We start from the raw sequence: 55,640 nt of genomic DNA, 5'->3' as shown, positions 1-55,640 counted from the left end.
CCGGCCGCTTCCTTGCGCTGGAGCGCGGCCAGCCAGGCGTCATCGTACCGGGCCCTGGCGGCGGCGCGCGCCTGTTCCTCGCGCAGCTTGCGTTCGCCCTCGCGCCGCTCGGACGGCGCCAGCGCCGCCAGCCGGCTGTCCTCGGCCTTCCAGCGCCTGGCGAGCCGTTCCCGCTCGGCGCGGGCGCGTTCGCTGGCCACCGCCCAGGACGTGGTGCTGGCGGCGGCGCGGGCGTCGGCATCGGCTATCTCGTCCATCTCGGCCATTCGGGGCGCAGGCCCGGCGCGCGCCGCTTCCTTGCCGGCGGCGGCCGGGACGGCGGGCCTGGACGCCCGCGCCGCCGCGACGGCCGGCGCCGGTGCGGCGGTCGGCGGCGCCGGTTCGGGTGCGGGTGCGGGTGCGGGTTCAGGTTCAGGTTCGGCGTGCGGCGCCGGCGCCGCCACCCTTGCCTGCCCGGCGGCTACCGGCGGCGTCGCGGGCGGCGTCACAGGCGCGAGCGGCGCCGGCGCGGCCGGCGGCAAGGGTTGGGCCTTGTAGCTGTCGCCCTCGAGCGGCAGCACGACCCAGGCCGCCACCCCCAGCGCGGCCACCAGCAGGGCGGCCGTGACGGCGGCGATGCGCAGGGGCGACACGCGCCGCGGTTCGGCGCTCACGGTCTTGATTTCAGGCGGCACCCCTTCGGCGCGGGTGGTACCGCGCGCATCGAGGTCTTGCAGCATCTTGTTGATCAGGCTCATCGTGCGAAGGTCCAGGCAAGTCCGGCCGCCATGCCGGCCAGCGCGCCGGCGCCGGCCAGGTAGGGCCAGAGCCGGCGCTTCGGCGCGACCGTGTCGCGCGCGGCGCCGTTCACATGGGAAGCGGCGACGACCTGCTTGCCCTCGCCGTAGCACAGCATCAGCGCCTTGTGGGCCAGGATGTTGACCAGGCGCGGGATGCCGCCGCTGGCGCGGAACAGGCATTTCACGGCCGCCGGCGAGAACAGGCGCGTGCCGCCGTAGCCGGCCACGCGCAGCCGGTGCGCAATATAGAAATCGAGATCGTCGCGGCTCAGGGGGCCGAGGTGGTAATGAAAGGTGATGCGCTGGGCCAGCTGGCGGATCGTTTCGAGTTCGAGCTTGCGGTTCAGTTCCGGCTGGCCGAACAGGACGATTTGCAGCAGCTTGCGCTTTTCCGTTTCCAGGTTGGTCAGGAGACGCAGCGCTTCCAGGCTTTCGACGGGAATGGCCTGGGCCTCGTCCAGGCAAAGCAGCACGCGCTTGCCCTGGCGCGCCAGGTCCAGCAGGCGCTGCATGATCGACTTGAGCAGGCGGTGCTGGTCGACCTCGCGCTCGAGGACGATCTCGAGTTCGTCGGCCAGGGCCAGGATCAGCGTGCGTGGCTCGAGGAACGGATTGGGGATGTAGGCGGTGACGAAATCCTCGCCCAGGGTGGCCATGAACTTGCGGCACAGGAGCGTCTTGCCGGTGCCGACCTCGCCGGTGATCTTGATGAAACCTTCGCCGCTGCGCGCGGCGATCAGCAAGGTGTTGAGCGCTTCCTGCGAATGCGGACTGCCGAAAAAGAAACTCGTGTCGGGGGTGATCCCGAACGGCAGTTCGCGCAAGCCGAAATGCGCTGCGTACATTACTTGCGCTCCAGCGAGCGCGGGTCCAGGGACTCGATGCGGCGCGTGGTATCGAGCAGGTCCTGGCTCCAGTTACTGGCGCTGTCGACGATGGTCGGCTTGATCAGCACCACCAGCTCGCGCTTTTGATTGACCTTGTTCTTGTTGCGGAACAGCGCCCCCAGCACCGGCATCCGGCCCGCGCCGGGCAGGCCGCTGGTGTCGTCGCTCGAGGCCTGGCGCATCAGGCCGCCGACGGCCACCACCTGCCCGTCCTGGCCGCGGACAATACTGTCCAGTTCCGAGGTCGAGGATGCGGCCAGCGGCAGCGTCAGCGAACCGGCCGAACCGAGGTCGATGCCCTTGGTGATGGTCGTCACCTGACTCACCGAGGGATGTACGTGCAGCAGGATGTTGCCCTTCTCGTCGATCTGCGGCGTCACGTCCAGCACCACGCCCGAGAAGAAGGGCTGCAGGGTGACGCTCGGCGTGACCGTGTTGCCGGTCGCGCTGGTATTGGTCGTGGTGGTCACGCCGGTGACGAAGAATTCGTCGGTGCCGATCTTCAGCACCGCCTTCTGGTTGTTGACGGCGGCCACGCGCGGGCTCGACAGCACGTGGACCGTGCCCTGCTGCTCGAGCAGCGAAATCAGGGTCGCGAAATTATTCGTCTGGAAGGCAAAGCCGAACAGGGCGCCGGCGGCATTGGCCGCGTTCGAGAGCGAGAAACCGGTGCTCGCGGCCAGGCCGCGACCGTTGCTGATCACCGGCGGCTGGCCGCCCCCGAAAGGCAGCGGCGCGAGCGCCCCGCCCGGCCCGATGACGCCGGTCGACACCCGGTTGTTGCGCGCGCTGCCGATCGAGGAGAAGCTCGCCCAGTTGATGCCGCTCTGGAACTGGTCGTTCAATTCCACTTCCAGGATCTTCGCTTCCAGGATCACCTGGCGGTCGACCGACAGCTGGGTCGCTTTCAGGTACATGTCGACGTTGCGCAGTTCCTCGGCCATGGCGCGGATCACGAGCACGCCCGACTGCGGGCTGACGACGACGCTGCGCCCGCCGTCCTTCGAGCCGACGATCGCTTCGATGGCCGCCTTCAGGTCGACCCAGAAGTCGCTGTTCGAGAGCGTGTTGACGTCGGTGCTGTCGACCTGGGTGGCGCCGCCATTGTTGCCGTTCTGGTTGTTGCCGTTCTGGTTCGGGCCGTTGCCCTGCTGGCCCTGGTTGTTGCCGCCGTTGCCGCTGGCGCCGGCGTTCGACACCGAGGTCGAGGTCACGCGCAGGTTCGACGAGCCGCGCCGGCTGCCGACCAGGTAGTTCACGTGGAACATCCGGGTCTGCATGGTCAGCGGCCGCACCGTGATCCTGGTGCCGTCGATCTTGTAGTCGTAGCCGTACATCTCGCGCACGGCTTCCAGGGTTTCGGCCAGGGTCACGTCCTTCAGGTTGGCGCTGATGCTGCCGCTTACTTCGGGATGGACCAGCATGTTGTAGCGCGTGCCGGCCACGATCGAGCGGAAGAACTGCTGGGCCGGGACGTTGTTGAAGGCGACGTTGAAGCGCTCTTCCAGGGCCGGACGGGCCTTCGGCAGCTCGCGCGCGAGGCTGGAGGCCGGCGGCAGCAAGGCGTTCGCGACCGCCTCCTCGGCGCTGGCGGCCTTGCTGTCGGCGGCGCCGGCGCCGGCGCTGGCCACTTCGCGCTTGATGGCGTCGTAGGTCTGGTGCGGCGGCGTGCCCTGGCAGCCGGCCAGCAGCGCGCCGGCGGCCAGCGCCGCCAGGAGGGAAGTGTGTCGCATCGGTGTCCTGTCCGTCATTGCTGGTCCTTCATTGATTCGGTATCCGCTCGATGCCGTGGCCGAGGGCCGCGGCAGCATTCAGTTTCAAGACCTGGCGCGCGCCGCCGCGCCGCAGTTCCACTTCGTCCTGGCCGATGCGCGTCACGCGGGCGCCCTTGTAGAGCTCGCCCACGCGCAGGGTTTCGCCGTCGATCACGGCCACCGAACGCCCGCCCGGCTGGCGTCCGACCAGCACCGATTGCAGGCGCGGCGCCGGCTGCGCGGCCGGCCCTGCGGCGGCCGCGCCGGCGCCCGCCTGCGGCGCGGCCAGGCTGGCCGGTGGGCGGGTCGGATCATGCAGCGCCTGGGCGCCGGCGGCGCCGGCGCATGCGAGCAGCAGGCAGGCCAGGGAGCGCTTCACAGCTTCATCCATTTCGCGTCCAGGCTCAGGGTGTACAGGGTCAGGGTCAGGCGCGAACTGGGCCAGGTTTCGGCATCGAGCTGGGCGCGCCCCCAGAACAGCTGGGTCGGCATCGATTCGAGCGCGCCCATGTAGCCGACCATGTCGAGGTAGTTGCCGCGCACCGTCACCTCGACGCCATGGCGGTACAGCAGGGCGTCCGGCTTGGCGCCGGCGCTTTCCGGAGCGGGCGCGGGCGCGGCCGCCGCCCGCGGCCTGGCCGTTCCCAGCACCGGCTCGACCGCCAGCGTGCGCATCGACACCAGTTGCAGGCGGCCGTTGGCGCGCAGGATGGCCTCGACCAGCGGCGCCATGCGCTCGGGCGGCACCAGGCCGTGCTGCATCGCGCGCAGGCTGGTGGCCAGGCCGTCGAGCTCGGCGCGCACGGCGGCGATGCGCGCGCGCGTCGGCGCGTCCGGATCGACCTGGGAAGCGAGCACCTTCGCGCGGATCTCGTCGTCGATGCCGGCCAGGTTGTTCTGCTGCTGCACGATCTGCTTGCGCAGCGCGTCCTGCTTGGCGAACATCGGCCCCAGGCCGAAGAAATGCATGTGGAAGACACAGGTCGCGGCCACGGCGGCGAACAGCAGCACCCGTTCGCGCAGCGTCAGCGCGTCGACCCGGGTGGCGAGCCTGGCGAGTCGGTCCTTCACGGCCTGGCTCCTTCCGGTGTCGACTGCAGGCTGAATTCGACATACGGCGCCGGCACGGCCACGCCCTTGCCCGCCTCGTCGACGCGGCTGCCGGGCGCGCCCTGGCTGATCGAGAGGCTGCCGAAGGACTTGCCGCGCATGATGGCTTCGCCCGTCAGCCGGTTCAGGTAGCCCGGCACCCGCTGCGGGTCGAGCGCGCGGCCGCGCACGCCCAGGTCGATGCCGGCGCCGGTGATGGACACGCCCGTCAGCCAGAGGCCGTCGACATGCTGGCGCGCCAGGGCGCGGAAGTATTCGGCATATCCCTGGGTGTTGCCGAGTTCGCCGCGTTCGAGCACGCCCGCCACGTCGCGCAAGGTGGCCAGCTGGGTTTCGGCTTGCGCCAGTTCGGCCTCGACCTCGGCGCTCTTCTGGCGCGGCGCGAATTCCTGGACGACGCCGGCCAGGCGCGCCTGCTTCTGGGTCAGCTGGACGGCGCCGGCGTCGGCCTGCCGCTGCAAGGCCTGTACGCGCAGGTTGCCGTAGACATTGAGGGCCGCCGTGCCCACGAACAGCAACAGCAGCGCGCCGGCCATCGCGCGCGCGGAGAAAATCTTTTTCTGCTGCAGGAATACCGGGTTGAACAGGTTGATCTGCTGGCTCACAGCACCGTCTCCTCGTGGCGCAGGGCGGCGCCCAGGGGCACCAGGAAACGTTGTTGCAGCAGCTTGTCGGCCAGTTCCGGCGTGCGCTCGATATCGAACAGGGCCGACAGGTCGAGCGTGTCGACCGGCGTGTAGAGGTTGCTCGAGAGGTAGTCGTCGAGGCCCTGCACGGTGGACGGCGCCAGCACCAGCTTGGCCACGCTGATGAAGGAATACTGGCGCTCGAGATTGTCGAGCGAGCGCTGCAGCTCGAGGGTGACGCGATCGAACACCGCGTTGCGGCGGTCGATGTCCGCGTCGAGCAACTGGTCGAGGCCGATATCGATGCGGCGCGCCAGGTACAGCTCGCCCCGGTAGGACACGGTCAGCAAGCCGCCTTCGTCGCCGAACGAGAGCATGGCCACGCCGCGTCCCGGCGGCTCGACCAGGGCCGAGATATTGCGCTGCGCCATTTCAGGGATGTCGATCACGGAGAGCTCGACCTTGGCCGCATTGAACAGTTTCTGGCGCGCCTCGATGATGCTGTTGCGCGCGGCAACCGCGAACATCGAATGCTGGGCGCGCACGGCGGCGTTCGGGTCGACCGGCAGGTCGAGCACGTCGACCGTGGCGTCGTCGACGTGGAAATCGAGCATGTCCTTCAGGCGCCAGCGCACGGCGGTCTTCAGTTCGTCCGGCGCCACGTTGGGCGCGTCGACCGAGAGGATCTGGTATTCACCGCCGTTGAGGACGGTGATCGCGCGACAGGCATGGGCATGCAGTTCGCGCCCGGCCTTGTCGAGCAGCTCGGCGTGGTTCGCGCCCGGATAGAACACGGCCTGGCGCACCTGGGGACGGGTGCCGGGCGCGGTCTGCATGCTGACGGCGGCCAGGCCGTCGCGCTGCAGCGCGATGGCAAGCCACCCTTCCCTTCTTTTTGCTTTTCTAAAAAAACGCATGCGGACCGTTGTCGAGTGGAGCGATGTCTGACGTCGTCACCGTAAAAGCTTGATTATATTCAAGAACGAGTGAAACATCGAAATAAATCGGCGCCCGACAACCCGGATTGCCACACTGGCGCCGGACGTTCAGAAATACATTTCGCGCACGTAGATGAGGGGACTGCGATGGCTGCCGAAGGTGACGCGTCCGGTGGTGCTCGGCAGCCAGGGTGCGCTGTCGTACTTCACGCTGAAGCGGCCGCTGGTGGCAGCCCCGCCGTCGCGCTTGCCGGGCGCGCGCAGCCACAGGACGGCGCCCCCTTTCTTGTATTCCACCGTCTGCGGGGTCCTGGCGCCGAGGACGGCCAGCTTGCACGCACCGGCATCGAGGAAACCGCCGCTGCAGTTACTGAAGCTCAGCGCGCTTTCGCTGAAGGGGCGCGCCTCGGCATAGCCGGGCACGACCAGCCAGCCGCCCGTGCCCGACCAGTATTCGGCACGCAGCGCGAGCGGGGTTTGCAGCAGGTCGCTGCCGATCGCGTTGGGCAGCCGGGTGCGCCCGCTCAGTACCAGGATGCCGCCCTCGTCGGACACTTCGCCGCTGCGCTGCGAACTGATTTCCACGTTGCCGGCGACCGTCGACTCGGTGGCGGTGGCGCGTGCATGGACCATCGTCGGCGGGCTGACGGTCGTCGCGCGCGGCGTCGCATCCTGGTAGCCCGACTCGAGCACATAGGTCACCGGATTGGCCGCGCCCATGCCGGCGACCGCGGGCGGCAGCGGCGTGAACTTGCGCGCCAACAGCGCACCGCCCGCGCTCTGGGCGGCATGCAGGTTGACCGGCTTGAACCAGGCGCCCTTGAAATTCTTCAGTTTCTGGTTCAGGGCGCCGTACGCTTCGACCGTGACATTGAACGGCTGCCCCGAGAAGGCGGCGCCCTTCTCCGGGCGCACGCAGGCGCTCGCCGCCGGACAGTCGAAGGGACCGCTCGCCTCGGTCTTGAAATAGGCGGGATAGAAGCGCCCGACCGGCTCGCTGCTGCCAAGGACCGGCACGTTGAAATACAGGTTGTCCCTGGCCGGATCGCCCGACTTGTCCGGGTCGGACAGGCCGGCCGCGAAATGGACCGCGCCGACCTCGCTCCAGGTGGCGCCCGTGCTCAGAGTCCCGCCCGCCCAGGCGGCTTCGCCCGTCGGCGTGAGCGCGCCCAGGTCGTCGAGCGCGACCCCGGCAATGGCGGACCGGCTGAGCGCCACCTGCGGTACGGGACTTTCGTTGCCAAAATTCGGCGCGAATGCGGTATTGCCGTCGAGCAGAGCGCCGATCTCGAGCTTGACGACCGCGCCGGCCGGCGCGAAGCCGGTGCCGCTGCCAACCGTCGACTTCGGATTGTCGAAGCCGCCGTAGCTGATGCGCCTGAATCCGATCTTCGCGGGCGCGCTGACGAACACCTCGGTGCTCGAGATGGCCGCGCCGTCGCGCAGGTTGAGCCTGATCTTGCCGATATCGGCGTACACCAGGGACTGCGACACCGAGACCGCGCCCTTCGGAAAAGCGATCGCGACCGGGGCCGACCAGGCCGCGAGCGCGTTTTTCGCGGCGCAGACGGGAACCGGCGTGCCCGCATACGTCGGCTTGACGCTGCCGGCGGCCGGATTGATGCATTCGAGCATGAATTCGAGCGATGCCGTGACCTCCTTGCTGCTATTGGCAGGAACCGGCATTCCGGCCGTGTCGACGGCAGTGACGAAGATCGGCGCCGCACGCCCGCCGACAGTGGCGGCCGCGTACTTCGTGCACTGTCCGGTCGCGCCGATGGCGACGTTCGCCTTGCAGGCGCCGTCGGTGAAGACGTAGGCCGGCGGTTTCTCGGGTGCGGTGGTGGTGCCGTCGGCATTGGTGGCGATGCCCGAGTCGGAAGCCGTGTTGTTGGCCAGGTTGTCGTCGGTGGCTTTGCCCTCTACCGTGACCGTGAAGACCTTCTGGCCGGTCGTGGTTACCCGGGCGCGCAGCATCAGCGTGGGCGCGCCGGCGCCCGGGGCCAGCCCCTTGGTGTAGGTGCAGGTGCCGGCGTTGAGGCTGGCGCTGCACGACCATCCGGTCACCGTCGCGGAAACGTAGGCCATGCCCTCGGGCAGGGTGTATTTCGCGGTGATGGTGCCCGACTCGGTGTACGGCCCGTTGTTCGTGACGGTGACGGTGTAGTCGACGTCGGTGCCGATCTTGAGCGCGCCGGCACGCGCGACCTTGATCGCCAGGTCCGATACCGGCAGGGTCGGCACCACCAGGATCTCGGCGTTCAGCAGCACCATGTCCTGGCCGGTCTCGTAGACGGTCGTGACGACCGCGTCATGGCCCATCCCCATCGTCACCGAGGTATCGTAGGCGTCGAAGTCGATGCCGTACGAGCTGTTGCTGTTGTTGATGTTGCTCGACGAATTGAACTGGTTGCCGGCCGGGTTCAGGGTGTCGAACACCTCGGTACCCTCGAACACCAGGCGCTCGCCATCCTGGGCCAGCGTCCCGTCGCCTTCCCAGCTGATATGGCCCACCCGCGCCGTTTCCTTGACCGGCAGGACTGGATTGGCCCAGCGGAAATTGCTGGCATTGACTTCGACCTTGCCGTTGCGTACATGCTGGAAGCCTTCGTACACGTTCAAGACCCGCTCGGGCTGGCTGGAATGGGAATACACCACCAGCAGCGAAAAGCCGCCGAGGACGCCCTGCACATCGCACCAGGGGTCGCCGTTCGACACCGTCAGGCCGGAAAAATTGTAGGTGCCGCTGCCCTTGACGAGGCCGGTCACGTCGGCCACGCCGCTGAAGTAGGTATAGCCGCCGCCGATCGTGTTCGACGTGTACTGGCGGCTGGCGGTGACCTGGGTGTTCTGGAAGGTGACGGTATTGTCGGGAACGCCGGAACCGGCCCAGTAGAGCTGGGCCGAGACGACCGTCGCGCCGGTCGGGATGCTCAAGCTGGCGGTGAGGTTGGTACTGGGCGCGGCCACCGCGCAGGAGAACGTAGTGCCCTTGCCGTTGCCATTGGCCCTGGTGCGCAGCGTAATTTGGGTGCCGGTGAAATTGACGCGGCCGTCGAAGGCCTTCCACAGCGCGACCGGGGTGTCGGCGCGCGCGCCCCCGGTGCCGGCCAGCAGCATCGGCAGCGCCAGTGCCAGCAGGCGCAGTGCCTGCATGATCGAGCGTTTCAAATCTGTACCTCCAGCACGCGGCGCACATAGTCCGGATTGTTCCAGCGCTCCGGGCAGACGCCCTGCCGCGCGGGCGCGCAGGCGGTCGCGCGGATGATCCAGCGGTCGAGCGCGGGTTCGCCCGCGGCCACGGCGGGCCCCTCGACCCTGGTGCAGGCGACGCTGACGGTGAACTTGTCGAGCACGTCGCCGCCGAGCGCGACGGCCGTGGTGCTGCCCGAAGCGCAGCCGCCGCTGGCGCCGTTCAGGCGCTGGAACAAGCCCCACTCGATGCCGGCGCGCGCGGCCTGCTGGGCACGCACGCCCTGTTCGTCGAGCAGGATGGCCTGTTGCTGGCTGTTGAAAACGCTCACCAGCGCCACGCCAAGGCCGGCCAGCACCACCAGCAGAAAGATCGCGGTGACGATGCCGACGCCGCCGCTCTTGCGGCGCCGGCTGGCGATGGCGTGGGAAGAAGAAGTCACCGGGGTCGTCATGGCGTATTGTCGACATGGACCTGGTGCACCAGGCGCAGTGCGCCGGCGTCGGCATCGCCGGCGCCGCGCGTATGCAGGCTCAGCGCCAGCAGCACCAGCGCGCTGCGGCGCAGCTCGACGTCGGCCAGGTCGTAGCGGAACAGGTTGGCGCAGCTCGCCACGCGGCGCGCGAGCACGGACGACACGGCGTTCTGCATGGGGTCGGCCAGCTCGGCACGGATCGGATAGCTGGCATAGCGGATCAGCACCAGCTTGCCGCCCTGCGCTTCGCAGCGGTAGGTGACCGGGGTCTGGACGACCTGGAAGCGGCGCCCCGGCGACGGCATCGGATCGTCGCGCGCGAACGGGTTGGACACCAGTTGCAGCGTGCTGGTGCCGGCTGCCGCCGGCGCGGCGACCTCCGCGATATTGCGGCCGGCGTCGTTGATGCGGTAGGCGTCGGCCGGCGCCATCCCCGGGCCGAGGTTGTAGACCACTACCTTGTCGCCGCGCGCGACGTCGGCCTGCAGGCGCCCGACCACGGTGAAGCTGGTCCTGGCGGCGTCGACGAAGTCGAGCGGCTGGCCGCTCGTGGCGTTGTCCTCGGCCGCCAGATAGCGTCCGCCCGTTTTGGTCAGCAGGAATTCGATGGTGTCGCCGCTGTCGCTCACGCGCACGCTGTTGGGCAGCGCCAGGCGGATCTCGCGCGCCATGCGGCGCAGCGCCAGGTCGGCCTCGTCGCTCGTCTCGGCGCGCGCGACGCTGTCGGCATAGCCCTGGATCGGCGCGCGGATGAAGACGGCGACGATAGCGCCGATGATGCCGACGATGACGATGGCGACGATCGCCTCGACCAGGGTGAAGCCGCGCTGTCCGCGCGGGGGCTGCCGCGCGTTCATTCGGACCCCACGGTCGGCAGGTAGCGCGCGCGGTAGCCGTCCAGGGTCACCGCCTCGCCGTCGCCATAGCCGACCACGACGCGGATGCGCAAGGCGTTGCTGTCGGCGGCGGCCGCGCCGGCGCCGATGCTGCCCAGCTGGTCGGGCACGATGGCGACGGTGGCCGTGTAGCCGCTGGCGTCGATCTTGCGGCCGAGCGCGTCGGTCAGCTCGCCGGCGCCGTTGTCGAAGGCCTTGGCCGGCACGCCGGGGGCGCCGGCGTAGTCGTTGACGTTGTCGTAGGGCCGCAGCGGCTGGACGCCGGACGCGCTTTCGTTGCCCCAGTTTTCCGGGATTGCGCAGGCGGCGGCGTCGGGCGCGCTGGCGGCGTTCTCCGAACGCGGGTCGCAATAGGTGAAACCGGCCTGGCGCACTTCTTCCAGCAGCGCCTCGGCGATCATCAGCGCCTGCTTGCGGCGCAGCGGGTCGGCGCTGTTGGCGGTGGTCATGCGCATCACTTGCAGGATGCCGGCCAGCGCGATCGAGACGATCACCATGAACATGATCAGCTCGACCAGGGTGACGCCCCGCTGGCGCGCGCGCAGGCGTTCAATCGACATAGCCGGTCTCCGGATCGATGCCGACCAGTTGCGCGATGCCGTCGCCCTTGATCTCGAGCCTGCCCTTGACATTGCCGATCATGGCGGCCTGGCCCAGCCCATTGAAGGCGACGCCGCCGATGGCGGCGCCGCCATCGCCCGGGATGCCCATGGCGCCCCCGTCCGGACCGGCTTCGCACATCCAGTCGTCGGCGCCGCAGGCGGCGCGCGTCGGCCCGGTGCCGCTGTTGGCGCCGCCCGGCGCGCGCACGCGCGACGCCGGGTCGGCGCAGGCGGCGTCCGGGGACAGGCAGACGGCAATGCGCCCGGCGTTCAGGTGGACGTAGACCTGCTGGTTCTGGGCGATCGCCACTTTCTGCGCGTAGCGCAGCGTCGACCTGACCTGCTCGGTCCAGGCGACGGTATCGAAGGTGGAGCGTTCCATGAAGCGGCCGACGGCGATGCTGCCGATGATGCCGATGAGGATGATGACGACGACGAGTTCCACCATGGTGAAGCCACGCTGGAAGGTGCCGCGGCTGGATGCAGGACGCAAGGGTCGGGGATGCAGGCCAGCCACGGGCGGGGAATGCTTACTCGCAGTCGGTGACGGCGGTGGTGTTGTTCGGGCTGCCGACGACGATGGTCGGGGCGGTGCTGGCCGCGGTCGGCGCGGTGTACATCACGTGGCACTTGGTCGCGGTCGCGGTGCCGACAATGCTGTTCGGCACGACGGCGAACTTGTTGCTGCCGGCAGTGACGGCCGGCTCGGTGGTGCCGTTGCCGCTGACGTACACGGTGTAGTCGGCGGTCGACAGGCCGGCGGCGGCGGCGATGGCCTGCGCCGATGCCAGGTCGGTCACGGCCGGGTAGCCGGAGGCGGTGTTCATGTTCACCTCGGTGCCTTCGACCTTGATCTTGGCGCTTGGCGAGACCAGGTACTTACCGTGGGTCATGGCCGAGGTGGCGCTGAGCGAACCCTTGGCGGCGTTCAGGCTGGCCAGGCGGGCTTCGCCGCTCAGGCTGGCGAACTTCGGCAGCGCGGTCGCGGCCAGGATGCCGAGGATGACGATCACGACGATCAGTTCGATCAGGGTAAAACCGCCTTGCGCTGCTTTGATGCTCTTGTTCATTACTTTTTCTCCGAGGGATAGGGACGCGAGACGGACTCCGTACGCGTGTTGATGGCAACCGCTTGATCGTTGACCTGGTCGATCACCAGGCCGGCACTGCCCTTTTGCCGCCCACTTGCCTTGGCCGAACCGGACACGCGGAGCAATTTTACCTTGAAGATTAGAATTTTTTGTATCCCAGGAGAAAAAGATTTCTTTGAGGATGGTAGATAAACGAGGGTGTGCCCCACCCGGTCGAAATACCAGTTTCCGGCTGGGAGGGTGGATTTTTGAGGGGAATAGTATTCACCCAGATAGTTTTTCGGGGGGGTTCGCAGCCAAGTCACCGGATTCTGATGTGCAAGTGCTATCAAACCCGCATCCCCAGTTGTCGAAATGACCTTGGCCGAGCGCACGGCAAGTGCCGTGCGCAGCGAACCGATGAGTTGTTTTACCGCAACTTGTTCGCTTTCGTACCGGGTTCGGATGATGCTATTTAGCAACACACCGGCCAGCGTGGCGGCAAGGATCGCCGCCACTACCAGCTCGAGCCTGGTGGCCCCGCGTGCGCGAGGTGGGGGTACGCGCTTCATCAGCGATGCAGGGCGGCCTTGCCCAGGTCCCAGATCGGCAGGAAGATACCGAGCGCCATCACCAGTACCATCACGCCGAGGAAGGTGATCAGGATCGGCTCGATCTGGCTCGACAGGGTTTTCAGTTCGTAGTCGACTTCGCGTTCGTACATCAGTGCGATTTCGTCCATCAGGTCGTCGAGCGAGCCGGTTTCCTCGCCCACGGCGATCATCTGCAGCACGATCGGGGTGAAGACGTTCGCCGCGGTCGAGGTGCGCAGGATGCTTTCGCCGCGCTCGACGCCGTCGCGCATCTGCTCGATGCGCGCCGCCAGGTAGGCATTGTCGGCGGTCTGGGCGACGACGGTGAGGGCCTGCACCACCGGCACGCCGCTGCGCATCGAGAGCGCGAAACTGCGCGCGAAGCGCGCCATCGTCGCTTTCAGCATGATCTTGCCGGCGATCGGGAAAGCCAGCTTGCGCTTGTCCCAGTTGTAGCGCCCGGCCGTGGTGCCGATCCAGGTGCGCAACCCGATGAAGGCGCCGGCGGCGATCCCGGCCAGCAGCGGCCAGTAGTCGACCGTGAAGCGCGAGGTCGCCATCAGGATGCGCGTCATCAAGGGCAGCGTCGCGTGGAAACTCTCGAACACCTTGGCGAATTGCGGAATGACGAACATGTTCACGATCACCATGGCCAGCGCCATCGCGATCATCACGAAACTCGGGTAGCGCAGCGCCGTCTTGACGCGGTCGCGCATGTCGCGGTCGAATTCGAGGTGGTCGAACAGGCGCAGGAAGACTTCTTCCAGGCGGCCCGTCATCTCGCCCACGCGCACCATCGACAGGTAGAAGTTCGAGAAGCATGCGGGATGGCGGCGCATCGCGGCGGACAATTCGCGGCCGGCGTCGAGCGACTCGCGCAAGTCCTTGATCACGCGCCCGAAGGCGGGACTGGTGGCCGACTCCTGCAGGCCGGACAGGCCGCGCATGATCGGCACGCCCGACTTCAGGAGCGTGTGCATCTGGCGCGAAAACAGCTGCACGTCCATCGAGCTGACGCTTTTTTCGCGCAGGCGGCGCCAGGCATCCCCCAGGTTGCCGCCGCCGGCGTGGCGCCGCGTCGGCAGGATCTCGACCGGCGTGACGCCGGTGCCGAACAACTGGTCGGCCACGGCGCCGGCGTCGAGTCCTTCCAGCACGCCCTGCATCAGTTCGCCGCGTGCGTTACGGCCCTTGTAGGCAAAGAATGGCATCGCTCGCTCAATCGTCCGTCTGGTTACTGATGCGCATCGCTTCGCCGATGGTCGTGCGTCCCTGCACGGCCAGCTGCACGCCGTGGCGGCGCAGCGTCTCGCCGCCCATTTCGGCGTGCGCCGCTTGCAGGAAGTGGGCGGGGTCGGGATGGTTGGCGGCGTCGGTGACGGCGCGCGTCATCTCGAGCAGTTCGTAGACGCCGGTACGGCCGCGGTAGCCCGTCCCGTTGCAGTGCGAGCAGCCCTTGCCGTGGAAGAACTTGGCCTGCTCCACGAAACTGCCGAGCTCGGCGCGCAGCCAGGTCTGTTCCGGCGGCGTCGGCGCGTAGCCGGTCGAACAGCTTTCGCAGATCACGCGCACCAGGCGCTGGGCCAGCACGGCCTGCAGCGAGCCGCCCACCATGTAGCGCGGCACGCCCATGTCCATCAGGCGCAGCGGCGTACTGGCCGCGTCGTTGGTGTGCAGGGTCGAAAGCACCAGGTGGCCGGTCATCGCGGCGCGCAGGCCGATCTGCGCCGTTTCCTGGTCGCGCATCTCGCCGACGAGCACGATGTCCGGGTCCTGGCGCAGGGCCGAACGCAGCACGCGCGCGAACGAGAGCTCGATCTTGTCGTTCACCTGCACCTGGTTGATGCCTTGCAGGCGGTACTCGACCGGGTCCTCGACCGTGATCAGCTTCTTTTCCACCGAGTTCAGTTCGGCCAGCGCGCTGTAGAGCGTGGTGGTCTTGCCGCTGCCGGTCGGGCCGGTCACCAGCACCAGACCGTTCGGGCGCTGGACGATCGCCCGGAAGCGCTCCAGCATCTTCCTCGGCATGCCGATCGACTCCAGGCGCAGCGTGTTGCCGGCCTGGTTCAGCAGCCGCATGACGACCGACTCGCCGAACTGGGTCGGCATGGTCGAGATACGCACGTCGATGCGCTGGTTCTTGACCTTCATGGCGAAGCGGCCATCCTGCGGCAGGCGCTTTTCCGAAATATCCAGGTCGGCCATCAGTTTCAGGCGCAAGGCCAGCGGCGTGGCGATCTTGATGTCGGCCTCGGTCTGCAGGTGCAGCACGCCGTCGATGCGAAAGCGGATCTGCAGGCGCCCTTCCTGCGGCTCGATGTGGATGTCCGAGGCGCGTACCTGGGCGGCGTCGTCGAAGACCGATTGCAGCAGCTTCACCACCGGCGCCTCTTCCAGGCCCGGGTTGGCGGTCATGGCGCCGAAGTCGATGAAGGCGTCGCCGATATCGGCCTCGACTTCGCGCGCGAAATCGGTGATCTCGCCGGTGCGGCGGTAGATGCGGTCGATCGTGTGCAGCACCTCGGTCTCGTTGACCACGGCCAGCTCGACGTTCTTCTTGAGCAGGCGCGCGATCTCGTCGTAGGCGAACAGGTCGGTCGGATCGGACACGCCCACCAGCAGCCCGTCGCGCCGTTCTTCCAGCACCAGCGCGCGGAAGCGGCGCGCGGCCGTTTCCGGCAGCAGGCGCACCAGCGCGTCGCTGATGTTGTAGAACTTCAGGTTGATGTAGGGGATGTTCAGCTGGCGCGCCAGCGCGCCCGAGATCTGTTCCTCGGTGACGAATCCGTTCTCGACGAATACCCGTCCGAGCTTGCGTCCGGTGCGCTTCTGGTCGCTCAACGCCTGGTTCAGCTGCTCCTCGGAGAGCAGCTTTTGCTGCACCAGGATCTCGCCGAGCCGGACTTTTTCTGGCCGTGCCATACCAACCCCTTGTCATGCCGTCAAAATGGGAGACCATTTTAAGGCAGAACAGGGAAATATTTACTGCTGGAATTTGTTTTGTGGTTGAAAGGCAGCGCCCGGCAGGGGGTGCGTGTAATATGAACAAGATGATCGATCCCCAGGGAAGGCGCACGACCGGGCCACCCTGCATCCCTCCGTTCCCCGTCAAGTGGAGATGTACATGCACGACCGACCCAGCGCGCGCCGCCGGATTTTCCTGATGCGCCACGGCAGCGTCACCTATTTCGATGCCGCCGGCCGCCCTGTCCTGCCCGAACAAGTCCCCCTGAACGATGCCGGCCGCCTGCAAGCCGACGCCGCCGGCCATGCCTTCGCCGCCGCCGGCGTCCGGTTCGACCGCGTCATCGTCTCCGGCCTGCCGCGCACGGTCGAAACGGCCGCCCGCGTGCTGGCCGTCACGGGCCAGCAGATCGCACCCGACACCTGGCCCGAGCTCCACGAAATCCGCGGCGGCCGCCTGTCCACGATTCCCGACGCCGAACTGAAACGCGCCTTCACCGGCGTGTTCGAAGGCCTGGTCGCGCCCGAGCAGCGTTTCCTGGGCGGCGAGTCGGTCGGCGAGATGATGGACCGCGTCCATCCGGCCCTGGCTCGCCTGCGCGCCGATCCGGGCTGGGACACCGTCCTGCTGGTCCTGCACGGCGGCGTCAACTGCGCGATCCTGTCGCTGGCGCTCACCGGGCAGCGCCTGTTCCTGGGCGGCCTGGCGCAGGAAGCGGGCTGCATCAACGCCATCGACGTGGGCCTGGACCCGCTCGACTGGGTGGTGCGTTTCGTGAACCATGTACCGCCCTGCCCGCTCCAGCCGGAGGCCCGCAGCACGACCATGGAACAGCTGTTCGCGCAGTACCGCCGTGCCGAATGATGCCGGAAAATAAAGTACGGTCGTTCGCTTCATCGGCTACAATCTTTTGACAACAACACGAGGAGGAGACGCCAGTGTATGAAGAGATGATGGGGACCAAGCCCGTGTCCGAGCGCCAGAAATTCGATGTCGACGCGCTCGCCGGCTGGCTGCGGGCCAATGTGCCGGACTTTCCGGACGGCCCGCTGGAAATCGAACAATTCAAGGGCGGGCAATCGAACCCGACCTTCAAGCTGCGCGTGGGAAGCGGGCACGCGGGTCACAAGCACTACGTGCTGCGCACGAAACCCGGCCCGGCGGCGAAACTGCTCCCCTCGGCCCATGCCATCGATCGGGAATTTCGCGTCATGAACGCGCTGCATGAGGCCGGTTTCCCGGCGCCGCGCCAGATCGCCCTCTGCACGGACGAGTCCGTCATCGGCCGCGCCTTCTTCCTGATGGACTTCGTCGAAGGCCGGGTGCTGTGGGAACAGTCGCTGCCCGGCATGACGCCCGCCGAGCGCGCCGCCATCTACGACGAACTCAATCGCGTCATTTCCCAGTTGCACACGATCGACTATGCGGCCATCGGGCTGGCCGACTACGGCAAGCCCGGCAATTATTTCGCGCGCCAGATCGAACGCTGGACCAGGCAGTACCAGGCCTCGGTAACGGAACCGATCGAAGCGATGGATCGCCTGATCGAATGGCTGCCGCAGCATATCCCGCCTGGCGAAGACACGGCGATCGTGCATGGGGACTTCAGGCTCGACAACATCATCTTCCACCCGACCGAGCCGCGCATCCTTGCCGTGCTCGACTGGGAATTGTCGACCCTCGGTCATCCGCTGGCCGATTTTTCCTACCATTGCATGAGCTGGCATATCGAGCCGGGCAAGTTCCGCGGCATCGGCGGGCTCGACCTGGCCGCGCTGGGCATTCCGGATCTCGACGCCTATATCGCGCGTTACTCGGAGCGCACCGGCAAGACCGTCAGGAAGGAAGACTTCAATTTCTACCTGGCCTACAACATGTTCCGGCTGGCCGGCATCATGCAAGGCATCATGAAACGTTATGTCGACGGCACCGCCTCGAGCGCGCAAGCGCTGGAAAACGGCAAGGCCGCCCGCCCGATGGCCGAGATGGCCTGGCAATTCGCGAACCGATAAGGAAAAAGACCATGGATTTCGACTATTCCGACCGCTGCAAGGAACTGCGCACCCGCCTGCTCGCCTTCATGGACGAGCACATCTACCCGAACGAGAAAGCCTACAAGCAGGAAGTCGACCGCAACGGCGCGGCCGGCAACCGCTGGGTGCCGACCGAGATCATCGAGCGCCTCAAACCGCTGGCGCGCGAGCAGGGCCTGTGGAACTTGTTCCTGCCGAAGTCGCCGCGCGCGCCCGAAGGCCTGTCGAACCTCGACTATGCACCCCTGTGCGAAATCATGGGCCGGGTCGGCTGGGCGCCGGAAGTGTTCAACTGCTCGGCGCCGGACACCGGCAACATGGAAACCTTCGAGCGCTACGCCCTGGAAGAACACAAGCGGCAGTGGCTCGAACCCCTGCTGCGCGGCGAGATCCGCTCGGCCTTCGCCATGACCGAACCGGACGTGGCTTCGTCGGACGCGACCAATATCGCGACGCGCATCGAGCGCGACGGTGACGAATACGTGATCAATGGCCACAAATGGTGGATTTCCGGCGCCGGCGACCCGCGCTGCGCGATCTACATCCTGATGGGCAAGACCGATCCGCATGCGGCGCGCCACCAGCAGCAGTCGATGATCCTGGTGCCGGCGGATACCCCGGGCATCACCGTCAAGCGCCCGCTCCCCGTGTTCGGCTACGACGACGCCCCGCACGGCCACTGTGAAATCCTGTTCGAGAACGTGCGCGTGCCGGCCACGAACATGCTGCTCGGCGAAGGGCGCGGTTTCGAGATCGCCCAGGGCCGCCTCGGACCGGGCCGCATCCACCATTGCATGCGCGCCATCGGCGTGGCCGAGCGCGCGCTGGAACTGATGTGCAAGCGGCTCGATGCGCGCGTGGCCTTCGGCAAGAAGGTGTCCGAGCAAGGCGTCTGGCGCGAGCGGATCGCCGAGTCGCGCATCCGCATCGACACCGCGCGCCTCCTCACCCTGAAGGCGGCCTGGATGATGGACACGGTCGGCAACAAGGTCGCCGCGGCCGAGATCGCCATGATCAAGGTGCTCGCGCCGAACGTGGCCCAGCAGGTGCTCGACTGGGCGATCCAGGCCCACGGCGCGGCCGGCGTCTCGGACGACTTCCCGCTCGCCTCGCAATGGGCCGGCAACCGCACCCTGCGCCTGGCCGACGGCCCGGATGAAGTGCACCGCAACGCCGTCGCCAAGGTCGAACTGGCCAAGTACGCTTGACCTGCCGCCGCCGGCCGGCGGCGGGCCGGGGCCGGGCGCCCTGCCCGGGGTGGTGGGCGCCGGCCGCGCAGGGCAACGGCGCTGGCGCTTACGCCAGCGCCGTGGAACGCTTCTTGAACATCGCCCTGCCGTCGATCGTGCACACCTGTTGCCCATGCTGGTTGGTAGCGATCCACGTTGTAAAGACGACGCCCCGGTCCGGCTTCGACGCCGACGGCCTGACCTCCTTCGTCACATGCCGCAGCGACAGCGTATCGCCCGCGCGCACCGGATGCAGCCAGCGCACGCCATCGAGCCCGGGCGAGCCCATGCTCGCCTCTTCGCAGCGCATGCCGTCAAGCACCATGCGCATCATCAGCGCGCAGGTGTGCCAGCCGCTGGCGATCACGCCGCCGTAGATCGACTGCGCCGCCGCTTCCGGGTCGACATGAAAAGGCTGCGGGTCGAATTGCCGGGCAAACGCGATGATTTCGTCCTCGGTCACGGTGCGCGACCCCAGCTCGGACTCCTGGCCCGGCACGAAGTCGTCGAAATACCATTGCCTGCTCATGCGGCGGCCTCCCCGGCAAAGCCTGGCTGGGCGATGAAGCGCGCCAGGTGGTGGTCGGCGTCGCCGAGCGTCAGTTCGATCGTCGCCAGGCGCTTGAAGTAATGGGCGGCCGGCAGTTCGTCGGTGACGCCCATGCCGCCATGCAGCTGCACCGCTTGCTGGCCGACGAAACGGGCAGCCTGGTTGATGCGGTACTTGGCGGCCGAGACCGAACGGCGGCGCTCGGCCACGTCGCTCGAGCCCAGTTTCACCGCCGCCAGCAGCGCCATCGAACGCGCCTGTTCCAGGTGGATATACATGTCGGCCATGCGGTGCTGCAGGGCCTGGAACTTGCCGATCGGCGCGCCGAATTGCTGGCGCGTCTTCAGGTAGTCCAGCGTCGCTTCGAAGAGGGCTTCCATCGCGCCCAGCGCTTCGGCGCACAGCAGGCCGGCGCCATAGTCGAGCGCGGCGTCGAGGATGGCGCCGCCGCCGCCTTCCGTACCCAGCAGGCTGGCGCGCGGCGCGTGCACGTTTTCGAAGCGCACGTCGGCGGCGCGCTGGCCGTCGAGGGTACGGTAATCGGTGAGCGTGATGCCCGCGGTGTCGGCTGGCAGCAGGAACAGCGAGATGCCCTCCTCCGCGCGCTGCTCGCCGCCGGTCCTGCACGAGACGATCAGCATGCCCGCCTGGGCGCCGTGGATGACGACCTTCTTCTCGCCATCGAGCATCCAGCCGCCGGCGCAGGGCGCGGCGCGGGTGGCGATGTCGAACATGTCGTGGCGCGACTGGCGTTCGCCCAGCGCGCAGGCCAGCTTCAGGGCGCCGCCGGCAACCTGCTCCAGCACCTCGCCGCGCCCGCCCGCCAGGCGCAGCAACTGCGCGCCGAGCATGGTGGCGAAATAAGGTTCGACCACGAGGCCGCGGCCGATTTCCTGCATCACGACGAACATGTCGACCGCGTTGCCGTCGAAGCCGCCGTGCTCCTCGGGCACCGGCAGCGCCGTCATGCCCAGTTCGGCCAGCGTGGCCCAGGCCGCGCTCGAGGTACCGCTGTCGGAATGGATGATCGCGCGCCGCGTCTCGAAACCGTAATCGCGGCCGATCCAGCGTTTCAGGGCATCGGCGAACTGGAGCTGCTCGGAAGTGAAGTTGAAGTCCATGCAGTTCTCCTTACAGCCCCAGGATCATCTGGGTGATGATGTTGCGTTGGATCTCGTTCGAGCCGCCGTAGATGGAGGTCTTGCGATAGTTGAAGTAGTGCGACAGCAGTGGCGCGGCGTCGTCGTCGCCGGCCGCGCTGTGTGCGCGTTCGCCGTCGAGGTAGGCCGGATCGAACGGCAGCGCCATCGGCCCGACCGCCTCGACCATCAGTTCGGACAGCTGCTGCTGGATGTCGGTGCCGCGCACTTTCAGCACCGACGCCTCCGGACCGGGCCCCTTGTCGGCGCGCGACAGCACGCGCAGCACCGTCATCTCGAGCGCCATCAGTTCGATTTCCAGGCTGGCCAGCCGGGCGGCGAACAGCGGGTCCGCGATGAGCGGCTTGCCATGCTTGCTTTCGCGCGCGGCCAGGGTTTTCAGGAAGGCCAGTTCGCGCTTGGAGCGGCCCACGGCGGCGATGCCGGTGCGCTCGTGGCCGAGCAGGTATTTGGCGTAGGTCCAGCCGCGGTTTTCCTGGCCCACCAGGTTCGCCACCGGCACCCGCACGTTGTCGAAGAAGACTTCGTTGACTTCATGGTCCTCGTCGAGCATGACGATCGGACGCACCGTGATGCCTGCCGTGCGCATGTCGATCAGCAGGAAGGAAATGCCTTCCTGCTTCCTCACGCCGGTATCGGTGCGCACCAGGCAGAAGATCATGTCGGCGTGCTGGGCCAGCGTGGTCCAGGTTTTCTGGCCGTTGACGATATAGTAGTCGCCCTCGCGCACGGCGCTGGTTTTCAGCGAGGCCAGGTCGGATCCGGCGCCCGGCTCCGAATAGCCCTGGCACCACCAGTGCTCGCAGGACAGGATGCGCGGCAGGTAATAGGCTTTTTGTTCGGGGCTGCCGAAGGCCATGATGACCGGGGCCACCATGTTGACGCCGAAAGGCAGGATCTGCGGGGTGCCGGCGCGCGCGCATTCCTCCTCGAAGACATGGCGCTGGACCGGGGTCCAGCCCGGACCGCCGAATTCGACCGGCCAGCCAGGCGCGACCCAGCCCTTTTCAGCGAGAATCCGGTGCCAGCGCACGCTGTCGTCCTTGCTCAGGCGCAGGTGGTGACGCACCTTGTGCTGCAGCTCGGCGGGCAAGGCCTCGGCCAGGAAGGTCCGCACTTCGTCGCGAAATGCCAGATCCTCATCCGTGTAATTCAGGTCCATTCGGTCTCCTCGTGATCGTCGCGCCAGGTGGAAAAGCACGATCGTTCAGAAGATTGTACCCGAAAAAAAGCGGCGCTTATCAAATGAAAAAGGGTGGCAAGTCCGCGTCGGACTTGCCACCCTCGCGGGTAAAGCGGCGCCGCGTTCAGTCGGCGCGCCCCGGCATGTAGGGCATGGTGCGCGAGGCCATGCGGGTATCCGTCTTGAGCATGCCGGCTTCGTCGGCCAGGATGTGGGCCGCCTCTTGCAGCAGCACGTCCTTCGCATCCTTGGCGGCCTTTTCGGCGGCGATTTCAGCCGACAGCGCGCGCTCGTCGCCCTGCAAGCCGTCGTCGCGCAGCGGCGTGCCGCGCGCCGCCACGACCGCCTTGGCCGGCCGGGTCGGCTCAGGCACCTTGCTGCGCGCTTCCTTGCCGCCCGGCGCCGCGACCGGTTCGTCGACGCCGCCCTTGGCTGCCGCCAGGCGCGCTTCGCGCATCCTGGCCCGCGCATCCTGGGTATCGCGCTCCTTGCGGCGCACGGCCTCGTTCAGCGAGATCGCGTTTTCCTTGCGCAGCTTCATGACTTCGGCCATATCCTCGCGCAGGTCCTGGAACTCCTTGTCCTTGGCGATGCGCGCCTCGTGGCGCTTCTGCAGGGGGGCGACGAGTTCCTTGAGGTCGCCGGCGGGCACATAGGTCGCCGGCTTGATCGACACCCACGGCAGTGCGTTGTCGAAGGACGATTCGCCGAAGTTCTCGATGTCCGAAGTGACCGGCAGCTTGATGTCGGGCGTGACCCCGCGCAGCTGGGTCGTGCCGCCGTTGATGCGGAAGAACTGGGCGATCGTCATCTTCAGTTCGCCGTAGCGCACCTTCTCGGACTGCGAGAAGCGGTCGAGGTCGATCAGGGTCTGGACCGTGCCCTTGCCGAAGCTCGGCTCGCCGATCACCAGGCCGCGTCCGTAATCCTGGATCGCGGCGGCGAAGATTTCCGAGGCCGAGGCCGAGCCGCGGTTGATCAGCACGCCCATCGGGCCATCCCAGGCCAGGCCGGCCGCGGTATCGCTCTCGACTTCGACGCGTCCTTCGGCCGTGCGCTGCTGCACCACCGGCCCCTTGTCGATGAACAGGCCGGTCAGCTCGACCGCCTCGATCAGCGAGCCGCCGCCGTTGTTGCGCAGGTCGATCAGGACATTGTCGACTTTTTCCTTCTTCAGTTCCCCCAGGATGCGGGCAACGTCGCGCGTGGCGCTCTTGAATTCCTTGTCGCCCTTGCGGCGCGCCTCGAAGTCCTGGTAGAAGGTCGGCAGCGAGATGATGCCGATGCGGCGGTTGACGCCGTTTTCCTTGACCTGGATGATCGACTTCTTGGCCGCCTGCTCCTCCATGCTGATCTTCTTGCGCACCATCGAGACGGTGACGTGCTTGGCGTCGACGCCGGCGTCGCCCGGAATCACGTCCAGGCGCACGGTCGAGCCCTTCTCGCCGCGCACCAGCTGCACCACGTCGTCGATGCGCCAGCCGAGCACGTCGGTGAACGGACCGGTGCCCTGGGCCACCCCCACGATGCGGTCGCCCACTTTCAGCTTGCCCGATTTGTCGGCCGGGCTGCCCGGCACGATTTCGCGGATGACGGTGTAGTCCTCGCGCGACTGCAGCACGGCGCCGATCCCTTCCAGCGACAGGCGCATGGCGATGTCGAAGTTGTCGGCCGAGCGCGGCCCGAGGTAGTTGGTGTGCGGCTCGATCGCGGTGGCGTACGCGTTCATGAACATCTGGAACACGTCTTCGTTGTTCAGCTTTTTCATGCGCGAGATGTAGTTCTCGTAGCGCTTGTCGAGCGTTTCGCGAATCGCCTTTTCTTCCTTGCCGGCGAGTTTCAGGCGCAGCCAGTCGTTCTTGACGCGCTTGCGCCACAGGTCGCGCACTTCGTCTTCGCTCTTCGCCCAGGGCGCTTTCTCGCGGTCGAGCTGCAAGGTTTCGTCGACCGTGAAGTCGAGCCTGGTCTTGAGCAGGCTGCGCGCATAGTTCATGCGGTCGGCGAAGCGCTGCTGGTACAGGTTGTAGATCGCGAACGGCTGGGTCAGGTCCTCGTTGTTGATCGCGTCGTCGAACTTGCTGCGCATGGGCGCGAAGCGCTCGACGTCGGCCTGGGTGAAGTACAGCTTTTCGCTGTCGAGCGTCTCGAAATAGTTATCGAAGATCTTTTCCGACATGGCATCGTCGAGCGGCATGGCCTTGTAGTGGTAGCGGCCCAGCACGCGCGAAGCCCAGAGCGCCGCTTGCGTCTGCGCGGCAACGGGCTTCATCTGGACCGACGCGACTTTTTCCGGCTGCGCGGTGACCGCATGCGTCGACATGGCGCAGGCAGCGGCAAGGGCAACGATCAACATCTGCTTCTTCATGAGTCGTTCTCCGAACGTGAACTGGGATAACCATACGCGGACGCCGGATACCTGCGGTATCGACAGCGTGCGAACCCATTCTACAGGAACGCGGGCGGGCGTCGAGCCGGCTTGTGCGGGGCGTAGCGACGGCATTAAGGCTGGCTTAAGCCGGCGTGGCCGGCGCGTGGTCAGCGCGTGGTCAGCTATTTACGAATTGAAACAGCAAGTCTTGCCACAGGGCTGCCGCGCCCGCCAGCGCCAGCAGCACCAGCCAGGGCCAGGAGCGCGCGGCCAGGCGCCAATCGACCGGCGAAGGCCAGAACGACAGGAATTGCGGCGCGAGCAGTGCCGCGATGGCAAGGTCGACCGGCGCGAAGCGCCAGCCGGGGCCGGTGCGCCAGGCGGCCACCGTCAGCGGCACCAGCAAAATCAGCAGCGGCGCCAGCGCGGCCGGGGCGGCGTTGTACCAGCGCAGATTGGAAAAGGTGACCGAACCGAGCTCCCAGGCCTTGCCTTTACGGCGCGGAAACAGGCTGATGCTGGTCGGCTCGGCGTTCGTCAGCAAGCCGACGCCGAAGTGCGCCAGCTCGTGGCACAGGGTGCCGGGCGCGGTGAGCACGAAAAAGGCGGGATGGGCGCCGGCCAGCATCCAGAACAGGACGGCGAAGGCAATCGACGGCAGCAGGTAAAGCAGGATGTCGGCCTGGCCGCACAGGAAACCCGGCAACAGGGCCGTGCACGCGGGTAGCAGGCTCACGCGGCCCCGCTGTCAGCTGTAGAAGCAGCGGCCGCAAGCCTGGCGATAGCTTTCGTTTCCGCCAATACTGACTTGCTCGCCTTCGCGGATGCGGCGCCCACCCGCGTCGACGCGGACGTTCATGGTCGCCTTCTTGCCGCAGGTGCAGATGTTCTTGATTTCCTCGATGTCGTCGGCCAGCGCCAGCAGATAGGCCGAACCGGGAAACGGATCGCCGCGGAAATCGCTGCGCAAGCCGTAGCAGATCACGGGCACGCCGCGCACTTGCGCCAGCTGGTGCAGCTGCTGCACCTGTTCCTTGGCGAGAAACTGCGCCTCGTCGACCAGCACACAGGCCACGGCCGGCGCCGCGGCCAGGAAATTGGTGCCGCCGTCGAAGGTGTCGACGTTGCGCTGCGGACCCAGGCGCGAGGTGATCAGGCCGACGCCGTAGCGGTTGTCGATCGCCGCCGTGTAGAGCTTGACCTGCTGGCCCTGCTCTTCGTAGTTATGTGCGACCTGCAGCAGCGCCGTCGATTTGCCGGCGTTCATCGCCGAATACCTGAAATAGAGTTTTGCCACTGACTTGCCCGTGCGCCTATTGAATTTGCGAAATTATAGCAAGCGCGGCAGGCGTGGCGCCAGCTCAGCCGCCGGCCGCGGCGCCGACGATCCCGGCAGGGTTGCCGGCCACGGTGGCGCCGGCCGGGACATCGCGCGTGACCACGCTGCCGGCGCCGACGATCGCGTTGTCACCGATCGTCACGCCCGGCAGGATGATGGCGCCGCCGCCGATCCAGACATTGCTGCCGATCTTCACCGGCACGCCCGACTCCAGGCCGCTGCGGCGCAGGGCGGGATCGCGCGGGTGGTCGGCCGTGTAGATCTGCACGGCCGGGCCGATCCGGGTGTCCGCGCCGATGGTGACCCGCACGACGTCGAGGATCACGCAGTTGTAGTTCACGAAGACATTCTTGCCGAGGTGGATGTTGCTGCCGTAATCGCAATAAAACGGCGGGCGCAGCAGTGCGCCCTCGCCCACCGCGCCCAGGCGCTCGCGCAGCAAGCTGTCCCAGACCTGCGCCGGCGCGCCCAGCGCCGCGTTGTAGCGTGCCAGCCAGGCGCCGCAAGCGGCCAGCTCGGCGCGGATTTGCGGGCAGTCGGCGTGGTAGAGCTCGCCGGCGAGCATTTTCTGCAGTTCGCTTTTCGCGCCATCGCTCATGGACCGCTCCTTTATTGTCCCGGCCGGTAGCTGCGCTCCAGATGCTTCTGGATGTCTTCCTTGTAGAAGAGCACGTCCTTGAACTCGCCGCGGCTATACATCTCGGCCTGGTCGGCAAAGTGTTTCGATGCCGGATTGCTGCTCTGGCCGCCGGCGAGGATGCTCTTGGCCTTGATCTTCGGGCCGAATTCGACGGCGGCGACGAAACTGTTGCCGCGGTCGCCATAGATGCGCTTGGTCTTCTGCTTGGCAACCATGCCGAACGAGGCCAGCGAACCCCAGTTTGCCGACGTAAAAGCGACCGGCCAGCTGGGCTGGGCGTCGTCGTATTCCTGGGCGATATCGCCGTTGATGCGCTGGAAGCGGTTGATCTCGCCCCAGGGCGTTTTCCAGGTGCCGAAGTCCTTGCCGAGCCTGGCGCTGGCGCGGGCCAGGGCATCGAGGCGTTCGTCCGCGTCGAGCCTGGTCGTGATGAAGTCGACCGTCGGCATGCGTACTGCCTTGGCGCGCGGCGCGTTGGCCGCCACCATTTCCTGGCCCCAGTAGACGGCCAGCGCGGTCGGCACCGAATCGGCCGCGAAGCGCAGGTTCCAGCCGCGCAGGCTCGCCACCTGCTCGGCCAGTGCCGTCTTGCGGGCGTCGCCGGCCGGCAAGGCGTCGAAATCCCTGGCCAGTTGCGGCACCAGGGGCTCGAAGGCGGTCAGGTAGCTGTCATAGGCGCCGGCGATCAGGCTGTCGAGGGTCAGCGCCCTGGCGTCCTGCAGCACCCGCGCGGCGTGCACGCCGCGCGCATTTTCCGGTAGCGACCACATGTAGTCCGGATAATCGGCGCGCCGGGGGCTGTTCGCGCCCGAGGCGCTGAAGGGCCAGTTGTTGGTGTTCGAAATATAGCCGCTGGCCGGGTTGAACAGCGTGATGGTGTCCTTGATCGCGTGCAGGCCCTGCCATTCGGTGGCCGGATCGCTGCCGTCGACCGGCCTGGACCAATCGAACTTCGGGTCGCGCCTGGGAATGAAATTGCCGTGGAAGTAGGCGATATTTCCGTCGGCATCGGCGTACACCGTGTTGTTCGACGAATTCGTGCGCAGCTCCATCGCCTTGTAGAAGGCCGCGTAGGATGTTGCCTTGGTGCGCGCATAGGACTGGGTCAGCGCCTTGACCGGCTCGTCCATCATCCTGACTGCCACCCATTTGCCGTTCTCGCCGCGCACGATCGGGCCATGGTGGCTGAAGTAGGTCGTCACCGTGCGGCTGCCCATGCCGCCGTCCGGCTTCCTGAACGGCAGCGTCACCGGCACCGCGCGCAGCGCCCGTTCCTTGCCGCCGTATCGGTAGAAGAACTTGCCCTTGCGCTCGACCACGGTTTCCAGGTATTCGTCGATGACGTCGCCGCCGCCCGAGGTATGCATCCAGCCGGCCCTGTCGTTGAAGCCCTGGTAGATGAAGAACTGGCCCCAGGTCACGGCGCCGTAGGCGTTCAGGCCTTCCTCGCTGACCATGTGGATTTCGGGCCGGAAGTAGAACGAGGTATGCGGATTGATCAGCAGCAGCGCATGGCCGGAAGCAGAGAGCTTCGGCGCGATCGCGAAGCCGTTCGAGCCGCGCGGCTCGGCATCGTGGAGGTTGCGCTGATCGGCCAGGGTCGGCGCGGGCGCCTTGCCGTAGAAGGCTTCGAGCTGCTTCAGGTCGATCTCTTCGATGTCGCCGCCGATACTGCCTTCGCTGAACGAGAGCGCCATCCAGGGCTCGAAGCGGGTCAGCAGCTTCGGCTTCACCTCGGGGTGCGTGTGCAGGTAGAAATTCAGGCCGTCGGCCCAGGCATTCATCAGCGTCTTCAGCCAGGCCGGACTGGCCGCGTACTTGGCCCGCATGGCGTCGGGCCGGATGTAGAGCTTCATGCGCAGGTCGCGCCAGACTTCCTGTTCGCCCTCGACTTCGGCCAGGCGCCCCATCGCGTTGATGAAGTTGAGCTCGACACGGTTGAAATCGTCCTCGGCCTGCGCGTACAGCGCGCCGAACACGGCATCCGCATCGGTCTTGCCGAACACGTGCGGGATGCCCCATCGATCGCGCATGATCGTGACCCTGTCCGCTTGTTTTTGCCAGCGCGCCAGTTCCGCCGCGCTCGGCGCGGCGCGGACGGGCACGGCCGCCGCGGCGATGGACGCCGGCTGTCCGGCATACGCGGACACGGCGCTGGCGGCGGCCAGCGCGCCGGCAAGCGTCAATACGGCAGGGCGGAACAGGCTCATGCAGGTTTCTCCGGTGATGGTGGCGCTGGAAGTCAGGCCTTGTGGGCGAGCTTTTGCTTCAGGATTTCGTTCTCGGTGAGCAAGGTCGCCATGCGGTCCTTCAGCGCAGCGATCTCGGCTTTCAGGGCGGCCTTCTCATCGATCGGCTCGCCGTCCGGGCCGAGCTTCTTCGGCTTGTTCGCCGCCTTTTGCTCGCGCACCTGGCGCGCGGCCTGCTGGAGTTCCTTGCGGCCGCCGGCGACGGCGGCGATCTGCACCGATTCCGGCAACTGCGCCACGTTGGCGGCGGCGTTGATGGAGATCGTGCCCGAGCGCACCGCTTCGACCAGCTGCGGCGTGGCCGCCTTCTGGATGCGTTCGATCTGGCTGATGGTATTGCTCGACACGCGCGCCGCCTTGGCGACATCCTCGCGCGTGTTCCATGGCGGTGGCGGGCGCGGGTCCATGTCGTCCGGGTCCGGCGCCGGCGGCGCCTCGGCCATCTGCTGGGCCAAGCGCGCGCTGACGATGTCCTTTTTCTTCAGCGCCAGCAAGCCGCGCTGGAAATCGGACACGCTGCGGCGCGCCAGGTGGTTGTCGATCATCCACAGCATGACGTCTTCGATGGTGGCGAAGTTGTTGTTGTGGACGGTACGGAAAGGGATGCCGTGGCGGCGGCAAATCTCGTACCGGTTGTGGCCGTCGATCAGGACGTCGCGCCAGAGCACGAGGGCGTCGCGGCAGCCCTCGGCCAGCAGGCTGCGTTCGAGGGCGTCGCGTTCGATGTCGGTCAGCGGATCGACGAAGGCGCGCAGCTGGTCGTGGATGATGATGTTGGTGGTCAATTCAGGTCCTTGTGCTTCTGCTTCCTGGAAAGGCGCTTGTGCGGGGCTCTTCGGCGCCGGGAGCATGCTACACCATTCGTCCGCTGGACCATAGGGAGGCAACCCCGCTTGCCCCTGCATACTTGCAATTTTGACCTGAGCGGGAATGCCTGTGCTAGAATCCCGCCGCTGCCCGGATGGTGAAACTGGTAGACACCCGGGACTTAAAATCCCGTGCTCGCAAGGGCGTGCCGGTTCGATTCCGGCTCCGGGCACCAACTGATTATCGCGCAGCCTTGCATTGCGTCTCATATCGGCCTTGCTTACCTCGTAGGCGAAGAGACGTGGACGGCTCGGTCCGACTCCGTTGAGTGCGGATCAGATCAAGCGCTCGGCGGTATCTTCGGCGGGTATAAGTGGCGGCTCGATACGACGTATACCGCCACAACCCGCGAGCTGGCCATGCCCCTGACTGACACGTTCGTCAGAACCGTCAAGCCGACTGGGACGAAAGGAAAGAAATACACCGACGGGAATGGCATGTACCTCCTTGTCAAACAGTCCGGCAACTTTCGGCGGTTGAACGGCAATCCCCCCACAGAAAGAGCGCGTTTAGAAGTAGAATTTTCTACTCGCCATCCTCAAGCAGGCCGACGCTGGCAGCCCGGCACCGGAGCTGTGCCGCGAGCACGGCATCAGCAACGCCACATTCTACAAATGGCGCCAAGTTCGGCGGCATGGATGCCTGGCCGGTGCACGCATGTAGAAGCTGGAGCAAGAAAACCGGCGCCTCAAGAAGATGTATGCCGAGGGGAGCGGCTCAAGGCCGAGATCGTCGCGGAGGCACTCACAAAAATCTATGGCCACCCTCTTTGTTGCAACACTGACTTCGGATGCTGTAGTCGGCTTGCTTCAATCTATCCGGCGTCCTATTCGAGACTTGCTCCGCGCCACGATGAGAGCCGCGCCTGTCGGTCCTGAAAAGTGGTTCGGCTTTGCAAAGCCGGTTTTTTGTTCAGGGTCTTCGTCAGGCCGGTGTGCCATTCACGGGACCTTGCCGCTCAACCTCCACTTTTAGCTCGCTCTAGAAATGGGGGGATTTACCCTTGCTCAACGCTGTCGTCAGGAACACGTGGGATCCACGACGGAACCGGCAGTGGACCCGAGGCTGCCCGCCGGGACGATCGTCTCGGAAGGCGGGACCTTCACCCCTGAGAGATCAAGGAACGGGAAAACCATTTGGTAGGAAAGAGGGGTGCAGTTGCCTGCGCTATCCATCGACTTGCAAACTCTCGCACGCACGAAGCGGATGCAGTTATCGGCATGCGGGTCCGTCATGCAGTTCAGCTGACTGCGCGCGGGACATGCAGGACGGGCACTCACGTGCTTCAGATCCCAGTTGGTGTTCGAGACCGACAGGTAATCGATGGTAACATTTTCGGCGGTGACGGGATCCCCAAACACCAGGGGACCGTGTGAATGACGAAAGACCGCGGCTGCTTGAACCTTCCGCAGCGCGGTATCGCTGAAGTCAGCGTTTGCCGCAGCGGCAGCTGCACGCCGAGTGACTTCTTGCAGCGTGTTCAACAGGAACTCCCAGCGTGCCAGTTCGAGTGTGCCGAATACAACCGTAAAAAAAATGATCGCGACCAGCGAGAATTCAACGGCCGCGATTCCTGCCTGACTTTTTCGTACTTTGAATGCGACGCGCTTCATGTCATTTCCCTAAGTAGCGTACCGGCGCAACGACTGACATATACCATGCGTCGACTTCGCGGCCGGTGAGCGGATTAATATAAGGTACGTTGATCGCTACGTCTAAACGAAACAATGTATTGGTTTCGACTTTGAATATCTGCGACGTACATGCATTCATCTGCGTAGTGTTTCCCACCCGGTACATGCATGAAACGTATGGAGTCACGGAGACGCCGTCCGGGACGATGCCGGCCAGCTCCTTCTCAACAATCTTCTTCGCCACAGTGAGGGCAGCAAAGTTGCCGTCCGGCCCCGTAGTGGTCATTTCCAGTCTTGGCGCTGTCGCAAGGTAGATCGCAGCGTCGTGCGTGGCTTTCTGCACGGCCGTATATTGGCGGAAATAAAAAGCCAGGAGGATTGACGGCAACCCAAAAAACAGCACCAGGATAGGAAGCACGATCGCCGCCTCGACTGCGATCGATCCGCGTCCATACTGCTGCCCAGTTATCTTGCGTGCTCGTCTCATTTGTAAAGCCTCACATGACCGCCTAGAGCACTCTCGGTGTTCATCCCGGCGAACTCAGCATAAAGGGCGGAGGAAGTGGCGGGGACGGTCATAAAGAACTTCGCAATCCCAAGCACGCTCGCTGTCGTGCTAATTGCTGTGGAAGCCGAGCACTGCAAAAGCGGCACTTGAAGCACTCGGGTGTTGCGGTAAACCTTGTACTTTGCCGACCCGCCGCCTGACTGATATGGGGTTGCGCTGGGGTAAGAACTTGGCTCAGGCGCTGGCGTGTAGAGCAGACCCCAATCTGTAACCGTAGCGCTAAATGTGGAATAGCCGGCTGCAGGTTCCACGCCTTTGTTAGCAGTGTAGGATGAATACTTGACAGCTTTTGCATACGACCACAAGGGCCCATAAGCGGTCTTGGCCGGGGCGGGTCCCTTTTCCGCTACCGTCAGCAGCGGGTCTGCCGGGTCCGTTAATGGGTTGGCAGAGAGACCGTCGGGCGTATCTTTCATCCACTTTGTGTTGGCAAGATCAAAGCTTGTGACGTTCTGATCCGCCGGTGCCGTAGACGCCCGACATGGGAGGGTGTACTTACCGAACCGGGAGTTAAGGTACTCGTAGAGCGAGTCGATTGGGAAACCCCGCTCGACCGTGACCTCACCACCCTGCAATGTGGACATTGCCATCGTTCCCGTGCAGATAAATGGCGCGACAATGTCCAGCCTATTCTTCATTGTCGTTCCAACCGTGCCTGGAGGGGCGACTGGATTAACAAGGAAATTTTCAGGAGAGCGACCTATAGGGTTCAGGTTCATCAGGTTGTAGCTGACTCCTCGCCTGAAGCCGTACTCCACGAGTTCCCCTGATGGGAGAGCGGCTGCACCCGTATTGGCGTTCGCGCAGATTGCGAGCGGCAATACGTTGATCGAGTCCCGGCCAGCCACCGCAGTGGCCGTCACATTCGACTCCGCCAGGGCCGATGATAGGATAGGCATGAGGAAGTTCACGACTCTCCCATGCTTGGGATCGAAGGCCGATGTGTCGACCCGAGCAAAAAAAATCTTCGAGGGGCTGGCTTTTGCCGTGGTCGCGTCCACCCAGCTGCCCGGACCACCATCGGCGCTCGTACCAAAAGTAAGCGCGCCGCGGGACCAGGAAACACTATCGGTGTTATACGCGAAGGTGGAATATTCCGCAGTTTGCTCAGCCTCGATCACCGCCCTGTCGATACCCGCCGAGGTACCATCCAAGCTAGAGGCCGCCGCCAGAGCGGCGGCATCGGCGGCTTTTTGCAGTTCCGCTTTCCGATTGTAGCTGCGGCTGAGGTCAAGAGCCATCCCGAACATACTGATCATGATGATGATGACAAACGGGGTCATGATGGCAATGGCCCCGTATTCCGATCCTTTCCGCCGCATTCTCTCACGTTGCCGGGTGGAAAATCGTGTCTGCATTACTGTTTCGATGGGCACGGACCGTCCCTCCTTATGACCCAGACATGTATCGCGGCAACTTGCAGATAAGAATCATAGAGGTTTGCACAGTGGATACGTTGAGGATGCGCAACATGGCTGTACCGGGGCTAATCAGGGTGGGTTTACCCTAGCTTGTGAATATTGATCACTCTCAATCCGGAGCAAATCTCGCGTTGCCTACAAGACATAACTGCTCCAGAGTCGACGTGGTGCCCTATCAGGGAACCAGCGACTGACCGGCGATGAGAATTTATGCGGATTATTGACGAGAAGAGCAGGCGATTTGCCGCAAACAGCTTATTTCCAACATTCTTCTACGCCGCACTCGGACTGGTGCTCGCCCAAGTTGGAGCGGCGCAGAAGCATGGCTCCTGGCGCCTTCACGTTTTTCTCGGCCTTCCAGGAATCACCTTATCGGGACTCGCGTTATTTCGAGCGCGACTGCACTGGTCCGCGACCAGGGCTGGCATGCCATCGCTTCGCCCCCGTGCCCTGGAATGGTACTTGCTGCTACTCGCGACCGGTGCTTTCATTGGCGTCCTGGCTTCTGCAGGTTCCGTACTGCTTGTTGCGATGGTCGCGGCACTAACGTATCTTCTACCTTGGACGAAGATCCCGGTGTGCCGTGCTCGGTTTGTGGCGTCGTCGGTGACTACCCTTGCTGGCGCCGTCGCATGGATCGTTATCTACGGTAGACCGATACATTCCCTGTACTTCATGCTGGCCGCGTGGGTGCTGTATGTCACCGCGATGTTCATGCACATTCTGGTACTGGCGTCACTTGATCGTGGGTACCGCATCTGCGAGCCTCGCCTCACCGATAAATCCGACATGGATGTGCACGTGCCGCTCCCGATTCATTGAGCAAGCTCCACCGCAGCTTTGCGGGGGGTGCATGTACCCCTGTGTGGGCGGCCGGGGTTCGCGTGGCTGACTCCGCCGGGCGCCCGTTGCGGCAAGGAGTGCGGGCAGAACTCATCGCGGCGCCCCCCGCTGTTCGACTCAAGCTCCCAATTTCCGCCCAATCTGCCGGCCATACCACCATGACGGCCACGGCCGGGCCCAGCATCGTTGCGTCGATCCGACGCTCGATGAACACCACCGGGTCGGTGCGCGAAAGCAGCAGGGCGCGGCGCAGGTATTCTTCCATCATCGGGCCGGTCATGAAGCCCAACAGCATCGGCGCCAGTGCCGCACCCAGTGTGGCGCAGATGCAGTCGAACAGGCCGGACAGCAGCTGGCGCGCATGCCGGAACGGACGCTGACCGATTTATCCTCGCTGAAGGGGATGGCAAGCCTGCTGGCGGTTCGGGCGCCGCCATCGATGCGCGCGTTGCAATCACTGTCGCCGCCAGTCGCGGCATCGATCGTGGGCACGGGAGGTTGGCCAAAACCATTTTGAAGAAAACGAGGTCGGATCCGTGCGTCTGAACGCCGATCAGTCGACCATAGGGGGAACATACCGGCTAAGCAACCACGCGTTGCGTCAGCCGCGGACAAATGACCATGAAGCGAAACAACTTGAACAGCCCGACCTGAGCCGACACTGCGCCCCTGCTCTACCGTATCCAGACGGTGATGCAACTGCTAAGTACTCGACCGGAAATAAATGTGAATTTTGGCAAACAGAACCGGATGCGCTGCAAGGCGGCGGGTGCGCCGCAGTGCGAGCACTGCAAGCACCGCAAGCACCGCAAGCGGACAGGGTTTTGCCGCTGATCGGACAAAGGGCCTCGTCCATCCGCCGTCAGCATCGCTCCCCTTCGCCCCAGGGTACCCGGTCGCTGATCGGCCTCACTGGCAATCTGGCTCGGTGTCATGACCGAGCGCGTAATAGTAGGTCGCGTAAGGCTGACGGTCCCCTGCGTGCCGGTACAGGCGGAAGTTGAGGCCTTCGGCACCGAGACAGTGCCTGACAATCACGGGGCCGGCGCTGCCGCGCACCGCGATCTCATAGGTTCGCTCGCCTTTCGCCGCGACCGAGGTCATCCCTACGAGGCCGAGCGCCAGCGCGTCGACGGCGCCGCCCACATCTGCCGGCGCCCTGCTCATGTGCCCCGCGAACTGGAAAGTTGCCGCCCCCTCTTCCGATACCGACAGGCGCGTGTCTTCGTTGAACCTGACGGGCAACTTGCGCGTGTCCGGCTTCGGACCGATGTGAAAACAGCACTGCATCGCCGTGGTATCGACAACGACGTACGGCAGCGCTGCTTCTTGCAAGACACGCTGGCTATTCGCGTGGAGGACAGCATCGCCCGTATGGCGCAGGACCAGGAGGTAGAACAGCGGTTCTGCCGACACGACCTCGCAAACCGATGAAAGCAGCAGGGCCAACATCACTTTCATCGACGCTCCCAATAGGCAGTGCTGATCATCGGACCAGTGCTGCGGGTCCGATTGCGGTTTGATGACCCGCAGGCTGTTCCAAGCGCGTGAAGCTCGGACGGGCAGCCGATCGTGACGCCCCACCCATTGACCTTACTCGCTGACTTGCCCTCGAAGCAGCTGATGGACATGTTTGCCCTTGCGGTCGGGAAAGCGGAAGTGTCGGGGAGCGGACGCGCCGCTAGCTGCCCTGGTAGATCAGGACGGCACAGGCAGCCGCACCCACGGCGAGCAAGCCGTACAGGAAATAGCGCATAGCGACCGCCAGGCCGGTGACGGCCTTGTCGGCGTCCTTGCTGAGCATGCCGCGCTTGCGCCCGGCGTTCATCAGCATCGCAATGAAGATAAAGGCGGAAAACAGGACCAGGACAAATTTCATGCCGCTGCCGTCAGGTGCGCGCCAATACCAGCGCCAGGGAAATGAGTGCCACGACCCCGGAAAACGCAGCGACGACACCGATCACGGTCAGGCGTTCGCGCGCGGCTTGCAGTTTCGCGATCAGCTGGGCGTTCTGGTCGGCCAGTTCCGTGATGACCTTCGAAGCTTCACGCACCTGTCCATGCAGTTGCGCCAACGCGACCTCCTGCTGTTCGACTTGCGCCGCCAGCATCGCCAGCCCATCGTCGAGCGGCATGTGTGCCACCGCTTCGTCGAGATCCGTGTTCGGCATCGGCGCGCCCTTGCGCCCCACCGTGTCCCACAGCCTGCGCGCGCTATTTGCCACTTGCGGCGCGGCCTGGATCACTTCGCCCCACGGAACCGATTTCAGTACTTTCAGCCAGGCTGCCGCCATGTCCTACCCTCCTTGACTTGTCATTTGTACAGGATAACACCACCGCGGGCCCAGGGCGCGCGGCGCTTCCGCGCCAATCGTGCGGCCCGCAATGTGCAGTACCATGTTTTCCATGTGTGGACGATTTGACCAAAGCCAAACGGCACGATTCTATGCAAGCGTCTTCGGCTGGGCCGATGCCGTGTACGACAGTGAATCCACGCCCGCCTTCAACGTGCCGCCCGGGACGTATCGTCCCGTCATGCACATCGCGAACGGAGAACGCCGCATCGACGATGTCTTTTGGAGTTACCGCGCGAAATGGGCTGAGGATAAGCTGCCGATTTCCATCAATGCCCGCCTCGACAAGCTGACCAACCGCTACTGGAGCCGGCTGTTGAAGAACGGCCGCGCCATCGTGCCGGCCGACGGCTGGTACGAGTGGACGGGCGAAAAGGGGAAAAAGCAGCCCTGGCACATCCATCGCAAGGACCGCGCGCCGCTGTTCATGCTGGCGCTGGCCAACTTCGGCACCTTCACCGATCACCGCGCCGAAGCCGGCTTCGTACTCGTTACCGACGCCGCAGCCGACGGCATGCTCGATATCCACGACCGCCGCCCGGTCGTGCTCGAGGCGGCCGATGCAGCGCTCTGGCTCGATCCCGGCCTCAGCCCGGAACAGGCACTGGAACTGGCGCGCCAGGCAGCGCTCCCTCCGGAAGCCTTCGAGTGGTTCAAGGTCACGCCGGAAGTGAACCGTGCGGACGTCGACAGCCCGCGAATGGCGCTGCCGATGCCGTAATAGCAGGGTTTATTCGAGCACCGTCAGCAGCGCCACCAATCCCAGCGACATTCCGATCAGCACGCCGGCACGGCTGCGCATGCGTTGGCCGCGTTCGACTGCCTGCTTGGCGAGATGCCGGCGCGGACGGCCGCCGTTGCTGCTCATATCTTGCTTCGCATCCTGTTGCATATTTGCCCCTACGATACCCATGAGATCGATCCGGACCTCAGCCCCGACCCGCGAACATACGAAAATTTATTCTATACCAAGCAGTGTATTGTTCAATACCAATTTGCAATATGTGTGTGCGCCAGTTCAATACGCTACATTTCCGCTACGGACTGAGGTTCGCCAACAACGTATGCCGGCGTCAAGCGGACGGATAGGGAGTGTGGATAACGAAAACCCGCGCGCCTCGCGGCGGCGGGTTTTCGCTGGCGGGCCGGCGAATGCTGATCAGTCCCGATCAGTGCCGATCAATGCTGATAAGCGCCGACATCGAAGCCGGTAGTGGCATTGCGTGGTTTGCCGTCGATGTCGGTCGGATGGGCATAGGTCGCGATACCGCGCCCGATGACCGGCGAGCTGATGCTAGGACGGAAGTTCGGCAATGCTGCGGTACGCGAGTAACCGACCAGCAGCGGTTCGGTGGTCAGCGTGCCCGTGTGCCTCAGGCCGTTGCGCAATTGCCAGTTGTAGGTCGTGTTCTTGTAGACCAGGTTGTTCTTGTACATGTTGCCGGTGCCGGTCTTGCCCTGCTCCGAAATACCGTATTTGTTGTCGTACACGATGTTGTTGTAGACATGCACGTTGTTCGCGCCTGCCGTGGTGAAGTAAAAGTCGCCGCCGCCGACGATGATGCCGAAGTTCGAGGCGCTCACCGTGTTGTTGACGATCTTCAGGTTGGTCGCATCGTGCCAGAGGTGGATCGCGGCCGAGCCGATGCGGTAGACGACGTTGTTCTTGATCGAGCCCGAGGTGCTGTGATAAATGCCCTGGACATAGGCGCAGCCGGCCGGGCCGATGTCGTGCACGACGTTGCCGATGACGTCGCCCATCACGCCCTTGTAATAGCTGTCGACGCCGATGGCCGAACCGCCGGCGCTGCTGCAGGGAATCGTGTTGGCGGTGTGGTGGACGCGGTTGCCTTCGATGACGTTGTACGAGCCGCCGGTATAGATGCCGAGCGTCCACTTGGTACCGCTGCCGATCTTGCTGCCGTCGACTTCGAAGCCGACGATGCTGACATAGTGGCCGCGGTTATCCCAGGCCGTCTTGTTGACCGAGTTTGCCGGTGGCACGATCTTGGCGCCCCACTTCGTAGTCGAGATCCAGTAGATGCGGCCAGTGGCGGTGCCGTTGCCGGCGGTCTTGATGCCGCCGGCATAGGTACCCGGTGCAACGAAGACCGTGGTGCTCGGCCGGATGGCGGCCTTGGCGGCGCGTGCCAGTGTCCTGAATGGCGCGGCTTTGGTGCCCGCAGCGGTGTCCGAACCGGTCGGCGAGACATAGTAGTTGTAGGTCGTGGCCGGCAGGGTAGCCGAGCTCATCGTACCCGGCGTGGTGCTCAGGCTGTCGTAACCCGTCAGGGTAACCGATGCCGAGGTCTGCGCGTTGGCCCCAGTCGTTGCGATGGCACCGATCAGGAGGATGGCGGCGTGGCGGAGGACTGCGTTGATGGCTTGCATTTTCATGTAAAAGTTTCCCTGACAAAAAAAGTGATTACGTACCTTTGAGCTGTGGAAACTTCCTAAGTTCAATGTTTTCCAAAAAAAATTTCTTTTAAGTATTATTGTTATAAACAATGTTTATGATTAGAAACACTTAATAAAAAATTTTCTAGTCTGCCTGGTAGCTGTTTCGATAAGTCAGCAGACGTAAAAAACCCGCGTACCTTGCGGACGCGGGTGATGAAAATGGGAACACTCAGGAATGGCGCGTATGGCTCAGAACGCGTCCCGCCAGGAGGACGCATATGGATGACCTTGCATGGCAAGCGGGAGCACGGCGCGAGCATACCCCAGGCGAGCCATGCGCGGACGAGAAACGCCGCGTCCGCTTGACCGGCGCCTCAGCAAGGACACATTCTTGCTGGCCAGGTTCTCATTGCTGGTAAGCGCCGATGTCGAAACCGGTGGTGGCATTGCGTGGCTTGCCGTCGATGTCGGTCGGATGGGCATAGGTCTCGATACCGCGGCCGATCACCGGCGAGCTGGCGCTTGGCTTGAAATTGGGCATTGCCTCGGTGCGCGAATAGCCGGCCAGCAGCGGATCCGAGGCGATGGTGCCGGTATGTTTCAAGCCATTGCGCAATTGCCAGTCGTAGGTCGTATTCTTGTAGACCAGGTTGTTCTTGTAGGTGTTGCCGGTGCCGGTCTTGCCCTGCTCCGAGATACCGTATTTGTTGTCGTACACGATGTTGTTGTAGACATGCACGTTGTTCGCGCCTGCCGAACTGAAGTAGTAGTCACCACCGCCGACGATGATGCCGAAGTTCGAGGCGCTTACCGTGTTATTGACGATCTTCAGATCGGTCGCATCGTGCCAGAGGTGGATCGCGGCCGAGCCGACGCGGTAGACGACGTTGTTCTTGATCGAGCCCGAGGTGCTGTGATAAATGCCCTGGACATAGGCGCAGCCGGCCGGGCCGATGTCGTGCACGACGTTGCCGATGACGTCGCCCATCACGCCCTTGTAATAGCTGTCGACGCCGATGGCCGAACCGCCGGCGCTGCTGCAGGGAATCGTGTTGGCGGTGTGGTGGACGCGGTTGCCTTCGATGACGTTGTACGAGCCGCCGGTGTAGATGCCGAGCGTCCACTTGGTACCGCCGCGAATCTTGCTGCCATCGATTTCGAAGCCGACGATGCTCACGTAATTGCCGCGGTTGTCCCAGGCGGTCTTGTTGCTCGAGTTCGCGGGTGGAACGATCTTGGCGCCCCATTGCGTGGTCGAGACCCAGTAGATGCGGCTGCTTGCCGTGCCGCTGCCGGTGGTCTTGAAGCCGCCGTCATAGGTACCTGGCGCGACGAACACGGTCGTGCCCGGCTTGACGGCCGCCTTGGCGGCGCGTGCCAGGGTCTTGAACGGCGCTTCCTTGGTGCCGGCGGCACTGTCCGAACCGCTCGGCGATACGTAGAAATTGTTGGGGGTGCTAGGCGTGGCGATTGGCGCCGCGGGCGGCACCGGCGCCGGTGCAGGATCTGGCACGGGAGCCGGCACCGGTTCTGGTGCGGGTGCAGGGGCCGGTGCAGGTGCAGGGACCGGTGCGGGGGCCGGTGCAGGGGTCGGGGCGGGCGCCACGCGGTTGCGGTACTCGTCGGTCTGCTTGAGGCGCGCTTCGACTTGCGCGATCGTCATACCGCGCGACATCAAGCGCACCCAGTAGACCAGGCTGTCGCGGTCCGGAGCGCGGTTCAACAGGGTCTGGTACAAGGCAATCACCTGGCGGGCCGAGGAGGAGCGTTCGGCTTCGCTGGAGCCGCGATGGGCAGACTCGTAAGCCGGCCCGGCGGCGCGGTCGGCGGTATGGGCGTGGGCGCTGGAGGCGGCGCACAGCACAATCATTGCGGACGCAGTGGCATGTGCGATCGAGTTCGAGCGGTTCTGGCTAGCGACAGTGACGTTCTTTTTCATGCGGAAGTTCCTAATCTATTGAGTGAATGCCCAAGTTTGAGTGTAGGAAACTGCCCAAGTTCAACGACTTAACGGAAATATTTCTTTTGAATATCATTCCTGCAAATGTAATTATTTTGAAGGAACTTAAATTTCCGATCGCTTCTGGCCGCTGGCAAGCTGGCGCGTCGGTCCGACCAGCGTAAAAAACCGCACGCTTCCCAGCGGCGGGTGAATGGCTTTCCCTCACTCGAGAAGAACATGCCGCGGCGATGGACGGGGTGCCGCCCACCTGTTCATTCATGGGCAAATTTTCTAAAGCGAAACTGACCGGGCAGCCTTCGTTTCAAGAAAACTTACCTATTTAAATATTTTGTCTAGAAAATTTTCCCGGCCCATGAAATAGCACGGTCGCCTGTCTCGCTTGAAATCGAACAGAACCATGATCCATATCGTGTTCGAAGCGGCAACCAAAGCCAAACCAGCGTTGTCATACATGAACCGATATCAACTGCGACCGTGCGCGAGGACACCGATGGGCATTTATATGCAACTACGAGACACGCTGAAGGAAGGCGAACACTACGCCGGCGTCATCCTTGGCAAAGGCGGCGAACCCGACCACCACCTGATCCTCCTGCCTGGCGATGCGGCCGATGTCGGCTGGCCCGGCGCGCTCGAGTGGACGGCGGCCCAGGGCGGCGAATTGCCGAACCGGCGCGAATTGTCGCTGCTGTTCGCGAACCTGCGCGAGCAATTCGAGCGCGAATGGTATTGGTCTTCCGAACCTCACGAGACACGCTCGCAACTGGTCTGGGGCGAGAACTTCGCCAGTGGCATCCAGACCGTGTACGGACGGCCATTTCGCGGCCATGCACGCGCCGTACGTCGCGTGCCGATCGAATAGGCAAAGTAACCGGGGTGGCCGCGCGTGGCATGGCGCATGGTGGAAGGGGCGATGCGGCACCGCCGCAGGGTCGCGCCCCGGCTGTGCGCGCTGCGTTTGCGCCGCGCTCGTCCGCCCTCGCGGTCGTTCTTCAATGGCGAAGTGAGGGCTGCCGATCGCGCACCTGCAGCGAGGACACGGGCGTACCGCACCGCGCTACCGGCGTGGCGGCAGCCTCGCACCATGCGCCTGCGCCTGCCTGCAACGCCGCCGTGGCGCCGGCCGCATTGCGTGCAGGTAGACGCTTCTTAACGCGGCGGCACGCTGGCGCGCCCGATCGGTTCCTCGACATTGGCCAGGAACCAGGTCGTGGCCGCCATCAGCGCCACGTGGCGGCGCAGGTTGCCTGGGTCGACCTTGTCGAGCGTGTCGGCCGGCGTATGGTGGTAATCGAAATAGGTGGAGGTGTCGATCAGCGGCGCGAAACTGGGCACGCCGGCGCGTTCGAGGCCGGACAGGTCGCCCGTCGAGAGCGCATCCTGGCGCTGGAATACGCCGGCGCCGATAGGCTGCAGGGCCGCCTGGAGCGGCGCGAACAGGCGCGTCGAGGTCGCCGGTACGCTGGCGCGCAGGCCGAATGGACGCCCTGCCCCATTGTCGCTTTCGATGGCGCCGACGTGATTGGCCGCATTCGCCGTGTTTGCCTCGAGATAGGTGCGCGCGCCGCGCGTGCCGTTTTCTTCGTTCATCCAGGCGATCATCCTGATCGTGCGGCGTGGCCGGTAGTCGAGCTTCTTCAAGGTCTCGAACACGGCCATCGCGCTGGCCACGCCCGAGGCGTCGTCGTGGGCGCCGGTGGCCAGGTCCCAGGAATCGAGATGACCCGAGACGATCACGATTTCGTCGGCCTTGTCCGTGCCCGGCAAGTCGGCGATGACGTTGAAGCTGTCGGCGTCCGGCCGGATCTGGGGCGTCAGCACCAGGCGCATGCGCAGCGGGCCGCGCTTGGCCAGGCGGCTCATCAGCATGGCATCCTCGACCGTGACGGCCGCGGCCGGGATGCGCGCTCCGTCCTGGAGGTTGGTGGCGCCGGTATGCGGCAGGCGGTAGGTGGCGCCGCCCACCGAACGTACCAGCGCCGCGGCCGCACCCAGTTCGGCCGCCATGCGCGGACCGTTGGTCCGGTAGTTCGAACCCTGGCCGTAAGCCTGGCCGGCCAGGCCGCGGTTGGCCATGTCCTGGTCGAAAGGCACGTCGAACAGCACGATGCTGCCCTTTACCCTGGCCGACTGCGCCTTCAATTCCTCGAAGTTCGACACCACCAGCACCGGCGCCACCAGGCCGGCGGCCGGGGTGGCGCCGGAACCGCCGAGCGCGCTCAGCACCACGCGCTGGGTCACCGCCGCCGGGCGGCCCTGGTAATCGACGAGTTCGCCCGTCTCCAGCCCGCGCACCCAGTGCGGCACCTTCACCGGCTGCAGCGTCACCTTCGCGCCCAGCCCGCGCATGGCCTCGGCCACCTGGGTCACGGCCGCCGCCGCGCCAGGTGAACCGGACAGGCGCGGTCCGATCAGGTCGGTCATGTCCGCCAGGCGTTCCCATGCGTAATCGCTTTGCAGCGCGGTGTCGCGGATCTTCGCCAGGGCGGCCGGATCGTTGCCGGGGCTGGCGCCGTGGGCTGCGCCGGCGAACAGGGCTGCGGCAAGAAGGCCGAGGGTGGGCTGGCGGAGACGGTTCATGCGTTCGATCCTTCGAGTGGAGAGGAGGAGAACGATAGCGCATCCGGCAACTTTTTGCTGTCCTTACAGGGCCACCTACCCGGGCCACCTACCCGGGCCACATACCCCCCCGCCGCCATCCTTTCCCCGGCTCAGGCCGGTACAAGCCGCAGCAGCGTGATTTCCGATGGCGCCCCGAAGCGCTTCGGCGGTCCCCAATAGCCGGTACCGCGGCTGGTGTAGACCCAGAGCCGGCGCACCCGGTGCAGGCCGGCCACGAACGGCTGCTGCAGCGGCACGAACAGATTCCATGGGAAGAACTGGCCGCCGTGGGTATGGCCCGATAGCTGCAAGTCGAAGCCGGCGGCGGACGCGGCCGTCGCGCTACGGGGCTGGTGCGCCAGCAGGATGCGGACCGCCAGCCCGCGCGGCGCGCCGGCGGCGGCGGCCACCGGATCGCTGCGGTGGGCCGGATTGAAATGGTGGGCCGAAAAATCGGCCACGCCCGCGATCATCAGCGAGGCTCCGCCGCGCACGCGCACCACGTGCTCGTTGAGCAGCACTGTCAGCCCGAGACGGCGCAATTCCACGATCCACTCCTCGGCGCCCGAATAGTATTCGTGGTTGCCGGTGACAAAGAAGGCGCCGTCGGGAGCCGCCAGCCGGGCCAGCGGCTGGGTATGGGCCGAGAGGCGCTGCACACTGCCGTCCACCAGGTCGCCGGTGACCGCGATCGCATCGGCGCCGAGGCCGTTGACGCGGTTGACGATCGCGTCCAGATACGGACGCTTGATGGTGGGGCCGACGTGGATGTCCGATATCTGCGCGATGGCGTAGCCGTGCAGCGCCGCCGGCAAGCCGTCGATCGGCACGTCCACCTTCACCACCCGCGCCACGCGCCGGGCGTTGAAGAAGCCGACGAGGGTGACCGCCAGCGCCAGCAAGGGCACGGCCGGCGCGCTGTAATAGTCCAGTTCGGCGCTGCCGAGGCCGGTCGCCAGCGCCGCCAGCAGCACCAGGTCGCGCACGAAGGTCAGCACGATCAGCGAGGAAAACAGGCCCATGGCCAGCAGGCCGGCCCAGGCCAGCCGTTCCGACCGGCGCCGGCGCCGCAGCGAGGACGAGAGCAAACCGACCGGCACCAGCACGGTCGAGACCAGCAAAAGGACTGTGCCGCCCAGCATTCCGGGCAGGCCCACGCCGAGGTCGGGCAGCAGGCGCAAGCCGATGTAGGCGTGCAGCAGGACCAGCAGGGAAAGGAATACGGCCAGGTTACGGCGTGCGGACATGGGGACTCGGGCGCAAGGTGAAGCAGATTGGTCGACCGGAACTGAGTAGATATTGGCTCACCGGCCCGGAAGCGGTGCAAGGTGGCCTTTGTTCCTCGATAAGTTCTCAGATGGGGAGCAGTGGCCGATCTGCAAGGCTTGCCGAAGTAATGTTAACAGGAACGGAACAGTTGTAAAAATCTGTATAAGCACGTGCCAGCGGCGACGCGCGCCACTATAGTCCGTTCCATGCCCGGCGTCGCAGCGATCATGTCGATCCTCGTTGAGGCAGCAAAGGAACAGCCATGTTGAACAAAAAATGCTTTGGTGCGGTGATCCTGGCCGCTGTCGCCGTCTCGCCCTCGGCATTCGCCGGCGACCGTGGAACGAATCTCGCGGTCGGCGCCCTGCTCGGGGCAGCTGTTGGCGGCGCCGCGGGCGGCGGTAGCGGCGCGCTGGTCGGCGGCGTCCTCGGCGCGGCGGTCGGCCATTCGATCGGCGGCCACGGTGGCCGCCACTACGATAACCGCGGCTACGCCTCGACCGGTTATTATCAGCCGGCGCCGGTGTATCACCAGCCGCGCCAGGTCTATTACGAGCAGCCGCACTATTACCGCGAGCCGACCGTCGTTTACGTCGAGCAGCGCGTGCGGCGTCAGCACGGTTACCACCACGCCGCCTACGACCGCGGCTGGGAGCGCGACGGCCGCCGCTACCGCGACCACGACGGTTACCGGGACGGCTACCGCGACGGCTACCGCGACCGCGATCACGATGGCTACTACGAGCGTTATCGCCGCTGACAGGCCCCTGTCTTGCAAACAGGCGCGTCTTCGGACGCGCTTTTTTTTTGCGCGCTCCGGATCGACTGCCGAAGCATCCTGGACTGCGCAAATCCAGGCACGGCGACGCCAGCGCCGCGCAACCCATGCAGGGAGGTCCGTTCCAGCACTTGTCCAGGCAGCTGTCCGGCTGACGCGGCGCCGGCGAGCGCATCGGAACGGCGCAGGACGTGCCGAGGGCGGCGCGCGGCGCCCGATGCGGTTGACATTGAACGCGAACAGCGCGTTGTTCGTCCCGAGCCTGCGGTCCGTTTCCGCTTCCCCCCGCTAGCTCCAGGCAGCGGCATCGGGACCGCGTTCATCCGGGGGGGACATGATGGAATGCGGCGACATCGTGACGCTGGGCGGGGGCCACTACCGGCTGTGCGAGCAGCTGGCGGGCTCGAGCTACGGTCTGGTCTGGCGCGCCGAACGCGCCGGCTTCGGCGCGGCCGCGCTCAAGCTCGTCAACCGCGACCGGATGGACTGCGCCGAACCCGCCCTGCGCGCACGCTGGCGCGACTGCGCCGCGCGTGAAATCGCTTTCCTGTCGCAGCTCGCCCCCTGGGATGCGCGCCATATCGTGCGCCTGCTCGACCATGGCATGCACGACGGCCTGCCCGCGATGGCGCTCGAACTGCTCGACGGCGACCTGGCGGCCAACATGGCGGCCAGGACTGCCGCCGGCGGCCGCACCGGCCTGGCGCGCGCGCTGGCCTGGCTCGCACAGGTCAACGCGGCGCTGGCCAGGATGCACCAGCACGGCTGGCGCCATCTCGACCTCAAGCCGGCCAACCTGCTGGTCGACGCCGCCACCGACAGCCTGAAGCTGGCCGACTTCGGCACCAGCCGCAGCCTGGCCGACAGTGGCGCCCATTCCTACCTGGGCACTGCGAGCTGGCAGGCGCCCGAGCAGTTCTTCCCCGCCCTGCCGGACGCGCCCCTCGCTTACCTGACCGAACCGCGCACCGATTATTTCGCCCTCGGCGCCCTCTTCTATTACCTCGTCACCGACGGCGCCACCCTGCGCTACGGCAGCGCCTGCGGCGACGCCTTCCGCGCCCACGGCCCCGCCGCCGGCCGGCCGCGCGACGCCCTGCCGCCGATCCTGGCGCCGGACGAAGCGGCGCGCTTTTTCGACTGCGCCTGCGGCGAAGGCGATGCTTCGGCGGCGCTGGCGCTGCTGCGCGTCCTGCTCGCGCCCCGCGCGCAGGACCGCCCGCCGCACGCGCTGGCGATCAGCCGCCTGATCGCCGCCGCCCAGGGCCGGGCCGCACGGAGGGCCGCGTGATGCGCGCCATCGGCTGGAAGAGCCTCGCCGCCGCCGTGCTGGCGCTGCTGTGCGCCCTGCAGGCACTGGCCTTGCTGCGCACGGCGCCCGCCTGGCTGCCGGCCGCGATCGACCTGTCCCTGCCGCGCGGCGCCGAGATGGTGCTCGGCCGCGCCGAACTGGCCGCGCCCCAGGCCGGCACCACCCACCTGCGCCTGCGCCGCGATGGCGCCGGTGCCTGGTATGCCGCCAGTGCCGACGGCGTGCAGGGATTGCGCTTCGAGCGCGGCCCCGAGCGCCTGCGCGGCGGCGCGCGCGTCCTCAGGGCCGGCCAGCAGTTCCAGCTGGGCGCGACCCATTACCGCGTCAGCGCCGCCGATGCCGGCGCGCTCACCTTTGGCGACGGCGCGCACGCCTGGGAATACGATGGCGCGCGCGTGCGCCGCGACGGCGAAGTGCTCGCCGCCTGTCCCGGCGCCGGGCCCGGCGCGCGCCTGCTCGGCCTGTGGAACCGCTGGGCGCCGCCGGCGCTCGGCGTCGCGCGGGCGCTGCGCATGGGCGGCAACCTCTCCTGCGGCACCCAGCTCGGCAACGCCGGCGCGGCGTCCGGCAGCGCGCAGATCGTCTTCGAGGATGGGGTGGCGGTACTGAGCGCCGCCACCGGCCCCGAGCGCGCGCCCCTGCTGGTCATGGAAAACGGCGTGCCGCGCGACCTGGCGCTGGCCGAGCAGGCACTGACGCAGGTCACGGCCATCGGCGTCGGCCGCACCCGCATGCTGGCGCGCATCGAGGGCGACGTCCTGCGCCTGCAGCCCAGGCAGCGCGTCGCGCTGTTCGCCGAGGCGCGCAGCGCGCTGCCGCAAGGCGTGCGCTGGCGCTGGGAGCGGCGCGACGCCTGGGCCTGGCCGGCGGCCGCCTCCTGGTGGCTGGCCGGCGCCGCCCTTGCCGGCCTCCTGGCCGCCTGCTTCGCGCGCCGGCGACGGACGGCGCGTTCGGCCCCCATCCGGATCGGCGCCGCCTGCGCGCTTGCCGGCGCCGGGCTCGGCCTGCTGCTGCTCCAGCGCGCCGGCCAGGCGCCGGGCGTGGCGCCGACCCTGCTGCTGTCCTGGGCCGCGCTCTGGTACACGCTGGCCGCGCGCCGCGCTTCCCCCGTGATGACGGCCGGCGTCGTGCTGCTCGCCGCCGGCCTCTTGCTGCAACTCGAGCTCGGCATCGGGGCGGCGGACACCTCCTGGCTGCGCCACTTCCAGAAAACCGCCGCCGCCAGCACGCTGGGACTCGGCCTGGCCGGCATCGCCATGCTGCTCGCGCCTGGCCAGGCGCCGCGCCAGGCGCGCGTCGAACTGCTCTTGCTGGTGCTGGCCGGCGCGGCGCTGGCGGCACTGCTGCTGCAAGTTGTCTGGGGCAACGAGACCGGCGTGTTCGACCTGCAGCCGGTGGAATTCGCCAAGCTGGCCCTGAGCGTCCTTACCGCCCACTGCGTGGCGCTGGGCCTGGGCGCGGGCGACGGCCGCGCCAGCGCGCCCCTGCGCTGGCTGCGCCTGGCCTCGCCCGCCCTGCTGTTCATCGTGCTGCTGGCGGTGGCCCTGGTGCAGGTCGACGATTATTCGCCCCTGATCCTGCTGCTGGTCTGGGCCGCGGCCATGCTGCTGGCCTGGTCGTGCGCGGCGCGCAAAGCCGCGCCCGCGCTGCTGGTCGCGCTGCTGGCCGCCGGCTGCCTGCTGGGCCTGGCCATGGTGCGCGGCGCCGCGCCGGTCGACGTGGCGCAGTGGCAGTTCTACGGCGAGCGCTTCGGCGTCTGGCTCGACCCGGCCGCGCACCCGCACACCGGACAGCAACTGCTGCTGGGCGCGCAGGCGATCGCGCATGGCGGCTGGTTCGGCGCCGACGGCCTGCTCGGCCTGGCGGCGCTGGGCGGCGGCGCCCTCGATGCGCTCGCCATTCCGGCCGTCCAGGACGATTTCGCGCCTTCCTTCCTGCTGGGACGGCACGGCTTGATCGCGGGATTGATGCTGTGGGCGCTGCAGGCGCTGTTCCTGGGCGCGCTGCTGCACGCCGCCTGGCGCGCCTGGCAGGACGGCAGCCGGGCGCGCGACTACCGCCAGGCCTGGCTCGGGCGCTTTCGCTGCTTCGTGCTCTGCGGCGGCGCCGCCTTCGTGTTCGGCCACTTCCTGCTGTCCTGGGGGACGAACCTCGCCTTCTTTCCCGTCATGGGCCAGCCGATGAGTTTCCTGTCCGCCGGCGGCTCGCACCTGCTGTTTTTCATCTTCCCCCTGCTTGTTCTGGGTAGCCCAGCCGCGCCAACCATCGAGGAGAATCCACCATGCCGGTCTACGTCCAACACGAAACCCTGAACCGCGTCAGCGACGTCTTCAATGCCGAGGCCCTGTGGCAGGCGCCCGGCCTGGCCCTGCTCGCGCGCCGGCCCTTCCTGCGCGACCTGCTCGAGCGCGCTCCGCGCGAGCAGCGCGGGCGCGCCGCCACCCGCTGTTTTTCCCATGTCACCCTGGTGCTGCCGCAGGACGAGGTCGACGACGACCGCCACCTGACCCGCGGCGCGCGCGTGCGCGACCTGGCCCAGACCCTGCAGGCGCTGCACCAGAAGGACTTCGGCGACCTGCTCGGACCGGACGACGTGCGTTACCACGTGCTCGGCTCGAACGATCTCGCGCCGGGCCAGGTCGAAGTCAAGTTCGGCCATGCGGTCTACCTGCCGGCGCCGGACGAGCAAGTGCTGTACACGGTCGCGGTCTCGCGCGACAGCGCGATCTGGCAGCCGATCTGCCCGGTGTATCCGAACCAGCGCCTGACGGTGCTCGGCATGGACGCCGCCAGCGCGACCCACGCCGTGCCCGGCTGGCCGTTCGCGCAGGACGCCAGCATCCTCCTCATCAACGACGGCCCCGATACCCCGCTCGAAGTGCAGGTGCGTCCGAAGGACGCCTTCGAATGCAGTTTCGACCCTGCGAGCGGCTACTACACGATCCGCGCCCGCGCCTGCGCGAGTTCGGCCACGCCGCCGCGCCTGCTGTTGAAGATCGCGGCCAGCCAGCCGCAGGCGGCTGCCACGCTGGACGCGACGCAGGCCGCCATGAGCGCGCCCTGCCCCGTGCGCGCACCCGCCGTCTGGAAAACCCGGGCGCCCGCGCTCGACGACGCCGACCTGACCGCGGCCCCGGTCCTGCACCGCGCCGCCGCGCCGGACGCCGCGCCGCCCAGCGTCCAGGATGCGACCTATGCGCCGGTGATGCGCCAGCGCGTCAGCCTGGCCGCGCTGGCCCTGCCGCGCCTGTCGCGCTACCGCGACACCGGTGCCGCCGCCATCGAGTTCGGCATCGCGCGCGACCTGTCGGCCGGCGCGCTGACGCCCGGCGCCCTGCTCGGCTTCGCGCTCGACGCCGGCGACGCCGTGTACGCGGTCACTTCCGACGGCCGCCAGCGCATCGCCGTGCCGAACCGCTTCGCGCCGCTCGACGGCGTCGACGTGCGCGTGCTGGCGCCCGCAGCCCGGATGGCCGAGCGCTACAGCGCCATCGTTTGCCTGCCGCAGCCGCAAGCCATGCCGGTCATCGGCGGCACGCGCCATGTCTTCGGACGTGCCGCACCGATGCTGGCCAACCTGCGCGTGCTCGACGCCGCCACCTGCCTGCGCGGCGCCGACGGCGCCGACGCCGGCGGCGCGGACCGCCTGGGTCTGTCGCGCAATGCCTTCGGTTTCGAAGCCGGCCCGGACGGTTACCGCATCACGCGCGAGTCGGCGACCCAGGCCCTGTACCACCTCGACGAGCGCCTCGCCTTCGTGGCCGCGATCGAGACGGCGACGCCGGACGCGCCCTACCTGATGCCGCTTGGGCACCACATCGTGGCAGGCCACTACGTGCTGCGCGTCGAGGGCTGAGATGTTTCCGGTCCCGATGGCGCCGGCCCTGATCGCCCCGGCCTGCTTCGGCGCCGCGCTGCTGGCCACCCTGGTGCTGGCGGCGCGCTGCACGCCGCAGGCCTGGTGGCGCCGGCCGAACGCGCGCGCGCTGGCGGTGCTGGTGCTGGGAACCAGCCTCATCGGCGGCGCGCTGTGGTGGTGGCTGGCGCCGCCGGCGGCGGCCGCGGCCGCATCCACGGCCGCGCCGCCGGCGCCCGGGCCGGCTCCGCTGGCCGGGCAGCGCTACCGCGTTGCCGACGCCCTCAACCTGCGCGCCGGGCACGGCGTGGGTGCGCGCCGCGTGCTGGTGCTGCCGGCGGGATCGGTGGTGCGGGCGACCGGACGGCGCGACGGCGACTGGTGGCAGGTGAGCCACGCGGCCGGCGGCCGGCGCGTCGATGGCTGGGCCAGCAGCCTCTGGCTGCGCCGCGCGGAAGAACGCGGGCAGTAACGGCGATTCACCCGGGCACGAAGCGCATCGGCGTGAAGTACAGGCCCTTGCTGCACCGGGTCGGCGCGGTCGGCGCGAAGCCGAAGGCGGCGTACACCGGCACGGCATGGTTCGAGGCATCGACGGTAAAGGCGCCATCGCCCCCGCGTGCCACGGCGGTGGCGCGCGCGCGCTCCCACAGGCGCCGCGCCAGTCCCTGGCGGTGCCAGCGCTTGTCGACGAACAGGTGGACCACGTGGCTGTTGCCGCGAATGGCGATGAAGCCCGCCGGCCCTGCCTCGTCGGCGGCGACATGGTAGACGTGGCCGGCCGCCAGGGAGCCGCGCAAGCCCGCCTCGTCGTTCTCGCGCAGGAAGGTGGAGGCGGCCTCGCGCGGCGACGCGTGGACGATGAACTCGCTGGCGCTGGCGCGCAGCAGGCGCGCGCAGGGAACCAGGTCGGAAGCGACGAAGGGGCGGATCAGCATGGCGTGCCGCGCTGTTCGATGGCGATGACATAGCATACGATATGCACGCGGCGCGGGCGCGCCGATGACGATGCGAGGAGCAGGATGCTTGAGAGCGCGATGTACGGCGGCCGGCTGGAGCTGGCGGCGGACAGCAGGATCGGTGCCGGACCCGTGCTGCGGTCCGAAAACCAGGACAATTACCTGACCATCGATGCGGGCGGCCAGGCGCGCTTCCTGCTGGGCGGCGCGGCGCAGTCGGTGCACGTCGACGGCTGGCCGCGGGGCCACCTGCGCCTGGCCGTCATGGACGGCATGGGCGGCCACGGCCACGGGCGTGAAGCTGCCGAAGCCGTCGCCGCCGGCCTGCTGGCGATCCCCGCCTGCGCCGACCTCGCCAGCCTGGGCCTGCACCTCGACCGCCTGCACCATCGGCTCCAGCAACGATTCGACGGCCTGCACGAACCCGGCCCGCGTCCCGGCACCACGCTGACGATGCTGGAACTGCCGCCGGACGGCAGTGCGCTGCTCTGGCATGCGGGCGATTCGCGCCTGTATGAAATCACGCCGGGCGGCGCGCGGCCGCTGACGGTCGACCACGTACCGGCCACCGTGCTGGCAATCGCCGGGCTGCTCGATGAAGACGGCTGGTGGCGGCAGGTGCATGGCAGCCACGCGCCGCAGATCGCCCAGGCCTTTATCCTCGGCAATACCCTGTTCGACCCGGCCCGCCTCGACGACGCGCTGGTCGGCCTGGAGCCTGCCGTGCTGCCGCCCTGGCTGCGCGCGCTGGCCGACCGCCGCGCGCTGGTGCTGCGCCCGGATGCGACCTATCTGCTGGCGACCGACGGCTTCTGGTCCAGCAGCGATCCGGCCGAGTTCGTCGCGCGCTGGCCGCGCCTGTTCGCGGGACGGGATGCGGCCGGCTGCCTGGAGGCGCTGTTCGCGGAGATGGCGCAACGGCCGCCGGTGGGCGTGCAGCCCGATAACCTGACGGCCATCGTGTTCCGGCTGGCGAGCGCCGGCCGCGACGAGACGGCGCTGCCTCAGCCGGCCTGAACGACTGTTGCCCTGAAATATGAAATAATGTATTAAGTCAATATAAAGCCGGCCGCAGCCGCGCGCCACGGCCGGGCCGATCCGCGTAAGCTGTCCCGGTCCACGAGGCTTATTCCATGAACCGTTGCAGCCATCCCGATCATCCGCATTGCACCGTCTGGGTGATGCCAGGCGAGGCCGCCTGCGCGCATGGCCATGTCCAGCCGGCGGCGCTTGCGCCGGCTTGCATCCCCGGCGAGATGGCGACGGCCGGGGTTGCCGTCGCCGCGCCCGAGGCCGCCGTGCGCCCGCACCTGCACGTGAGCGGCTTCGATCCGCGCGCGGCGGGCGGACGCCAGGTGCTGAAACTCGCGCTGCGCGGCATGCCGGCGGACTGCGCCGCACAAGTCACCCTGCTCGCCAGTTCGCGCCTGCTGCTCGACAATGGCGAGCGCCACGTCTTTACCCGCACCGTGCGCGGCGAGTGGCTACCGGTCTTCCTCGAATTTTCCTCGCGTAAGCTGGAACATGGCCAGTACCGCATCGAGGTCGAGCTGCACAGCCGCGCCGAAACGCCGGCGGCGGCGGCCCGGACCTGGGTCGCCGCGCTGCTGGTCCTGGCGCCGCGCGCCGACGCCAGCCTGCACGAGATCCACCAGACCTTCCTCGCCACCCACAAGAACGTGCGCGTGCATGCCGACGACGCCTCGATCGCGCGCGTCCAGGCCCGCACCGGCGGCGGCCGCCTCGACGTCGACGTGCGCGCATCGAATGCCGGCATCGCCCACCTCGACCTCGACGGACGCGCCGGCAAGATCGACCTCGGCTTTTCCAGCATCGCCTGGGACGAAGACCTGCTCGAAATCGACGTGCCGTCCCAGGCCGCCGCCCATCCCTGCCCGACCGGCTCGGCTTGCCTGGTGGCGGCCGGGTCGTCCGGGTCGTCCGGTTTGTCCAGTGAGCACGGCGCGCGCTATCTGCGCCTGTTCGCGCTCGACGAGTGCGTGCTGGGCCGCGGCGAACCGGGCGCGGCCGATGCCGACATCCGCCTCATGCACCATGGCGAATCGGGCCCCGCGCTCGATGGGCTGACGCGCCGCATTTCCAGCCGCCACGCGCTGATCCGGCGCGCGCGCGAGGGGTACGAAATCGAGGACGTGTCACGCTACGGCGTGCTGGTCGACGGCGCCTGGCCCGGCAAGCATGCGCCGGTGGCCTTGCGTCCCGGCATGCGCATCGAACTGACGGCCAGCATTCCCGGGGTCGTCAGCCTGGAAGTGACGGCGCTGCTGCCGAATGGAATCCTGCTGCACCGGCTCGACGCCGGCATGACCCACGAAGCGTTCTACCTGATGGACCCGGAACGCACGCTGACGGCCGCGCCACGCCTGGGCGCGCTCGGCCTGCCGCTGCTGTTCCACCGCGATGGCGGCTTCTGGCATCTCGACCCGGCCAGCGGCGAGCAGACGGCGCTGACGCCGGCGCTGGCCGGCGCCGGCCTGGCGGGCTGGCCACAGGGGGCGCGCTTCGCCGCCCGGCCGTATCCGGAATACCAGGATGAGCCTGCCACGCCGCCTGCCCGCGTGCGCGCCGCGGATGTGCGGTATCTGGCGGGGGCTTAGAACCTATCCCGGCAGGAAGGAGGAAGTTGATGACGATGCATGGCGAGCGGGAGCAAGGCGCGACGAGGCCGCGCGGCGCGCCACGCAACGACGAGCAACGCAGCCCCCCTTGTCAGGCGCGTCAGCAACGACTCATTTCCTACTGGGATAGGTTCTTAACGCCCCATCGGCATCAGTAGGAGGAAAATCAGGCCGCAGCCGGCCAGCAGGATCGCCTGCAAGGCGAACACGACAGCCGGGATGCGCAGCTCTTCCGGGATCTTCATGGCACGTCCTCCTGTGCGAGAAAAGAACCGTTCGACTGCCATCAGCTTAGCGCGCGCGCGGGCGGACTTCCACACCCTACGTCTGGGAAATCAATTTCAGGAAACGTCGGCCGCTTCCGGGGCCTCGGGCAGCTCGCGCACCACGCGAAAGCCGACGATATCGTTCGCCATCACCGCCGAAAAGCCGTTCCTCAGCGCCGAGCGCAGGTAGCGCGGGTTGTACAGCCAGGAGCCACCGCGCAGGATGCGGCGCGCGCGCTCGCCGCCCTCTTCCCAGGCGCTGCCGTCGACCGGGGCGCCTGCGTAGCTGTCGTGCATGACATCCTGTACCCATTCCCATACATTGCCGTGCATGTCGTGCAGGCCCCAGGGATTGGGCGCGAATTGCGTGACCGGCGTGGTGCCGCGCCGGTACTCGCCGCGCGGGCCGCCATTCCAGGTGAAATTGCCGTCGTAGTTGGCCAGGCGCGTGTCGATCGCGTCGCCGAAGCTGAAGGCGGTCTTGGTGCCGGCGCGGCAGGCGTACTCCCATTCCGCTTCGCTCGGCAGGCGGTAGCGGCGGCCGGTGCGGTCCGAGAGCCAGTCCACGTAGCGGCGGGCGTCGTGCCAGGTGACGCCGACCACCGGATGCAGGTCGGTCTGCGGGAAGCCGGGCGCGGCCCAATCGACCTCGGCGCCGGGCAGCCAGCCGGTCGCCTCGGCAAAAACGCGCCATTCGCCGACCGTCACCGGATAGCGGCCGATGGCGAAGGGCCGTTCGATGCCGACCCAGTGCTGGGGCGTCTCGCGCGCCAGCCAGTTCTCTTGCGCGCCGGAGGCCATCGCGATCTTGCGCTCGTGTTCCGGAGAACCCATCTGGAAGCGGCCGGCGCGCAGCACGACCAGCTCCGGGCCGGCACCCTCGCCGTCGACGAAGCGGTCGCGCAGCAGGGCCGGCGCGGTTGCCGGCGCGGTCGCGGGCGCGGCCGCCGACGGCGTCTTGGCGCGTTCCTGCTCGGCCAGGTAAGCGGCGGCCGCCTTGGCGTGCAGCGCCTTGCGCTGGGACTCGTCCTGGGCCTGGCGCGTCTTCGCCGCTTCCTCGTCGCGGCGCGCGGCCAGCTGCGCGCGCAACGCTTCGCGGCGCGCGCGGCGCGCCACTTCCGCTTCGGCGCGCTCCTGCTTTTGCTGTTCGCGCAGGCGCTGCCGGGCGTGGAGACAGGCCGCCGTCGCCGCCGCCGCGGCCAGGCCGCGCGCGGCCGGATCGGGCACGGGTGCGGCGGCGGGCGCGCTGTCGGCGGCGGCAGGCGCTTCGG

The 55,640-nt window shown here is 66.7% G+C and carries 51 protein-coding genes, 1 tRNA gene and 1 pseudogene (1 of these 53 only partly in view); 15 read left to right on the top strand and 38 right to left on the bottom strand.

Translation table 11 applies throughout. The features are described from left to right. The 16 genes from ACFPOU_RS03615 to ACFPOU_RS03540 all read right to left on the bottom strand — a co-directional run. Positions 1-737, bottom strand: partial view of a tetratricopeptide repeat protein gene (locus tag ACFPOU_RS03615; RefSeq protein ID WP_379717299.1) — the 5' portion only. It extends 637 nt beyond the left edge of the window; the window shows 737 of its 1,374 coding nt (coding positions 1-737); it begins with the start codon at positions 735-737; its stop codon lies beyond the left edge, outside the window. Then, positions 734-1,624 carry an ExeA family protein gene (locus tag ACFPOU_RS03610; protein WP_379717297.1) on the bottom strand — a complete coding sequence of 297 codons (891 nt, stop codon included), beginning with the start codon at positions 1,622-1,624 and terminating at the stop codon, positions 734-736. The genes ACFPOU_RS03615 and ACFPOU_RS03610 overlap by 4 nt, the downstream gene beginning before the upstream one ends. Beyond that, complete coding sequence (gene mshL, locus ACFPOU_RS03605; protein ID WP_379717295.1) at positions 1,624-3,399, bottom strand: pilus (MSHA type) biogenesis protein MshL; 1,776 nt, start codon at positions 3,397-3,399, stop codon at positions 1,624-1,626. Before mshL ends, ACFPOU_RS03610 begins: the two co-directional genes overlap by 1 nt. Before the next feature lie 28 nt (positions 3,400-3,427). After that, positions 3,428-3,811 (bottom strand): hypothetical protein, encoded by a 384-nt coding sequence (locus ACFPOU_RS03600; protein ID WP_379717293.1) that lies wholly within the window; start codon positions 3,809-3,811, stop codon positions 3,428-3,430. Beyond that, entirely contained in the window at positions 3,796-4,491 is a 696-nt protein-coding gene (locus ACFPOU_RS03595; protein ID WP_379717291.1) for a hypothetical protein, read from the bottom strand. Before ACFPOU_RS03595 ends, ACFPOU_RS03600 begins: the two co-directional genes overlap by 16 nt. Next, the gene (locus ACFPOU_RS03590) at positions 4,488-5,135 is read right to left on the bottom strand and encodes a PilN domain-containing protein (protein ID WP_379717289.1); all 648 of its coding nucleotides are present in this window, start codon (positions 5,133-5,135) and stop codon (positions 4,488-4,490) included. Before ACFPOU_RS03590 ends, ACFPOU_RS03595 begins: the two co-directional genes overlap by 4 nt. Further along, positions 5,132-6,073 (bottom strand): agglutinin biogenesis protein MshI, encoded by a 942-nt coding sequence (locus ACFPOU_RS03585; RefSeq protein ID WP_379717287.1) that lies wholly within the window; start codon positions 6,071-6,073, stop codon positions 5,132-5,134. The genes ACFPOU_RS03590 and ACFPOU_RS03585 overlap by 4 nt, the downstream gene beginning before the upstream one ends. Positions 6,074-6,202: 129 nt before the next feature. Continuing rightward, a complete protein-coding gene (locus tag ACFPOU_RS03580) occupies positions 6,203-9,265 on the bottom strand; it encodes a DUF6701 domain-containing protein (protein ID WP_379717285.1) in 3,063 nt (1,020 codons plus the stop codon). Further along, entirely contained in the window at positions 9,262-9,741 is a 480-nt protein-coding gene (locus tag ACFPOU_RS03575; protein ID WP_379717283.1) for an agglutinin biogenesis protein MshP, read from the bottom strand. Before ACFPOU_RS03575 ends, ACFPOU_RS03580 begins: the two co-directional genes overlap by 4 nt. Continuing rightward, entirely contained in the window at positions 9,738-10,619 is an 882-nt protein-coding gene (locus tag ACFPOU_RS03570; protein WP_379717281.1) for a prepilin-type N-terminal cleavage/methylation domain-containing protein, read from the bottom strand. The genes ACFPOU_RS03575 and ACFPOU_RS03570 overlap by 4 nt, the downstream gene beginning before the upstream one ends. After that, positions 10,616-11,218 (bottom strand): prepilin-type N-terminal cleavage/methylation domain-containing protein, encoded by a 603-nt coding sequence (locus tag ACFPOU_RS03565; RefSeq protein ID WP_379717279.1) that lies wholly within the window; start codon positions 11,216-11,218, stop codon positions 10,616-10,618. The genes ACFPOU_RS03570 and ACFPOU_RS03565 overlap by 4 nt, the downstream gene beginning before the upstream one ends. After that, on the bottom strand, positions 11,208-11,753 hold the full coding sequence (locus tag ACFPOU_RS03560) for a prepilin-type N-terminal cleavage/methylation domain-containing protein (protein WP_379717277.1): 546 nt from the start codon (positions 11,751-11,753) through the stop codon (positions 11,208-11,210). The genes ACFPOU_RS03565 and ACFPOU_RS03560 overlap by 11 nt, the downstream gene beginning before the upstream one ends. Before the next feature lie 37 nt (positions 11,754-11,790). Continuing rightward, on the bottom strand, positions 11,791-12,330 hold the full coding sequence (locus tag ACFPOU_RS03555) for a type II secretion system protein (RefSeq protein ID WP_379717275.1): 540 nt from the start codon (positions 12,328-12,330) through the stop codon (positions 11,791-11,793). Further along, positions 12,330-12,848: a hypothetical protein gene (locus ACFPOU_RS03550; protein WP_379717273.1), complete on the bottom strand. Its 519-nt coding sequence runs from the start codon at positions 12,846-12,848 to the stop codon at positions 12,330-12,332. Before ACFPOU_RS03550 ends, ACFPOU_RS03555 begins: the two co-directional genes overlap by 1 nt. A gap of 53 nt (positions 12,849-12,901) precedes the next feature. After that, on the bottom strand, positions 12,902-14,134 hold the full coding sequence (locus tag ACFPOU_RS03545) for a type II secretion system F family protein (RefSeq protein ID WP_379717271.1): 1,233 nt from the start codon (positions 14,132-14,134) through the stop codon (positions 12,902-12,904). Positions 14,135-14,141: 7 nt separating this feature from the next. Then, positions 14,142-15,845 (bottom strand): GspE/PulE family protein, encoded by a 1,704-nt coding sequence (locus ACFPOU_RS03540; RefSeq protein WP_379717269.1) that lies wholly within the window; start codon positions 15,843-15,845, stop codon positions 14,142-14,144. Between the two features lie 202 nt (positions 15,846-16,047). Between ACFPOU_RS03540 and ACFPOU_RS03535 the strand changes: the two genes are divergently transcribed. The 3 genes from ACFPOU_RS03535 (at position 16,048) to ACFPOU_RS03525 (ending at position 19,129) form a co-directional block, all read left to right on the top strand. Continuing rightward, positions 16,048-16,752, top strand: a complete 705-nt coding sequence (locus ACFPOU_RS03535) for a histidine phosphatase family protein (protein ID WP_379717267.1) — start codon at positions 16,048-16,050, stop codon at positions 16,750-16,752. Positions 16,753-16,841: 89 nt separating this feature from the next. Continuing rightward, positions 16,842-17,900, top strand: coding sequence for a phosphotransferase (locus ACFPOU_RS03530; RefSeq protein ID WP_379717549.1), 1,059 nt, complete (start codon positions 16,842-16,844; stop codon positions 17,898-17,900). An 11-nt stretch (positions 17,901-17,911) separates the two neighbouring features. After that, positions 17,912-19,129 carry an acyl-CoA dehydrogenase family protein gene (locus ACFPOU_RS03525; protein ID WP_379717265.1) on the top strand — a complete coding sequence of 406 codons (1,218 nt, stop codon included), beginning with the start codon at positions 17,912-17,914 and terminating at the stop codon, positions 19,127-19,129. Positions 19,130-19,217: 88 nt separating this feature from the next. On the opposite strand, the gene ACFPOU_RS03520 is transcribed toward ACFPOU_RS03525, so the two are convergent. The 9 genes from ACFPOU_RS03520 to ACFPOU_RS03480 all read right to left on the bottom strand — a co-directional run bounded on the left by ACFPOU_RS03520 (position 19,218) and on the right by ACFPOU_RS03480 (position 29,424). Further along, the gene (locus tag ACFPOU_RS03520) at positions 19,218-19,679 is read right to left on the bottom strand and encodes a MaoC family dehydratase (protein WP_379717263.1); all 462 of its coding nucleotides are present in this window, start codon (positions 19,677-19,679) and stop codon (positions 19,218-19,220) included. Continuing rightward, the gene (locus tag ACFPOU_RS03515) at positions 19,676-20,821 is read right to left on the bottom strand and encodes an acyl-CoA dehydrogenase family protein (protein WP_379717261.1); all 1,146 of its coding nucleotides are present in this window, start codon (positions 20,819-20,821) and stop codon (positions 19,676-19,678) included. The genes ACFPOU_RS03520 and ACFPOU_RS03515 overlap by 4 nt, the downstream gene beginning before the upstream one ends. Before the next feature lie 10 nt (positions 20,822-20,831). Continuing rightward, complete coding sequence (locus ACFPOU_RS03510) at positions 20,832-22,022, bottom strand: acyl-CoA dehydrogenase family protein (RefSeq protein WP_379717259.1); 1,191 nt, start codon at positions 22,020-22,022, stop codon at positions 20,832-20,834. Between the two features lie 145 nt (positions 22,023-22,167). After that, positions 22,168-24,408, bottom strand: a complete 2,241-nt coding sequence (locus ACFPOU_RS03505; protein WP_379717257.1) for a carboxy terminal-processing peptidase — start codon at positions 24,406-24,408, stop codon at positions 22,168-22,170. A gap of 181 nt (positions 24,409-24,589) precedes the next feature. Next, positions 24,590-25,147 carry a hypothetical protein gene (locus tag ACFPOU_RS03500; protein ID WP_379717255.1) on the bottom strand — a complete coding sequence of 186 codons (558 nt, stop codon included), beginning with the start codon at positions 25,145-25,147 and terminating at the stop codon, positions 24,590-24,592. Between the two features lie 12 nt (positions 25,148-25,159). Further along, on the bottom strand, positions 25,160-25,708 hold the full coding sequence (locus tag ACFPOU_RS03495; RefSeq protein WP_379717253.1) for a thymidine kinase: 549 nt from the start codon (positions 25,706-25,708) through the stop codon (positions 25,160-25,162). 64 nt (positions 25,709-25,772) lie between these two features. Next, entirely contained in the window at positions 25,773-26,348 is a 576-nt protein-coding gene (locus tag ACFPOU_RS03490; protein WP_379717251.1) for a sugar O-acetyltransferase, read from the bottom strand. Between the two features lie 11 nt (positions 26,349-26,359). After that, positions 26,360-28,600 carry a penicillin acylase family protein gene (locus ACFPOU_RS03485; protein ID WP_379717249.1) on the bottom strand — a complete coding sequence of 747 codons (2,241 nt, stop codon included), beginning with the start codon at positions 28,598-28,600 and terminating at the stop codon, positions 26,360-26,362. Between the two features lie 32 nt (positions 28,601-28,632). Further along, positions 28,633-29,424, bottom strand: a complete 792-nt coding sequence (locus tag ACFPOU_RS03480) for a hypothetical protein (RefSeq protein WP_379717247.1) — start codon at positions 29,422-29,424, stop codon at positions 28,633-28,635. 170 nt (positions 29,425-29,594) lie between these two features. Between ACFPOU_RS03480 and ACFPOU_RS03475 the strand changes: the two genes are divergently transcribed. Continuing rightward, positions 29,595-29,681, top strand: a tRNA-Leu gene (locus ACFPOU_RS03475). Positions 29,682-30,040: 359 nt separating this feature from the next. Further along, positions 30,041-30,258 (top strand): annotated as a pseudogene (locus ACFPOU_RS03470) (transposase); the annotation flags it as partial. Between the two features lie 267 nt (positions 30,259-30,525). On the opposite strand, the gene ACFPOU_RS03465 reads toward ACFPOU_RS03470, so the two are convergent. From ACFPOU_RS03465 to ACFPOU_RS03455, 3 genes are read right to left on the bottom strand one after another with little or no spacing between them, the layout of a single operon-like run. Continuing rightward, complete coding sequence (locus ACFPOU_RS03465) at positions 30,526-31,119, bottom strand: TadE family protein (protein ID WP_379717245.1); 594 nt, start codon at positions 31,117-31,119, stop codon at positions 30,526-30,528. A gap of 1 nt (position 31,120) precedes the next feature. Beyond that, on the bottom strand, positions 31,121-31,627 hold the full coding sequence (locus tag ACFPOU_RS03460) for a TadE/TadG family type IV pilus assembly protein (RefSeq protein WP_379717243.1): 507 nt from the start codon (positions 31,625-31,627) through the stop codon (positions 31,121-31,123). Further along, positions 31,624-33,084 carry a pilus assembly protein TadG-related protein gene (locus tag ACFPOU_RS03455; protein ID WP_379717241.1) on the bottom strand — a complete coding sequence of 487 codons (1,461 nt, stop codon included), beginning with the start codon at positions 33,082-33,084 and terminating at the stop codon, positions 31,624-31,626. The genes ACFPOU_RS03460 and ACFPOU_RS03455 overlap by 4 nt, the downstream gene beginning before the upstream one ends. A 255-nt stretch (positions 33,085-33,339) precedes the next feature. On the opposite strand from ACFPOU_RS03455, the gene ACFPOU_RS03450 reads away from it, so the two are divergent. Next, positions 33,340-33,951: a hypothetical protein gene (locus ACFPOU_RS03450; RefSeq protein WP_379717239.1), complete on the top strand. Its 612-nt coding sequence runs from the start codon at positions 33,340-33,342 to the stop codon at positions 33,949-33,951. A 930-nt stretch (positions 33,952-34,881) separates the two neighbouring features. Here ACFPOU_RS03450 and ACFPOU_RS03445 read toward each other — a convergent pair. The 3 genes from ACFPOU_RS03445 to ACFPOU_RS03435 all read right to left on the bottom strand — a co-directional run bounded on the left by ACFPOU_RS03445 (position 34,882) and on the right by ACFPOU_RS03435 (position 36,266). After that, the gene (locus ACFPOU_RS03445; RefSeq protein ID WP_379717237.1) at positions 34,882-35,433 is read right to left on the bottom strand and encodes a hypothetical protein; all 552 of its coding nucleotides are present in this window, start codon (positions 35,431-35,433) and stop codon (positions 34,882-34,884) included. 220 nt (positions 35,434-35,653) lie between these two features. Next, on the bottom strand, positions 35,654-35,851 hold the full coding sequence (locus tag ACFPOU_RS03440) for a hypothetical protein (protein WP_379717235.1): 198 nt from the start codon (positions 35,849-35,851) through the stop codon (positions 35,654-35,656). Positions 35,852-35,861: 10 nt separating this feature from the next. Then, positions 35,862-36,266: a hypothetical protein gene (locus ACFPOU_RS03435; protein ID WP_379717233.1), complete on the bottom strand. Its 405-nt coding sequence runs from the start codon at positions 36,264-36,266 to the stop codon at positions 35,862-35,864. A 91-nt stretch (positions 36,267-36,357) separates the two neighbouring features. Between ACFPOU_RS03435 and ACFPOU_RS03430 the strand changes: the two genes are divergently transcribed. After that, positions 36,358-37,047, top strand: a complete 690-nt coding sequence (locus ACFPOU_RS03430) for an SOS response-associated peptidase (RefSeq protein ID WP_379717231.1) — start codon at positions 36,358-36,360, stop codon at positions 37,045-37,047. A 9-nt stretch (positions 37,048-37,056) separates the two neighbouring features. Here the strand turns inward: ACFPOU_RS03430 and ACFPOU_RS03425 are convergent, their stop codons facing one another. The 3 genes from ACFPOU_RS03425 to ACFPOU_RS03415 form a co-directional block, all read right to left on the bottom strand. After that, a complete protein-coding gene (locus tag ACFPOU_RS03425; protein WP_379717229.1) occupies positions 37,057-37,194 on the bottom strand; it encodes a hypothetical protein in 138 nt (45 codons plus the stop codon). Between the two features lie 311 nt (positions 37,195-37,505). Beyond that, complete coding sequence (locus ACFPOU_RS03420) at positions 37,506-38,723, bottom strand: DUF1565 domain-containing protein (protein WP_379717227.1); 1,218 nt, start codon at positions 38,721-38,723, stop codon at positions 37,506-37,508. Positions 38,724-39,132: 409 nt separating this feature from the next. Continuing rightward, on the bottom strand, positions 39,133-40,665 hold the full coding sequence (locus ACFPOU_RS03415; protein WP_379717225.1) for a DUF1565 domain-containing protein: 1,533 nt from the start codon (positions 40,663-40,665) through the stop codon (positions 39,133-39,135). Positions 40,666-41,191: 526 nt separating this feature from the next. Here ACFPOU_RS03415 and ACFPOU_RS03410 point away from each other — a divergent pair. Then, positions 41,192-41,551 carry an Lcl C-terminal domain-containing protein gene (locus tag ACFPOU_RS03410; RefSeq protein WP_379717223.1) on the top strand — a complete coding sequence of 120 codons (360 nt, stop codon included), beginning with the start codon at positions 41,192-41,194 and terminating at the stop codon, positions 41,549-41,551. A 287-nt stretch (positions 41,552-41,838) separates the two neighbouring features. On the opposite strand, the gene ACFPOU_RS03405 is transcribed toward ACFPOU_RS03410, so the two are convergent. Together ACFPOU_RS03405 and ACFPOU_RS03400 are read right to left on the bottom strand one after the other, a co-directional pair. After that, positions 41,839-43,269, bottom strand: coding sequence for a M20/M25/M40 family metallo-hydrolase (locus ACFPOU_RS03405; protein ID WP_379717221.1), 1,431 nt, complete (start codon positions 43,267-43,269; stop codon positions 41,839-41,841). A 131-nt stretch (positions 43,270-43,400) separates the two neighbouring features. Beyond that, the gene (locus ACFPOU_RS03400; RefSeq protein ID WP_379717219.1) at positions 43,401-44,537 is read right to left on the bottom strand and encodes a metallophosphoesterase; all 1,137 of its coding nucleotides are present in this window, start codon (positions 44,535-44,537) and stop codon (positions 43,401-43,403) included. Positions 44,538-44,821: 284 nt separating this feature from the next. Here ACFPOU_RS03400 and ACFPOU_RS03395 point away from each other — a divergent pair, with 284 nt between their 5' ends. From ACFPOU_RS03395 to ACFPOU_RS03375, 5 genes are all read left to right on the top strand, one after another. Then, entirely contained in the window at positions 44,822-45,319 is a 498-nt protein-coding gene (locus tag ACFPOU_RS03395) for a hypothetical protein (protein ID WP_379717217.1), read from the top strand. A gap of 352 nt (positions 45,320-45,671) precedes the next feature. Continuing rightward, positions 45,672-46,628: a protein kinase domain-containing protein gene (locus ACFPOU_RS03390; protein WP_379717215.1), complete on the top strand. Its 957-nt coding sequence runs from the start codon at positions 45,672-45,674 to the stop codon at positions 46,626-46,628. Further along, entirely contained in the window at positions 46,628-48,961 is a 2,334-nt protein-coding gene (locus tag ACFPOU_RS03385) for an FtsW/RodA/SpoVE family cell cycle protein (protein ID WP_379717547.1), read from the top strand. Before ACFPOU_RS03390 ends, ACFPOU_RS03385 begins: the two co-directional genes overlap by 1 nt. Beyond that, positions 48,931-50,505, top strand: a complete 1,575-nt coding sequence (locus ACFPOU_RS03380; RefSeq protein ID WP_379717213.1) for a hypothetical protein — start codon at positions 48,931-48,933, stop codon at positions 50,503-50,505. Before ACFPOU_RS03385 ends, ACFPOU_RS03380 begins: the two co-directional genes overlap by 31 nt. Before the next feature lies 1 nt (position 50,506). After that, positions 50,507-50,977 carry an SH3 domain-containing protein gene (locus ACFPOU_RS03375; RefSeq protein WP_379717211.1) on the top strand — a complete coding sequence of 157 codons (471 nt, stop codon included), beginning with the start codon at positions 50,507-50,509 and terminating at the stop codon, positions 50,975-50,977. A 7-nt stretch (positions 50,978-50,984) separates the two neighbouring features. Here the strand turns inward: ACFPOU_RS03375 and ACFPOU_RS03370 are convergent, their stop codons facing one another. Continuing rightward, positions 50,985-51,443: a GNAT family N-acetyltransferase gene (locus ACFPOU_RS03370; protein ID WP_379717209.1), complete on the bottom strand. Its 459-nt coding sequence runs from the start codon at positions 51,441-51,443 to the stop codon at positions 50,985-50,987. Positions 51,444-51,527: 84 nt separating this feature from the next. On the opposite strand from ACFPOU_RS03370, the gene ACFPOU_RS03365 reads away from it, so the two are divergent. Together ACFPOU_RS03365 and ACFPOU_RS03360 are read left to right on the top strand one after the other, a co-directional pair. Beyond that, on the top strand, positions 51,528-52,481 hold the full coding sequence (locus tag ACFPOU_RS03365) for a PP2C family protein-serine/threonine phosphatase (protein WP_379717207.1): 954 nt from the start codon (positions 51,528-51,530) through the stop codon (positions 52,479-52,481). Between the two features lie 116 nt (positions 52,482-52,597). Continuing rightward, entirely contained in the window at positions 52,598-54,082 is a 1,485-nt protein-coding gene (locus tag ACFPOU_RS03360) for an FHA domain-containing protein (RefSeq protein ID WP_379717205.1), read from the top strand. Positions 54,083-54,444: 362 nt separating this feature from the next. Here the strand turns inward: ACFPOU_RS03360 and ACFPOU_RS03355 are convergent. Next, positions 54,445-55,640, bottom strand: a 1,196-nt coding sequence (locus ACFPOU_RS03355; protein WP_379717203.1) for a formylglycine-generating enzyme family protein, incomplete at its 5' end; no start/stop codon positions are given.

Origin of the sequence: Massilia jejuensis, assembly GCF_042656795.1 — a bacterium.
GTDB lineage: Bacteria > Pseudomonadota > Gammaproteobacteria > Burkholderiales > Burkholderiaceae_D > Telluria > Telluria jejuensis.
This window is presented reverse-complemented; position numbering and strand designations above follow the sequence as displayed.

Excerpts from the sequence above, each read along its gene's own strand:
- ACFPOU_RS03405 (WP_379717221.1), bottom strand. The coding sequence starts at position 43,269 with ATGAACCGTCTCCGCCAGCCCACCCTCGGCCTTCTTGCCGCAGCCCTG.
- ACFPOU_RS03565 (WP_379717279.1), bottom strand. The coding sequence starts at position 11,218 with ATGTCGATTGAACGCCTGCGCGCGCGCCAGCGGGGCGTCACCCTGGTC.
- ACFPOU_RS03445 (WP_379717237.1), bottom strand. The coding sequence starts at position 35,433 with ATGAAAGTGATGTTGGCCCTGCTGCTTTCATCGGTTTGCGAGGTCGTG.
- ACFPOU_RS03365 (WP_379717207.1), top strand. The coding sequence starts at position 51,528 with ATGCTTGAGAGCGCGATGTACGGCGGCCGGCTGGAGCTGGCGGCGGAC.
- ACFPOU_RS03375 (WP_379717211.1), top strand. The coding sequence starts at position 50,507 with ATGTTTCCGGTCCCGATGGCGCCGGCCCTGATCGCCCCGGCCTGCTTC.
- ACFPOU_RS03535 (WP_379717267.1), top strand. The coding sequence starts at position 16,048 with ATGCACGACCGACCCAGCGCGCGCCGCCGGATTTTCCTGATGCGCCAC.
- ACFPOU_RS03585 (WP_379717287.1), bottom strand. The coding sequence starts at position 6,073 with ATGCGTTTTTTTAGAAAAGCAAAAAGAAGGGAAGGGTGGCTTGCCATC.
- ACFPOU_RS03450 (WP_379717239.1), top strand. The coding sequence starts at position 33,340 with ATGCGGATTATTGACGAGAAGAGCAGGCGATTTGCCGCAAACAGCTTA.
- ACFPOU_RS03490 (WP_379717251.1), bottom strand. The coding sequence starts at position 26,348 with ATGAGCGATGGCGCGAAAAGCGAACTGCAGAAAATGCTCGCCGGCGAG.
- ACFPOU_RS03610 (WP_379717297.1), bottom strand. The coding sequence starts at position 1,624 with ATGTACGCAGCGCATTTCGGCTTGCGCGAACTGCCGTTCGGGATCACC.
- ACFPOU_RS03370 (WP_379717209.1), bottom strand. The coding sequence starts at position 51,443 with ATGCTGATCCGCCCCTTCGTCGCTTCCGACCTGGTTCCCTGCGCGCGC.
- ACFPOU_RS03570 (WP_379717281.1), bottom strand. The coding sequence starts at position 10,619 with ATGAACGCGCGGCAGCCCCCGCGCGGACAGCGCGGCTTCACCCTGGTC.
- ACFPOU_RS03430 (WP_379717231.1), top strand. The coding sequence starts at position 36,358 with ATGTGCAGTACCATGTTTTCCATGTGTGGACGATTTGACCAAAGCCAA.
- ACFPOU_RS03435 (WP_379717233.1), bottom strand. The coding sequence starts at position 36,266 with ATGGCGGCAGCCTGGCTGAAAGTACTGAAATCGGTTCCGTGGGGCGAA.
- ACFPOU_RS03390 (WP_379717215.1), top strand. The coding sequence starts at position 45,672 with ATGATGGAATGCGGCGACATCGTGACGCTGGGCGGGGGCCACTACCGG.
- ACFPOU_RS03385 (WP_379717547.1), top strand. The coding sequence starts at position 46,628 with ATGCGCGCCATCGGCTGGAAGAGCCTCGCCGCCGCCGTGCTGGCGCTG.
- ACFPOU_RS03465 (WP_379717245.1), bottom strand. The coding sequence starts at position 31,119 with ATGAAGCGCGTCGCATTCAAAGTACGAAAAAGTCAGGCAGGAATCGCG.
- ACFPOU_RS03410 (WP_379717223.1), top strand. The coding sequence starts at position 41,192 with ATGCAACTACGAGACACGCTGAAGGAAGGCGAACACTACGCCGGCGTC.
- ACFPOU_RS03575 (WP_379717283.1), bottom strand. The coding sequence starts at position 9,741 with ATGACGACCCCGGTGACTTCTTCTTCCCACGCCATCGCCAGCCGGCGC.
- ACFPOU_RS03530 (WP_379717549.1), top strand. The coding sequence starts at position 16,842 with ATGGGGACCAAGCCCGTGTCCGAGCGCCAGAAATTCGATGTCGACGCG.
- ACFPOU_RS03395 (WP_379717217.1), top strand. The coding sequence starts at position 44,822 with ATGTTGAACAAAAAATGCTTTGGTGCGGTGATCCTGGCCGCTGTCGCC.
- ACFPOU_RS03510 (WP_379717259.1), bottom strand. The coding sequence starts at position 22,022 with ATGGACCTGAATTACACGGATGAGGATCTGGCATTTCGCGACGAAGTG.
- ACFPOU_RS03515 (WP_379717261.1), bottom strand. The coding sequence starts at position 20,821 with ATGGACTTCAACTTCACTTCCGAGCAGCTCCAGTTCGCCGATGCCCTG.
- ACFPOU_RS03555 (WP_379717275.1), bottom strand. The coding sequence starts at position 12,330 with ATGAACAAGAGCATCAAAGCAGCGCAAGGCGGTTTTACCCTGATCGAA.
- ACFPOU_RS03540 (WP_379717269.1), bottom strand. The coding sequence starts at position 15,845 with ATGGCACGGCCAGAAAAAGTCCGGCTCGGCGAGATCCTGGTGCAGCAA.
- ACFPOU_RS03440 (WP_379717235.1), bottom strand. The coding sequence starts at position 35,851 with ATGAAATTTGTCCTGGTCCTGTTTTCCGCCTTTATCTTCATTGCGATG.
- ACFPOU_RS03485 (WP_379717249.1), bottom strand. The coding sequence starts at position 28,600 with ATGAGCCTGTTCCGCCCTGCCGTATTGACGCTTGCCGGCGCGCTGGCC.
- ACFPOU_RS03415 (WP_379717225.1), bottom strand. The coding sequence starts at position 40,665 with ATGAAAAAGAACGTCACTGTCGCTAGCCAGAACCGCTCGAACTCGATC.
- ACFPOU_RS03360 (WP_379717205.1), top strand. The coding sequence starts at position 52,598 with ATGAACCGTTGCAGCCATCCCGATCATCCGCATTGCACCGTCTGGGTG.
- ACFPOU_RS03525 (WP_379717265.1), top strand. The coding sequence starts at position 17,912 with ATGGATTTCGACTATTCCGACCGCTGCAAGGAACTGCGCACCCGCCTG.
- ACFPOU_RS03425 (WP_379717229.1), bottom strand. The coding sequence starts at position 37,194 with ATGAGCAGCAACGGCGGCCGTCCGCGCCGGCATCTCGCCAAGCAGGCA.
- ACFPOU_RS03420 (WP_379717227.1), bottom strand. The coding sequence starts at position 38,723 with ATGAAAATGCAAGCCATCAACGCAGTCCTCCGCCACGCCGCCATCCTC.
- ACFPOU_RS03520 (WP_379717263.1), bottom strand. The coding sequence starts at position 19,679 with ATGAGCAGGCAATGGTATTTCGACGACTTCGTGCCGGGCCAGGAGTCC.
- ACFPOU_RS03545 (WP_379717271.1), bottom strand. The coding sequence starts at position 14,134 with ATGCCATTCTTTGCCTACAAGGGCCGTAACGCACGCGGCGAACTGATG.
- ACFPOU_RS03380 (WP_379717213.1), top strand. The coding sequence starts at position 48,931 with ATGCCGGTCTACGTCCAACACGAAACCCTGAACCGCGTCAGCGACGTC.
- mshL (WP_379717295.1), bottom strand. The coding sequence starts at position 3,399 with ATGCGACACACTTCCCTCCTGGCGGCGCTGGCCGCCGGCGCGCTGCTG.
- ACFPOU_RS03460 (WP_379717243.1), bottom strand. The coding sequence starts at position 31,627 with ATGAGACGAGCACGCAAGATAACTGGGCAGCAGTATGGACGCGGATCG.
- ACFPOU_RS03600 (WP_379717293.1), bottom strand. The coding sequence starts at position 3,811 with ATGGATGAAGCTGTGAAGCGCTCCCTGGCCTGCCTGCTGCTCGCATGC.
- ACFPOU_RS03400 (WP_379717219.1), bottom strand. The coding sequence starts at position 44,537 with ATGTCCGCACGCCGTAACCTGGCCGTATTCCTTTCCCTGCTGGTCCTG.
- ACFPOU_RS03505 (WP_379717257.1), bottom strand. The coding sequence starts at position 24,408 with ATGAAGAAGCAGATGTTGATCGTTGCCCTTGCCGCTGCCTGCGCCATG.